The organism is Streptomyces montanus, assembly GCF_005786655.1.
GTDB classification, from domain to species: Bacteria; Actinomycetota; Actinomycetes; order Streptomycetales; family Streptomycetaceae; genus Streptomyces; species Streptomyces sporangiiformans.
The window spans coordinates 1-41,522 of sequence record NZ_VBZC01000076.1 but is presented as its reverse complement, the minus strand read 5'-3'; the positions used below and the strand labels follow the sequence as shown (position 1 = coordinate 41,522).

41 protein-coding genes, 1 tRNA gene and 3 pseudogenes are annotated in these 41,522 nt (G+C 69.1%); 23 read left to right on the top strand and 22 right to left on the bottom strand.

Annotation, left to right across the window (positions count from 1 at the left end):
* The coding region (locus FE633_RS48955; RefSeq protein ID WP_246114061.1) for a hypothetical protein at window positions 1-181 on the bottom strand (181 nt) is incomplete at its 3' end.
* Between FE633_RS48955 and FE633_RS49930 the strand changes: the two genes are divergently transcribed.
* A complete protein-coding gene (locus tag FE633_RS49930; RefSeq protein WP_425473303.1) occupies window positions 95-676 on the top strand; it encodes a TetR/AcrR family transcriptional regulator in 582 nt (193 codons plus the stop codon). The genes FE633_RS48955 and FE633_RS49930 overlap by 87 nt on opposite strands.
* On the opposite strand, the pseudogene FE633_RS41300 reads toward FE633_RS49930, so the two are convergent.
* A pseudogene (locus FE633_RS41300) lies at window positions 671-1,492 on the bottom strand (helix-turn-helix transcriptional regulator); the annotation flags it as partial. The gene FE633_RS49930 and the pseudogene FE633_RS41300 overlap by 6 nt on opposite strands.
* Before the next feature lie 176 nt (window positions 1,493-1,668).
* Between FE633_RS41300 and FE633_RS41295 the strand changes: the two are divergent.
* Window positions 1,669-2,523, top strand: a complete 855-nt coding sequence (locus tag FE633_RS41295) for an NAD-dependent epimerase/dehydratase family protein (RefSeq protein ID WP_138050310.1) — start codon at window positions 1,669-1,671, stop codon at window positions 2,521-2,523.
* Between the two features lie 57 nt (window positions 2,524-2,580).
* On the opposite strand, the gene FE633_RS41290 is transcribed toward FE633_RS41295, so the two are convergent.
* From FE633_RS41290 to FE633_RS41280, 3 genes are all read right to left on the bottom strand, one after another.
* Complete coding sequence (locus tag FE633_RS41290) at window positions 2,581-3,924, bottom strand: GH1 family beta-glucosidase (RefSeq protein WP_425473302.1); 1,344 nt, start codon at window positions 3,922-3,924, stop codon at window positions 2,581-2,583.
* A gap of 46 nt (window positions 3,925-3,970) precedes the next feature.
* On the bottom strand, window positions 3,971-4,237 hold the full coding sequence (locus FE633_RS41285; RefSeq protein WP_138050303.1) for a protealysin inhibitor emfourin: 267 nt from the start codon (window positions 4,235-4,237) through the stop codon (window positions 3,971-3,973).
* A 108-nt stretch (window positions 4,238-4,345) separates the two neighbouring features.
* Window positions 4,346-5,416 (bottom strand): M4 family metallopeptidase, encoded by a 1,071-nt coding sequence (locus FE633_RS41280; protein WP_138050302.1) that lies wholly within the window; start codon window positions 5,414-5,416, stop codon window positions 4,346-4,348.
* Between the two features lie 362 nt (window positions 5,417-5,778).
* On the opposite strand from FE633_RS41280, the gene leuA reads away from it, so the two are divergent.
* The 5 genes from leuA to FE633_RS41250 all read left to right on the top strand — a co-directional run bounded on the left by leuA (window position 5,779) and on the right by FE633_RS41250 (window position 12,808).
* A complete protein-coding gene (leuA, locus tag FE633_RS41270) occupies window positions 5,779-7,500 on the top strand; it encodes a 2-isopropylmalate synthase (protein WP_138050301.1) in 1,722 nt (573 codons plus the stop codon).
* A 172-nt stretch (window positions 7,501-7,672) separates the two neighbouring features.
* Complete coding sequence (locus FE633_RS41265) at window positions 7,673-8,383, top strand: TerB family tellurite resistance protein (protein ID WP_425473301.1); 711 nt, start codon at window positions 7,673-7,675, stop codon at window positions 8,381-8,383.
* Between the two features lie 217 nt (window positions 8,384-8,600).
* Window positions 8,601-10,721 carry an MMPL family transporter gene (locus FE633_RS41260; RefSeq protein WP_138050299.1) on the top strand — a complete coding sequence of 707 codons (2,121 nt, stop codon included), beginning with the start codon at window positions 8,601-8,603 and terminating at the stop codon, window positions 10,719-10,721.
* 132 nt (window positions 10,722-10,853) lie between these two features.
* Complete coding sequence (locus FE633_RS41255) at window positions 10,854-12,140, top strand: sensor histidine kinase (RefSeq protein ID WP_138050309.1); 1,287 nt, start codon at window positions 10,854-10,856, stop codon at window positions 12,138-12,140.
* Between the two features lie 2 nt (window positions 12,141-12,142).
* On the top strand, window positions 12,143-12,808 hold the full coding sequence (locus FE633_RS41250; RefSeq protein ID WP_171060337.1) for a response regulator: 666 nt from the start codon (window positions 12,143-12,145) through the stop codon (window positions 12,806-12,808).
* 65 nt (window positions 12,809-12,873) lie between these two features.
* Here the strand turns inward: FE633_RS41250 and FE633_RS41245 are convergent, their stop codons facing one another.
* Window positions 12,874-13,620 (bottom strand): IPT/TIG domain-containing protein, encoded by a 747-nt coding sequence (locus FE633_RS41245; protein WP_138050297.1) that lies wholly within the window; start codon window positions 13,618-13,620, stop codon window positions 12,874-12,876.
* A gap of 650 nt (window positions 13,621-14,270) precedes the next feature.
* Between FE633_RS41245 and FE633_RS49380 the strand changes: the two genes are divergently transcribed.
* Window positions 14,271-15,305: an ice-binding family protein gene (locus tag FE633_RS49380; protein WP_171060336.1), complete on the top strand. Its 1,035-nt coding sequence runs from the start codon at window positions 14,271-14,273 to the stop codon at window positions 15,303-15,305.
* Between the two features lie 324 nt (window positions 15,306-15,629).
* Window positions 15,630-16,934, top strand: a complete 1,305-nt coding sequence (locus FE633_RS41235) for an IPT/TIG domain-containing protein (RefSeq protein ID WP_138050295.1) — start codon at window positions 15,630-15,632, stop codon at window positions 16,932-16,934.
* Window positions 16,935-17,078: 144 nt separating this feature from the next.
* Here FE633_RS41235 and FE633_RS41230 read toward each other — a convergent pair whose 3' ends face one another.
* The 6 genes from FE633_RS41230 to FE633_RS41205 all read right to left on the bottom strand — a co-directional run bounded on the left by FE633_RS41230 (window position 17,079) and on the right by FE633_RS41205 (window position 25,537).
* Window positions 17,079-18,581, bottom strand: coding sequence for an NCS1 family nucleobase:cation symporter-1 (locus FE633_RS41230; RefSeq protein WP_138050294.1), 1,503 nt, complete (start codon window positions 18,579-18,581; stop codon window positions 17,079-17,081).
* A gap of 244 nt (window positions 18,582-18,825) precedes the next feature.
* Window positions 18,826-19,761: a dihydrodipicolinate synthase family protein gene (locus FE633_RS41225; RefSeq protein ID WP_138050293.1), complete on the bottom strand. Its 936-nt coding sequence runs from the start codon at window positions 19,759-19,761 to the stop codon at window positions 18,826-18,828.
* On the bottom strand, window positions 19,758-20,924 hold the full coding sequence (locus tag FE633_RS41220) for an oligopeptide/dipeptide ABC transporter ATP-binding protein (protein WP_138050292.1): 1,167 nt from the start codon (window positions 20,922-20,924) through the stop codon (window positions 19,758-19,760). Before FE633_RS41220 ends, FE633_RS41225 begins: the two co-directional genes overlap by 4 nt.
* Window positions 20,921-22,930: a dipeptide/oligopeptide/nickel ABC transporter permease/ATP-binding protein gene (locus tag FE633_RS41215; protein WP_138050308.1), complete on the bottom strand. Its 2,010-nt coding sequence runs from the start codon at window positions 22,928-22,930 to the stop codon at window positions 20,921-20,923. The genes FE633_RS41220 and FE633_RS41215 overlap by 4 nt, the downstream gene beginning before the upstream one ends.
* Window positions 22,931-22,935: 5 nt before the next feature.
* Window positions 22,936-23,898 carry an ABC transporter permease gene (locus FE633_RS41210; protein ID WP_138050291.1) on the bottom strand — a complete coding sequence of 321 codons (963 nt, stop codon included), beginning with the start codon at window positions 23,896-23,898 and terminating at the stop codon, window positions 22,936-22,938.
* 10 nt (window positions 23,899-23,908) lie between these two features.
* Window positions 23,909-25,537: an ABC transporter substrate-binding protein gene (locus FE633_RS41205; RefSeq protein WP_138050290.1), complete on the bottom strand. Its 1,629-nt coding sequence runs from the start codon at window positions 25,535-25,537 to the stop codon at window positions 23,909-23,911.
* 250 nt (window positions 25,538-25,787) lie between these two features.
* Here FE633_RS41205 and FE633_RS41200 point away from each other — a divergent pair, with 250 nt between their 5' ends.
* Entirely contained in the window at window positions 25,788-26,264 is a 477-nt protein-coding gene (locus tag FE633_RS41200; protein ID WP_425473300.1) for a protein-tyrosine phosphatase family protein, read from the top strand.
* Between the two features lie 6 nt (window positions 26,265-26,270).
* On the opposite strand, the gene FE633_RS41195 is transcribed toward FE633_RS41200, so the two are convergent.
* Complete coding sequence (locus FE633_RS41195) at window positions 26,271-26,936, bottom strand: hypothetical protein (protein WP_138050289.1); 666 nt, start codon at window positions 26,934-26,936, stop codon at window positions 26,271-26,273.
* 143 nt (window positions 26,937-27,079) lie between these two features.
* Entirely contained in the window at window positions 27,080-29,086 is a 2,007-nt protein-coding gene (locus FE633_RS41190; protein WP_138050288.1) for a hypothetical protein, read from the bottom strand.
* Window positions 29,087-29,369: 283 nt separating this feature from the next.
* On the opposite strand from FE633_RS41190, the pseudogene FE633_RS48945 reads away from it, so the two are divergent.
* The 3 genes and pseudogenes from FE633_RS48945 to FE633_RS41175 form a co-directional block, all read left to right on the top strand.
* Window positions 29,370-29,567, top strand: a pseudogene (locus tag FE633_RS48945) (GNAT family N-acetyltransferase); the annotation flags it as partial.
* Window positions 29,568-29,662: 95 nt separating this feature from the next.
* Window positions 29,663-30,043: a type II toxin-antitoxin system RelE/ParE family toxin gene (locus FE633_RS41180; protein ID WP_138050287.1), complete on the top strand. Its 381-nt coding sequence runs from the start codon at window positions 29,663-29,665 to the stop codon at window positions 30,041-30,043.
* Window positions 30,044-30,135: 92 nt separating this feature from the next.
* On the top strand, window positions 30,136-30,363 hold the full coding sequence (locus FE633_RS41175; protein WP_246114060.1) for a helix-turn-helix domain-containing protein: 228 nt from the start codon (window positions 30,136-30,138) through the stop codon (window positions 30,361-30,363).
* 76 nt (window positions 30,364-30,439) lie between these two features.
* Here FE633_RS41175 and FE633_RS41170 read toward each other — a convergent pair whose 3' ends face one another.
* Genes FE633_RS41170 through FE633_RS41160 form a run of 3 tightly spaced genes read right to left on the bottom strand, consistent with a single transcriptional unit; the run spans window position 30,440 to window position 32,928 of the window.
* Window positions 30,440-31,735, bottom strand: a complete 1,296-nt coding sequence (locus FE633_RS41170; protein ID WP_212747339.1) for an RNA polymerase sigma factor — start codon at window positions 31,733-31,735, stop codon at window positions 30,440-30,442.
* Window positions 31,736-31,777: 42 nt separating this feature from the next.
* Window positions 31,778-32,149 (bottom strand): YciI family protein, encoded by a 372-nt coding sequence (locus tag FE633_RS41165; protein ID WP_138050285.1) that lies wholly within the window; start codon window positions 32,147-32,149, stop codon window positions 31,778-31,780.
* Window positions 32,150-32,208: 59 nt separating this feature from the next.
* Window positions 32,209-32,928 carry a DUF998 domain-containing protein gene (locus FE633_RS41160; protein ID WP_138050284.1) on the bottom strand — a complete coding sequence of 240 codons (720 nt, stop codon included), beginning with the start codon at window positions 32,926-32,928 and terminating at the stop codon, window positions 32,209-32,211.
* Between the two features lie 234 nt (window positions 32,929-33,162).
* Here FE633_RS41160 and FE633_RS41155 point away from each other — a divergent pair, with 234 nt between their 5' ends.
* Window positions 33,163-34,314: a glycoside hydrolase family 113 protein gene (locus FE633_RS41155; RefSeq protein ID WP_138050283.1), complete on the top strand. Its 1,152-nt coding sequence runs from the start codon at window positions 33,163-33,165 to the stop codon at window positions 34,312-34,314.
* Here FE633_RS41155 and FE633_RS49925 read toward each other — a convergent pair.
* Entirely contained in the window at window positions 34,293-34,532 is a 240-nt protein-coding gene (locus tag FE633_RS49925) for a VOC family protein (RefSeq protein WP_425473299.1), read from the bottom strand. The two genes, FE633_RS41155 and FE633_RS49925, sit on opposite strands and share 22 nt — an antisense overlap.
* Window positions 34,533-34,563: 31 nt before the next feature.
* Between FE633_RS49925 and FE633_RS41150 the strand changes: the two are divergent.
* Window positions 34,564-34,743: pseudogene (locus FE633_RS41150) on the top strand (IS5/IS1182 family transposase); the annotation flags it as partial.
* Here FE633_RS41150 and FE633_RS41145 read toward each other — a convergent pair.
* Complete coding sequence (locus tag FE633_RS41145; protein WP_138050282.1) at window positions 34,690-35,124, bottom strand: VOC family protein; 435 nt, start codon at window positions 35,122-35,124, stop codon at window positions 34,690-34,692. The pseudogene FE633_RS41150 and the gene FE633_RS41145 sit on opposite strands and share 54 nt — an antisense overlap.
* A 243-nt stretch (window positions 35,125-35,367) precedes the next feature.
* Here FE633_RS41145 and FE633_RS41140 point away from each other — a divergent pair.
* Window positions 35,368-35,443, top strand: a tRNA-Trp gene (locus FE633_RS41140).
* 62 nt (window positions 35,444-35,505) lie between these two features.
* On the opposite strand, the gene FE633_RS41135 is transcribed toward FE633_RS41140, so the two are convergent.
* Window positions 35,506-36,078 carry a class I SAM-dependent methyltransferase gene (locus tag FE633_RS41135; RefSeq protein WP_246114059.1) on the bottom strand — a complete coding sequence of 191 codons (573 nt, stop codon included), beginning with the start codon at window positions 36,076-36,078 and terminating at the stop codon, window positions 35,506-35,508.
* Between the two features lie 55 nt (window positions 36,079-36,133).
* On the opposite strand from FE633_RS41135, the gene FE633_RS41130 reads away from it, so the two are divergent.
* Both FE633_RS41130 and FE633_RS41125 read left to right on the top strand, forming a co-directional pair.
* Window positions 36,134-36,892 (top strand): AraC family transcriptional regulator, encoded by a 759-nt coding sequence (locus FE633_RS41130; protein ID WP_138050280.1) that lies wholly within the window; start codon window positions 36,134-36,136, stop codon window positions 36,890-36,892.
* A 125-nt stretch (window positions 36,893-37,017) separates the two neighbouring features.
* Window positions 37,018-37,389, top strand: coding sequence for a hypothetical protein (locus FE633_RS41125; RefSeq protein ID WP_138050279.1), 372 nt, complete (start codon window positions 37,018-37,020; stop codon window positions 37,387-37,389).
* On the opposite strand, the gene FE633_RS41120 is transcribed toward FE633_RS41125, so the two are convergent.
* Both FE633_RS41120 and FE633_RS41115 read right to left on the bottom strand, forming a co-directional pair.
* A complete protein-coding gene (locus FE633_RS41120; RefSeq protein WP_138050278.1) occupies window positions 37,337-37,573 on the bottom strand; it encodes a DUF397 domain-containing protein in 237 nt (78 codons plus the stop codon). The genes FE633_RS41125 and FE633_RS41120 overlap by 53 nt on opposite strands.
* A complete protein-coding gene (locus FE633_RS41115) occupies window positions 37,555-38,388 on the bottom strand; it encodes a helix-turn-helix domain-containing protein (protein ID WP_138050277.1) in 834 nt (277 codons plus the stop codon). The genes FE633_RS41120 and FE633_RS41115 overlap by 19 nt, the downstream gene beginning before the upstream one ends.
* Window positions 38,389-38,502: 114 nt before the next feature.
* Between FE633_RS41115 and FE633_RS41110 the strand changes: the two genes are divergently transcribed.
* From FE633_RS41110 to FE633_RS41090, 5 genes are all read left to right on the top strand, one after another.
* The gene (locus tag FE633_RS41110) at window positions 38,503-38,730 is read left to right on the top strand and encodes a hypothetical protein (RefSeq protein ID WP_138050276.1); all 228 of its coding nucleotides are present in this window, start codon (window positions 38,503-38,505) and stop codon (window positions 38,728-38,730) included.
* On the top strand, window positions 38,727-38,954 hold the full coding sequence (locus tag FE633_RS41105) for a hypothetical protein (protein ID WP_119106345.1): 228 nt from the start codon (window positions 38,727-38,729) through the stop codon (window positions 38,952-38,954). Before FE633_RS41110 ends, FE633_RS41105 begins: the two co-directional genes overlap by 4 nt.
* Window positions 38,955-39,034: 80 nt before the next feature.
* Window positions 39,035-39,661, top strand: coding sequence for a DUF1266 domain-containing protein (locus FE633_RS41100; protein ID WP_138050275.1), 627 nt, complete (start codon window positions 39,035-39,037; stop codon window positions 39,659-39,661).
* A gap of 75 nt (window positions 39,662-39,736) precedes the next feature.
* Complete coding sequence (recO, locus tag FE633_RS41095) at window positions 39,737-40,483, top strand: DNA repair protein RecO (protein WP_138050274.1); 747 nt, start codon at window positions 39,737-39,739, stop codon at window positions 40,481-40,483.
* 50 nt (window positions 40,484-40,533) lie between these two features.
* Window positions 40,534-41,385: an isoprenyl transferase gene (locus tag FE633_RS41090; protein WP_138050273.1), complete on the top strand. Its 852-nt coding sequence runs from the start codon at window positions 40,534-40,536 to the stop codon at window positions 41,383-41,385.
* Window positions 41,386-41,522: the final 137 nt, after the last annotated feature.

The following is a 41,522-nucleotide window of genomic DNA, read 5'->3' as shown; positions in this document are numbered from 1 at the left end:
GCCCGCGGGCCCCGCACCGCCCGGCCGGAAAGCGGGCGAAGCCCGCCGGGACGCCGCCGCGCTGCGCCGCCGCCTCCTCGACGAGGCCGCGCGCGTGCTGGCCGAGGAGGGGCCCGCCGCGCTCAGCGCCCGTCGCCTGGTGAAGGCGGTCGGGGCCTCGACGATGGCCGTCTACACCCACTTCGGTTCGATGCCCGCGCTCGTACGCGAGCTGATGCGCGAGGGTTTCGACCGGTTTCAGTCACGGGTCGAGGAGGTCGGTCAGGGCAGCGACCCCGTGGTCGAGCTGGCCGGACTGTGCCGCGTGTACCAGGAGTTCGCGCGGGCCGAGCCCGACGTGTACGCCGTCATGTTCGGCGGCTCCGTGCTCGCCGGGTTCCAACTCACCGACGAGGACCGGCAGATGGGCGCACGCGTCCTGCGCTACCCGCGCGACGCGATCCGCCGCTGCATCGCCGCCGGACGCTTCCGCGCGGACGCGGACGCCGATCTCCTGGTGCGCCAGCTCTTCGTGCAGATGCACGGCCTCGCCCAACTGGCCCACGCGGGTTACATCCTGGGCGGCTACTCCCCGGACGAGGTGCTGGCCGGCGGGCTGCGGGGCTTCGCGACGGCGGCGGGAGACGACCCCGACGCCGCAGCGCGCTCCATCGCCTCGGGGCTGCGCGGCCGGTGACATGTCCTGCAGGCCCACCACACGCAGGAGTTGAAGGCGTTCGTACGCCTCCGTGCCGGGCCGTGCGGTGTGCACGATCAGCAGTTGGTCCTGCCCCGGGACCAGCATGACCTCGCAGTCCAGCTCCAGCAGCCCCACCAGCGGATGCCGGAACCGTTTCGTCGCCGACCGTCGCACCGCCACCTCGTGCGCCTCCCACAGCCGCTCGAACTCCTCGCTGCCCGCCCGCAGTTCGGCCACGAGCCGCGCCGGACCCGGGTCGTCGGGGCGGGCCGCGGTGACGGCGCGCAGGTTGGCGACATGGGAGCGGGCCAGCTCGGGGTGGTCCTCGGGCGGGAACAGCGCGCGGGCGCTCGGCTCGGTGAAGAAGCGGCGTACGACGTTGTGTCCCTGCGCCTCGCCCGCCAGCGCGACGGACATCGCGTTCTGGGCGAGCACCTCGCCGTAGTCGCTCATCACCTGTGCGGGCGCGTCGTGCAGCCGGTCGAGGATCAGCAGCAGTCCCGGGCGTACGTGGTCCGGGGCGGTGCCGGTCCGGGGCGGCTGTTCGCCGGCCAGGTGGAAGAGGTGGTCCCGTTCGTCGTCCGTGAGCCGTAGCGCACGGGCCAGCGCGCCGAGCATCTGCCGGGAGGGGTGCGGGCCGCGTGACTGCTCCAGCCGTGTGTAGTAGTCCACGGACATGCCCGCCAGCGCCGCCACCTCCTCGCGGCGCAGACCCGGCGTACGGCGCCGTGGGCCGGCGGTCAGGCCCACGGCCGCGGGTTCCAGACGGGCGCGGCTGCGGCGCAGGAAGTCGGCGAGTCCAGGTCGGTCCACGGCTCCAGCGTGCCCCGGCGCGCCCCCGTTATCCAGGCACTGCCGATCCCTGGATCGAGAGGTCTCTCCCGCCGTGCGGCTCCCCGTCCGAGGCTGAGGGCACCAGATCGGCGGCGAGATCGACGAGACCGCTGACGAGATCTCTGACGGGATCACTGACGAGAGAGGAACCGATGATGCTGACACTGGTGACGGGGACGACAGGTCAGGTCGGCCGGCGTTTTGTGCCCCGGCTGCTGGCGCAGGCCCGGCCCGGCGACGAGGTACGGGTCCTGGTCCGCGACGAGGCGCGGGCCGCCGGCCTCGCCGACCTGGGCGCGCAGGTCGTGACCGGCGACCTGCGCGACACCGGGACGCTCGGCAAGGCGCTCGCCGGGGCCGACGCGGTGGTGAACATCGCGGCGGCGTTCCGGGGTGTGCCGGACGAGGAGGCGTGGGCGGTCAACCGGGACGCGGCCCTGGAACTGGGACGCGCGGCGGCCGCCTCGGGCGTACGCCGCTTCGTCCAGGTCAGTACGAACCTCGTGTACGGCACGGGGCGGGGCCGCCCGCACACGGAGACCGACCCGGTCGTGCCCGGCGGGCCGATGTGGGGCGCGTACTCCCAGTCGAAGGCCGAGGCGGAACAGGGCCTGCTGGCCATGGAGGACCTGGACGTACGCGTCGGCCGGCTCGCCTTCGTCTACGGCGAGGGGGACCCGCACCTCGCCCAGTCGATGCGGTGGGCGGCGCACTGGGCCGCGACCCAGCGGCTCCAGATGGTGCACCACGCGGACGCCGCCCAGGGCCTGCTGCGTCTTCTGCAGGCCCCGGGCGCGGACGGCCGCGTCTACAACATCGCTGACGACGCCCCCGTGACGACGGTCGAACTGCACCAGCTCAACGGGCTGGAGGTCCCGGACACGCTGCACGGCCAGGAAGACCCCGACCCCTGGCTGGGCATCGTCTCCACCGACCGCATCCGCCGCGAACTGGGCTTCCGGCCGCTGTACCCCAGCGTGTGGACGGCCCGCGACGCGGGCGCGCTGTAGTGAGCCCACCCCGGCCCACCCCAGCCCACCCCGGCGCGCACCCCGCGCGCCGTCATGTCACCCCTGCGCCCGCAGCACGTCGCGGAGCCACCCGTACGACGCCTTCGGAGTCCGCTCCAGCGTCTCGAAGTCGACGTGGACGAGGCCGAAGCGCCGCGCGTACCCCTCCGCCCACTCGAAGTTGTCCAGCAGCGACCACACGAAGTAGCCGCGGACGTCGACGCCCGCCTCCATCGCGCGGTGCAGTGCCCGGATGTGGCCGTCCAGGTAGGCGATGCGCTCCTGGTCGTCGATGCCCTCGTAGGAGCAGCCGTTCTCCGTGATGACGACGGGCGGCAGCCGGTCGCCGTACCGCTCGGCGAAACCCGTCAGCAGCTCCGTCAGCCCCTCCGGCACCACCGGCCAGCCGAAGTCCGTCACGGGCCGGCCCTCGATCTCCCGTACGGAGAAGGGGAGTTCCGCGGGCATCGTGACCCCGCCGAACTCGATCTCCGAGCCCTGCGGGGCGCCCACCCTCGTCGGCGCGTAGTAGTTGATCCCGTACCAGTCGACGGGCTCCGAGATGACCTTGAGGTCCGCCTCGATGTCTCCGGGCTCTCCGGGCATCAACGCGTCGATCCCCTCCGGGTACCGGCCGAACAGCAGCGGGTCGGCGAAGAGCTGGTTGAGGAGGAGGTCGTAGAAGCCCGCCGCCTCCAGGTCGGCGGGCTCGTCGGACGCCGGCCACGTCGGGCCGTGCGAGTTGGCGATCCCGATGTCCGTGACTCCGGCGGCACGCAGCGCCCGTACGGCGAGACCGTGTGCCAGCAGCTGGTGGTGGGCCGCCGGCAGCGCGTCGAACATCAGCTGTTCGCCCGGCGCGTGCGTGCCGAGCGCGTGGCCCAGCAGGGTGTGCTCGGCGGGCTCGTTGAGGGTGATCCACTGGTGGACGCGGTCGCCGAGGCGTTCGACGACGGCGGCGACGTACTCGGCGAAGCGCTCGGCCGTGTCCCGGTTCAGCCAGCCGCCCGCCTCTTCCAGCGACAGCGGCAGATCCCAGTGGAAGAGGGTCGGGACGGGCCGTACGCCTGCCGCGCACAGCTCGTCCACGAGCCGGTCGTAGAAGTCGAGGCCGCCTCGGGACCGCACCCGGGGCCAGGAGACGGAGAAGCGGTACGCACCCACACCGAGCTCGCGAAGAAGCGCGACGTCCTCGGCGTACCGGTGGTAGTGGTCGCAGGCCACCGCCGCCGTGGAGCCGTCCTTCACCCGCCCGGGTGTGTCCGTGAAGGCGTCCCACACGGAGGGCTCGCGCTCGCCCGCCGCGCCCTCGATCTGGTGGGCCGAGGTCGAGACGCCCCACTGGAAGCCGGCCGGGAACTGAGGTATCGGATGCGGATTCGTCGCCATGCGCGCGATCATCCGTACCGCTGGTAACGGAAGTCAACGGCCGGGTGGGAACTGCCCGTTACGCTCCTTCCTTCAGCACCCGGGAGATCAGCTTGCGCTGTTCCTCCGTCAGCCGGGGATCCGAGCAGTACACCGTCTTCCCGTCCACGGTGATCTGATAGCTGAACCCGTCCGGGACGCCGATCGGCGGCGTCCGGCGGCCGTCGGCGACGGCCCGCTCGGCCAGGTCGTGCCACTCCTGGGCATCGGCCCGGCCCGACGTCTCCACCGCGGCATGACGGTCGATACCCGCGAATCCGCCTGTGCGCTTCACTTGGATACGCATGGTTCCTGTCTAGTACGAAAGAGTCCGCCGGGCCACTTCTGGGCCATCGCCCCAGCTTCAGACCGGGGTCGCCCCCACCGGCCTCGGGCCAGGGTCACCGCACCGGCCTCAGGCCGTGGTCACCCCCACCTGCTCCCAGGCTTTGGTGACGGCCTGCAGTTCATCGCCCTCGCCGTACGAGGCGCGCGCCGTGGCCACCGTCAGCGTCGCGAAGTCGGAGAAGCTCGCTCGCGAGTCCAGCTCTCCGCCGGTGAGCACCTCGTACCAGATCTTCCCGGCGCGCTCCCAGGCGTGGCCGCCGAGGTCCGTGGCGACGAGGTAGAAGGCGTGGTTCGGGATGCCGGAGTTGATGTGCACGCCGCCGTTGTCGCGGCCGGTGCGGACGTAGTCGTCCATCGTCGCGGGCTGCGGGTCCTTGCCGAGCACGTCGTCGTCGTACGCGGTGCCCGGCGCCTTCATGGAGCGCAGCGCCTTGCCGGTGACACGCGGCGCGAGCAGGCCCGCGCCGATCAGCCAGTCGGCGTCGGCGGCGGTCTGGCCGAGCGTGTACTGCTTGATGAGCGAGCCGAAGACATCCGAGAAGTGCTCGTTGAGCGCGCCCGGCTGTCCGAAGTAGGTGAGGTTCGCCGTGTACTGCGTGACGCCGTGGGCGAGTTCGTGGCCGATGACGTCGACGGGGATGGTGAAGTCGAGGAAGATCTCGCCGTCACCGTCGCCGAAGACCATCTGCTCGCCGTTCCAGAAGGCGTTGTTGTACTCCTCGCCGAAGTGCACGGTGGCGTTCAGCGGCAGCCCCTCGCCGTTGATCGAGTTGCGCTCGTACGCCTTCAGGAACAGCTCGAAGGTCGCGCCGAGGCCGGCGTACGCGCGGTTGACCGTGGCGTCCTTGCCGGGCTTGTCGCCCTCGCCGCGCACCTTCTTGCCGGGCAGTTCCTGCTTGTGCCTGGCGTCGTGGATGGTGCGCTGGGGCTTGTCGGCCGCGGCGCCGGCGGGCGGGGCCAGGGCGGGCGCGCCCACGACCGTGGTCATCCGGCGGTGGGTGCGCTCGAGTGCGTCGCGCTCCAGAGTGCGGCGGGCGGGGCGGGCGAGCGCGGGGTCCTCGGCCTGGGCCAGGGTGTCGAGGACATGGGGCGGCACGATGGTGCAGAAGACAGGCTCGAAGCCTGGATTGGCGGTCATGCCCGGCAGATTTGCACTCAGTCATGGGGTTGTCACTAGCTGCAACCATGATTGGTGAAATGTGGCGATAAGGAGCCCGGGAATCCTGCGGGATGTGGTATAGGGCACTTTTCGTCCCTTTTGCTCTGGCGGTCCCGCATACTGATACAGCCCCTCGCGCGGCGCGAGGCTCGGCTAGGCTTCGCAGCATCATGCGTTTCGGGCTGCTTCTCCTTAGCTGCCGCGGCGAGGGCCTGTAGTCGAGGCCGACCCCCTCCCCGCGGAGTTCGGTGTTGCGCTACGACCCGTCGGCCGTCCCTCTCCAGAAGATCCGGAAGGATCCGCGAGAGGATCCAGCGGACACCCCGAGGAGCTCACGCATCATGGCGAACCGCCAGCAGCCCACTTCCATGCCGATCCACAGGTACCGCCCGTACGAGCAGGTCGACATCCCCGACCGTACGTGGCCGGACAACCGGATCACCGCCGCCCCCCGCTGGCTCTCCACCGACCTGCGGGACGGCAACCAGGCCCTGATCGACCCCATGTCGCCCGCGCGCAAGCGCGAGATGTTCGATCTGCTGGTGAAGATGGGCTACAAGGAGATCGAGGTCGGCTTCCCCGCCTCCGGGCAGACCGACTTCGACTTCGTACGCTCGATCATCGAGGAAGAGGGCGCGATCCCCGATGACGTCACGATCTCCGTACTGACCCAGGCCCGCGAGGACCTGATCGAGCGGACCGTCGAGTCCCTGGTCGGCGCCAAGCGCGCCACCGTGCACCTCTACAACGCCACGGCCCCCGTCTTCCGCCGGGTCGTCTTCCGCGGCTCCAAGGACCAGATCAAGCAGATCGCGGTCGACGGTACGCGGCTGGTGATGGAGTACGCCGAGAAGCTGCTGGACGAGCGGACCAGCTTCGGCTACCAGTACAGCCCCGAGATCTTCACCGACACCGAGCTGGACTTCGCCCTGGAGGTCTGCGAGGCCGTCATGGACGTCTGGCAGCCCGGCCCGGACCGCGAGATCATCCTCAACCTGCCCGCCACCGTGGAGCGTTCGACCCCCTCCACCCACGCGGACCGCTTCGAGTGGATGAGCCGCAACCTGTCCCGCCGCGAGTACGTCTGCCTGTCCGTCCACCCGCACAACGACCGCGGTACGGCGGTCGCGGCCGCCGAGCTGGCGCTGATGGCCGGCGCCGACCGCATCGAGGGCTGCCTGTTCGGCCAGGGCGAGCGCACCGGCAACGTCGACCTGGTCACCCTGGGCATGAACCTGTTCTCGCAGGGCGTCGACCCGCAGATCGACTTCTCGGACATCGACGAGGTCCGCCGCACCGCCGAGTACTGCAACCAGATGGGGGTCCACGCCCGCCACCCGTACGTCGGCGACCTCGTCTACACCTCCTTCTCCGGCTCCCACCAGGACGCCATCAAGAAGGGCTTCGACGCCATGGAGGCGTCCGCCGCGGAACAGGGCAGGACGGTCGGCGACATCGAGTGGGCGGTCCCGTACCTGCCCATCGACCCCAAGGACGTCGGCCGCTCCTACGAGGCGGTCATTCGCGTCAACTCGCAGTCCGGCAAGGGCGGCATCGCGTACGTCCTGAAGAACGACCACAAGCTGGACCTGCCGCGCCGGATGCAGATCGAGTTCTCGAAGATCATCCAGGCGAAAACGGACGCCGAGGGCGGCGAGGTCACCCCGAAGGACATCTGGGCGATCTTCCAGGACGAGTACCTGCCCAACCCGCAGAACCCCTGGGGCCGTATCCAGGTACGCAACAACCAGAGCACCACGGACCGCGACGGTATCGACACGCTCACCGTCGAGGCCGCGGTGGACGGCACCGAGACCGTTCTGGTCGGCACCGGCAACGGCCCGATCTCCGCGTTCTTCCACGCCCTGCAGGGCGTCGGCATCGACGCCCGCCTGCTGGACTACCAGGAGCACACGATGAGCGAGGGCGCCTCCGCGCAGGCCGCCTCGTACATCGAGGTCGCGATCGGTGACAAGGTGCTGTGGGGCATCGGCATCGACGCGAATACGACACGTGCGTCGCTGCAGGCAGTCGTGTCGGCGGTCAACCGCGCGACGCGATAACCCCGCCCACCTGCCGTTTCTCCGGTCCCGTCCGCCCCACAGGCGGGCGGGGCCGCGGCCGTTAACCGGCCATGTCCGCGAGCGGGCGCACCCAGGTGCTGACTCCGGGTCGACGATGTGGCTAACATCACGCCATCGCGGCGATGTTGCCGCGGGGTTAAGGAGGTGCGACGTGCTGCCAGGATGGGGACGGAACAGCCGATTTGTCCGCGCCCGCGCGCTCGGCGTTTCACGCATCCTGGGAACCCGCACCGCGTGGACCACCGTCGGTGACGGCGAGTTCTTCTGCCCCGGCTGCGGAGGCGACCGCAACTACCAGCGCCTCGCCGGCCGCCGCCGCTTCACGTTCCTCGGTATGCCGGTCCTGCCGCGGGGCGACACCGGGCCCGTCGTCGAGTGCGCCGCCTGCTGCCACCACTTCGGCGCGGACGTCCTCGACCACCCCACCACCACCCGCTTCTCCGCGATGCTGCGCGACGCGGTCCACACCGTCGCCCTCGCCGTCCTGGCCGCGGGCGGCACCAGCTCGCGCACGTCCCTGGAGACGGCCGCCCACGCCGTGCGCTCGGCCGGCTTCGACGACTGCACCGAGGAACAGCTCGCCGCGCTCGTGGAGGCCCTCGCCGCCGACACCGGCCGCGTCCACGGCGGCCACTGCGGGCCGGGACTGGCCATAGAGCTCCACGAGGCGCTGGACCCGCTGGCCCCGCACCTCGCTCCCACCGGCCGCGAGGGGATTCTCCTCCAGGGCGCCCGCATCGCCCTCGCCGACGGCCCCTACACCCCCGCCGAACGCGACGCCCTCGCGACGGTCGGCGCGGCCCTGACGATCCCCGCGGACGACGTGACGAGGCTGCTGGCGACGGCGCGCACGCCGTCCTGACCGCAGGCGCACGCCGTCCTGACCGCAGCGCGCACGCCGTCGTGACCCTGCCACCAGGCCGGGCGCCCGTACGGCTCCCCGTACTCCCCGGGGAGTAATCCGCCCCCCTTGTCACCCCCGGCAGTACGCGCGACCTCGCACTCCCGCCCGACGAAACCCGCTCCCTCCGCCGGAAGTCTGGAACCGGACCAGACACCCACCGGAGGGAGACCCGTCAATGGGGGCCGGAGAGACAACCACGACGCGAACGGGGCGGCGGCGCGCTGTGCCCTGGCTGGTGCTGGGGCTCTGGGTGGCCGTGCTGGCGTTCGTGGCGCCGTTCGCGGCGAAGCTCGCCGATGTGCAGCACGACCGGATCACCGACTATCTGCCGGCGAACGCCGACTCCACTCAAGTGGCCGAGATCCAGGAGCAGTTGCCGGGCGGCGAGAGCACCGAGCTGGTGCTCGTCTACCACCGGGACGGCGGGCTGACCGCCGCCGACCGGGCCACTGCCGCCGACCAGGTGGAGAAGATCGCCGGACAGCACGAGCTGACCGGCAGCCCTCGCGGGATCCCGTCCGAGGACGGTACGACGCTGATGTACCCGGTCGCCAGCAACGAACCCGGGACGGACGAGGACCTGAGGGACCAACTGGTCAACGACGTACGCGAAGTGGCCCGGGGCGAGGGCGGCCTGAGCGTCGAGGTGGGCGGCTCCGGCGCGCTCTCCACCGACGCCGCCGAGGTCTACGACTCGCTCGGCGGCCCGCTGCTCTACACCACCGTCGCCGTCGTCGCCGTCCTGCTGATCCTCATCTACCGCAGCCCCGTGCTCTGGCTCGTGCCGCTCGCCGTCGCCGGCATCGCCGACTACCTGTCGATGGGCGTCGCCTACGGGCTCAACCAGGCCTTCGGAACCACGATTTCGGGGCAGAGCTCGGGCATCATGACGATCCTCGTGTTCGGCGCGGGCACCGACTACGCGCTTCTGCTCGTATCGCGCTACCGGGAGGAGCTGCGGCGCATCGAGCGGCCGTACGACGCCATGATCGCCGCCCTGCGCGGCTGCGGGCCCGCCGTGCTCGCCTCCTCCGGCACGGTCGCCGCCGGACTGCTGTGCCTGCTCGCCGCCGACCTCAACAGCAGCCGGGGCATGGGCCCGCTCGGCACGGTCGGGGTGCTGTGCGCGCTCGTGGCGATGCTGACCCTCCTTCCCGCGATCCTCGTCCTGCTGGGCCGACGGGTGTTCTGGCCGCTCGTGCCCGCGTTCGGGAGCGAGGCCAAGCGGCGGCGGAGCCTCTTCGCGGCGATGGGCAGTTCGGCCGGACGCAGGCCACTGGCGGTCCTCGCCACGGGCGGCGTGCTGCTCGGCGCGCTCGCCCTGGGCGCGTTCAACCTGCCCGGGTCGCTCAAGCAGGAGGACTCCTTCGTCGACAAGCCCGAAGCCGTCGCGGCCATGGAGACCCTCGCCAGGGCCTACCCCGAAAGCGGCACCCAGCCCATCGACGTGATCACCCCGGAGGGCCGTGCCGACGAGACGCTCGCGAAGATCCGGGACACACGGGGCGTCGGCAGCGCGGAGAAGGGACGGACCGCAGACGGCTGGACCGAGATCTCCGTCATCGCCAAGGCCGCACCCCAGTCGGCGGCGGAGACCGCCACCATCGAGTCCCTGCGGGAGGGGCTGAAGGGCTCGTACGTCGGCGGGGTGAGCGCCCAGCAGATCGACCTGGAGGACACCAACTCCCGCGACACCAAGGTCGTCGTACCGCTCGTCCTCGCCTCCGTGCTGCTCATCCTGATCGCCCTGCTGCGCAGCCTCGTCGCGCCCCTGCTCCTGGTGGCCGCCGTGGTCGCGGTGTGGGCCGCGGCGCTGGGCATCGGCGGACTGGTCTTCGGCCCGGTCTTCGGCTTCGAGGGAACCGATCCCGGGCTCGGACTGCTCTCCTTCGTGTTCCTGGTGGCCCTCGGCGTCGACTACGGCATCTTCCTCATGCACCGGATGCGCGAGGAGTCCCTGTCCGGGAAGGAACCCGTGGCCGCCGCGCTCACCGCACTGCGCACGACGGGAGGCGTCATCGCCTCGGCCGGCCTCGTCCTCGCCGCGACCTTCGCGGTGCTGACGAACATGGGCCTGGTGGCGCTGGTCGAGCTGGGCTTCGTGATCTCCGTGGGAGTGCTGCTCGACACCTTCCTCGTACGGACGTACCTGGTGACCAGCGCCAGTGTCGCGCTGCGAGAGAAGGTGTGGTGGCCCGGCCGCCTCTCCCGCGAACCGGGTTCGGGCTCGGGTCCGGGTTCGGGGCCCGGTCCGCAAGAGTCCCCAGAGGACTCGAAAACAGTCACCGTCGCCTAGTCAATGGGGACTTGAGTGCCCCTTCCCTGCCGGAGGGGGCACCTCCTACCGGAAGATGGAGCCGTGCAGGAACCGGCAGCAACGACCACAGCACCCAGGGACGCCGTACGCCCCCGGCGGGGCGAGCGCATCATGGCCGCGATCAACCGCGACCCGCTGACCGCGCCGCACCGCACACGCAACGACGCGATCATCGCCGGCACGGTCGCCGTTGTCGCCGTCGCCCTCGCGCTGTTCGTCGACGACGGCCGCAGGCCCGACGCGCTCGGCTGGACGCTGCTGCTCGCCGCCCATGTGCCGCTGGTGTGGCGGCGCAGCCACCCCGTGCGCGTGCTGCTCGTGGTGGTGGCCTGCGTCGCCCCGTACCACGGCCTCGACAACAACCACGCCGCGCCCGTCCCCGCGACCATGCTGGTGCTCTACACGATCGCGGCGACCGGCACGGCACGCCGTACGCTGCTCACCGGTGCCTCCGTCCTCGGCGTGACGCTGATTTTCAACGCCCTCACCAACCCCGACGGAGTGCGGGAGGTCCTGCGGATCTCCGGCTGGGTCGTCGCGGTCCTCTTCTGCGGCATCGACGTCCGCTACTACCGCCAGTACGTCGCCTCGATCGTCGAGCGAGCGGTACGCGCCGAACGCACCCGTGAGGAGGAGGCCCGGCGCCGGGTCGCCGAGGAGCGGCTGCGCATCGCGCGCGACCTGCACGATCTGCTCGCCCACAGCATCACGCTCATCGGCGTGCAGACCTCCGTCGCCGCCCACGTCCTGGCCGCCGACCCGGACCGCCTCGACCGCGAGGCCGTCGCCAAGGCGCTCGACGACATCGCCGACACCTGCCGCGGAGCCCGCGGTGAACTCCGCACCACCCTGGAGGTGTTGCGCGCCTCCGAGCACGGTGACGGGCGCGGGCCCCTGCCCGGCCTCGACGGTGTGGCCCACCTCGTGGAGGCCGCCCGGCTGACGGGGGCGCGGGTCGAACTGTCCGTACGGGTGGACCACGCGCCGTCCGCCGTGGGCGCCGCCGCGTACCGCATCGTGCAGGAGTCCCTGACCAACTCCGTACGGCACGGAGGGCCGGGGCTGACGATTCGTGTGGACCTGCACGAGAGGGACGGCTCGCTGCATGTGTCGGTCACCGATGACGGCACCGGGACCGCCTCGGCCTCAGGCGGCACCCCCGGCGGGTTCGGGCTCGTCGGGATGCGTGAGCGGGCCCGGAGCGTGGGCGGCACGCTGGACGCCGGGCCGGGGCCCGCCGGGGGTTTCGAGGTGAGAGCGGTACTGCCCGTGCTACCTGTGGCGTCCGTGCCGGGACCGTCCATGCTGCCGGTACCGGCCGAACCCGTCGGTACAGCCGAACCCGTCACTACAGCCGAACCCGTTGAACCGTCCGCGCACCGAGAAGAGGCCCGATAACCATGATTCGCGTCCTGCTGGCCGACGACCAGACCCTCGTGCGGGCCTCCTTCGCGATGCTCGTCAAGTCGGCCGGGGACATGGAGGTCGTGGCCGAGGCGGGCACCGGGCGGGAGGCCGTGGAGCTGGCCCGGTCCGCGCGGGCGGACCTCGTCGTGATGGACATCCGCATGCCCGACCTCGACGGCGTCGAGGCGACCCGGCTCATCGCCGCGGACGAGGATCTCGCGGGGGTCAAGGTGCTCGTCCTGACGACGTACGACACCGACGAGCACATCGTCGAGGCACTGCGGGCCGGGGCTTCCGGCTTCCTCGTGAAGGACATCAGACCGGCCGAACTCCTCGACGCCATCCGCACGGTGGCCGCCGGCGAGTCGCTTCTTTCGCCCGGCCCGACCTCTCGCCTGATCGCCCGCTTCCTGCGCGCCCCGCACGCCATGGCTCCCGCGACGGGCGGACCGGACGGGCTCTCCGAACGGGAACGGCAGGTCCTGACGCTTGTCGCCCGCGGCCTCAACAACGTTGAGATCGCCGACGCGTTGGGACTGAGCCCGCTCACGGCGAAGACCCATGTCAGCCGGATCATGGGGAAGTTGGGGGCACGGGACCGGGCGCAGCTGGTGATGGTGGCGTACGAGTCGGGGCTGGTGACACCGGGGGAGGGCTGAGGTCCGGCCCCGAAGGCGGCCATGCCACCGGCGCCCGGGTCAGGACCGGGCGCCGGTGACACCGGTCAGATGGCGGGGTTACTGATGTAGGTGAAGCCGTCCACCGCCGTGACGGAACCACCCGGGTTGGTCACCACCACGTCGACCGTTCCGGCCGCACCGGCCGGCGCGACCGCCGACAGGGTGGTCGCGTTGATGGCGTCGAACGGCGCGTTGACGCCGCCGAAGGTCACCGACTCGGTCGAGCCGAGGTTGGCGCCGATGATGGTCACCGCAGTGGCGCTGGTGGTCGACCCCTCGTCCGGGGTGATGCTGTCGATGGCGGGGGTGTCGACGTAGGTGTAGGACAGGCCGTTGTTGGTGCCGCCCGCGGTGGTCACGCTGACCGAGACCGGCCCGGCCCCCGCGCCGGCGGGCACGGTGACGGTGAGCTGGCTGTCGGACACCACGGTCGGGGTGGCGGTCGTCCCGCCGAACGACACGCTGGTGGCGGTGGACAGTCCTGTGCCGTTGAGCGTGAGGGTGTTGCCGCCGGCCAGCGCCCCGGAGGTCGGGCTGATCGAGGACTTGAACGGGGCGCCGACGTAGAAGAACGACACGGGGTTGCTGGTCCCGCCCGCCGTGGTCACGGTGACCCCGACGGTGCCGGTGCCCGACGGCGATACGGCGGTGACCTGGGTCGGGGACACGTTGGTGACGCTCGTGGCCGGCTTGCTGCCGAAATTCACCGCGCTGGTGCCGCTCAGGTTGGTGCCCGTGATGGTCACCAGCGTGCCGCCGCCGGTGGAGCCCTGGTTCGGAGAGATAGGCATGAGGATGCTCCTCGCTGGACGAGAACGGATGGACGCAGAGAACCGGCCGTACGGCCCTGTCAGCGGTCCGCACCTTGTGCGCCACGAGCGTGTGATCCCTCCCCCGCGGAGGGCAGCCAGGCGTCGCCATGACAACTGCCGCGTCCCTGCGGAGGCAGGGAAGGAAAAAACCGGCAGGCGCCGCCCTCTACCACGCTCCCCCGGTACGGGATGGGCGGCCCACCGGTTCGCTATCTGAAGTGACCCATACAGCCCCACGCGTGACAAGGGAGCAACAGGCGGACCACCCGAACGGCCGAGCGCACACGCATCACAAACCTGGCTTCGGCGAGAACATCACGCGCTCCCACTGCACATGAAGAATTCGGTCAGCCGGTGCACGCATTTCAGGATCACTCGGACGGATACCCAGAAGTGGATCTCAACAGTGATCTCATATACACGGGCGTTGTCCTCCCGGACGACTGTCGACCGTCATGCATGCCTCTGTGCGTTGCTGCTTTTCCGTTCGCCCTGACGTCGTAGTGACTCCGGGAATGAATCTGGAAGGCCAATGAATGCCAGAAATTAGCCGTCCTGCTGCTGCTTTGCGTGAATGGCGGCAGCTGAGAGCCTTCACCGCGCTGGTCGCCGGTGCTGTCCTGACATGTTTGGCAGGGCTTGTACTGACCTCCGGACAGGCACTGGCCGTTGCGACCCCGGTGGATCTGGCAAGCGCCAAGGGCTACGCAGTCCTGGCCGGCACAAGCGTCGCCAACACCGGTAACAGCATTGTCCAGGGCGATCTCGGAGTCAGCGGGGGAAGCGATGTGACCGGCTTCCCGCCGGGAATCGTGTACGGCGCGACCCATACGGATGACGACATCGCGGCGCAGGCACAGAAGGACCTGGAGAGCGCATACGACGACGCGGCGGTCCAGGCCCCGGACACAGCCATGGCGGGGGACATCGGTGGGAACACTCTGACTCCAGGCGTCTACCGTGCCGCCGGCCCTCTGAGCTACACCGGGACGCTGACGCTGGATGCCGAGGGAGACCCGAACGCGGTCTGGGTGTTCCAGCTCCCTTCGACCCTGACGACAGGCACGAACAGCTATCTCGAACTCCGCAATGGCGCTCAGGCGTCCAACGTCTTCTGGCAAGTCGGCGGAACCGCCACCCTGGGGGCCGACTCGTTTTTCCAGGGCACGATCATGGCGTCGGACTCGATCTCCCTGGAATCGGGAAGCTGGATCCACGGCGGTGCGTTGTCGCGCGACGGCAACGTGACCTTGGAAAACTCCGTGATCACCCTCGACGGCCTCGTCGGCCCGCCCGGGCCGGCCGGAGCCACGGGATCGGCGGGACCTGCGGGACCTTCCGGACCGGCTGGACCCGCCGGAGAGGAAGGAGCCCAGGGATCCACCGGACCGCGAGGTCCGCAGGGAGCGGCCGGTCCGCCTGGCCCTCGTGGTCCGAGAGGTGTCCCGGGCGGTCGTGTGCATCCCCGCCCTCCGCACGGGCATTCGTCGGACGATGGCCGTGACCATCACAGGTCGGAGGGCGCCGACCACATGGCGGAGACCGGTCCGGAGGAGTATGTCGTTCCCGGTGCGATCTCCGCGGCCGCGATCCTGCTGGGCGGTTGGATTGTTTACGCGGTCCGGAAGAGGCGGACGTCCGCGGACAGCGACTTCGACTTCTGACACCACAGGCGGCGCATTGGTAATGCACTCACCCATCTGAGTGATGCTCGGTCACTGACGTTGTTCAATGATGGCTCTCCGTGGGTTACTCAATTATCCGAACCGGTGGGCTGCCCGTCCTCTCCGGGGGGAGTGGCAGTCAGCGTTGAATGCTGATCTGTCGCGATGGGCGCCCCCGAGAGGTGTTTGGGTAGAACCAGTCGGTCCCGGTGGTTACTTCATGGGCCACCCGATGCACGCGGCAATGTACTGCGTGGGCCCGCCTTCTGACCCATCCTCGGCGTGCAGTCCCGAGGACGATCCCCTTCTCGAAGGAGGTCTGGCATGGCCAAAACAGACAAGGCGCCGTCAGCAGGAGCACGTCCTTCAGCGGTACTGGCCGCCCCCGTCATCAATCTGAGCAGCCCCGTCTCCGGCGTAGCCGGCACGACCGTCACGCTGACGGGCAGCGGCTTCACCGGCGTCACCGCGGTCAAATTCGGGGCCAATTCTGCGAGTTCGTACAGCGTGGTATCCACCACCAAAATCACCGCCGTGGCCCCCGCCGGCTCAGGAACGGTCCAGATCACGGTGACCACAACCGGCGGCACCAGCAATGGCATTGGCTTCACCTATACGACCGCCACCCCCGTGATCAGCGGTGTGGAACCCGTCAAAGGGCCGACGTCCGGGGGCAATACGGTCACGCTCACCGGGACTTCCTTCAACGGCGCCACGCAAGTCCGTTTCGGGAATACCACGGCCGCATTCGCCGTGGTCTCCGCGACGCAGATCACTGCCACAGCACCGGCCAGGGCCGCGGGCACGGCCAACATCACCGTGGTAACGCCGGGCGGGACGAGCAACGGCGTTCCCTACACCTACGTCGTCGCTCCCACACTTGCCGCCGTGACCCCCAACCAGGGCCCCCTGGCAGGCGGCAATGCCGTCCTACTGACCGGGACCGGTCTGGACAGCGCCACACAGGTCCGCTTCGGGAGCACCAGCGCCGCCTACACCGTGGGCTCGGCAACCCAGATCACCGCGACGGTTCCCGCCGCGGCCGCCGGCGACGTCGCCGTCACGGTCGTCACCCCGGGCGGCACCACATCCGGCAACGTCTACTACCACTACCTGCCCGTTCCCGCCGTCTCCGTGCCGACCCCCTCGGCCGGACCCGCCGCAGGGGGCAACGCGGTCACACTGACCGGCTCCCACCTCCTCGCGGCCACCGCCGTCAGCTTCGGCGCGACACCGGCCACGACGTTCACGGTCGTCTCCGACGACGAGATCGACGCGGTCGCACCCGCTCAGGCAGCCGGAACCGTCACCGTCTCCGTCACCACACCGGGCGGCACCAGCAGCAGCGCCGCCTACACCTACCTCGACCCGCCGACACTCAGCGGCGCGGCACCAGACCAGGGACCGACCGCGGGCGGCAACACCGTCACCCTCACCGGGGAAAACCTCACCGCGACCACGGAAGTCCGCTTCGGTACCGACCTCGCCGGTTTCACCGTCGTCTCCGACACCCTCCTCACCGCCACCGCGCCTCCCGGCCCCGCCGGAACCGTCAGCGTCACCGCCACCACCCCGGCCGGAACCAGCACCAGCACCCCGTACACCCGGCTCTCCCCGCCCGGCATCTGAGCAGGCGGCCAGTGTCACCACGCGCAACGGCAGCCGGTCCGACCTCGGTCACCGAGGTCGGACCCGGGCGACCGAGGTCGGACCCCGGTCGCCCTCGGCGCGCCTATAGCCCAGGCCAGTGCCCACGGTCGGCGCCGTAGCCCGTCAGCGCAGCGATGCGCGCACCCAGGCACTTCCACGCATGAACAGGTAGTGCAGTGCCCCGCCAAGGGCTGCCCCGATGATCCATGCAAACCCGGTCAGGTCGCTCATCGTGGGATCCCATACCGTGGAGACGGAGAAGATCGCGGCGAGGCCGAACGCTGCGAGCGCCCTGAGGTTCCAGCCCCTGTTGTAGTAGTAGGTGCCGTCCGGCTCGGCCGTGAACAGGTCCTGCACGTTGAGCCGCTGCTTTCGGATCAGGTAGTAGTCGATCACCACGATCCCGTAGAGCGGCGCCAGCAGCGCGCCCAGTGTGTCCACGAACTTCGCGAGTCCCAGGTGGCTGATCACGGGTATCCACAGCGCGCCGACGACGAACGCGACCAGCGCCGTGATGACGCCGCCGCCACGGGCGCTGATGATGTCGGGGCTCGTGTTGGTCAGGTCGTAGGCGGGCGGGATGAAGTTCGCAACCAGGTTGATCCCGACCGTGGCGGTGAAGAAGGTCAGCGCCGCGATGATCGTCAGCCAGGTGTTGTCGACCCGGTCCACGATGTCGGAGGGGTTGGTCAGCGGCTTCCCGAACAGCACTCCCGTGCCGGCGGTTATGACCAGGGCCAGGTACGAGAAGAGCGCGAGGCTGACCGGCAGTCCGAAGAAGTTCCCCCATGCCATCTGCCGCTCGGTCTTGACGAACCGGGAGAAGTCACCGTAATTGATGATCACCGCGGCGAAGTAGGCCACCATTGTGCCGACCACGCTCACGAACGCCGAGACCGACGTGCTGTCGTCGCCGCCGGACCCTGCGAAGATGTTGCCGAGTTCGGTCAGCAGTCCGCTTCCCGCCTCTTTCCAGATGATCACCGCCAGCGCGATCATGACAATGTAGACCAACGGGCCGGCCCAGTTGAGGTAGCGGGTGATCCAGTCGATGCCCCGCAGGAACAGCCCCAGCTGGAACACCGCCACGATGACGTAGGAAATCCAGCCGACGGAGCTCATGCCGAGGAAGTTTCCGCTGCCCGTGTATCCGGTGGTCGCGGTGATCAGCAGTGCGATCGCCGTGGAGGCGAAGTAGGTCTGCACGCCGTACCAGAAGATGGCGACGGTGGCCCGCACCAGCGCGGGGAACTGCGCACCGCGTACGCCCATGCCGGCCCGGGCCATGACCGGGTAGGGAATGCCGTACTTGACGCTCGGCTTTCCCATCAGGTTCACCAGCAGCATCACGATGAACCCGGCGAGGATGATGCCGGCGAACACCCACCAGCCGTTCAGGCCGGAGGTCGTGAACAACGTGGCGGCCAGGGTGTAGCCGAAGAGGCTATGAATGTCGCTCGACCAGACGTTGAAGATCGAAAACATGCCCCACTTCCGCTTCTTGTGCGGCAGTGGGGCAAGGTCGTCGTTGTACAGCGTTGGGTCAGGGTCGGTGACGGTGAGCGGATCATGATCTGCTGCGGATATCGCGTGATCGGTGGAGTGGCTGCCATCGCGGAGCGACATTTTTACCTCGTGGGGACGTCGTCGTTGCTCACGGGCTCTCAGGGGGGATAGAGAGGGGCGGGGGCTGCTGAGCCCGCCGTGTGTGTGGGGGAGAGAGAACCCGGCTTCCGTGTGCGGATTCGATCATTCCGTATGACGCAGGGTCAAGGTCCTGCGGGCCTTGTGTGCGAAGCTGTAATGCTGGGTTTGCTTGCGGGAGAAGGCAGTTCTGCTCGGCCGGTCCCGCGACGGACTGATCTACCCCTCAGAGCAGCCCGGCCCCGGCGAGGTACTTGCCCACCCGTTCCACCTCGTCCGGTGACAGAGGTACCTGGGGTTCCGCCGTTACCGGGCAGTCAATCACCCCCCGGAGACGCAGCGCCGCCTTGAACGCCCCGAGCGCCGACGAACTCCCGCCCATCCGCCCCGGATCCCCCACCCGCACCATTCCGAACAACGCGCACAAACGCTCCTGCTCCGCCCGAGCCCCCTCCCAGTCCCCCTCCCGGCACAACCGGTACAGCCGCACATACCCCGCGGGATCCACGTTCCCCAGCCCGGGCACGGCCCCGTCCGCACCCATCGCCAACGCGGTGTCGACCACCAGCTCGGACCCCGTCAGCACACTGAACCCGGAGACGGCGGGACGCGTACGCGCACCCATCACGACGGCCCGGAACCCGCCCGCGTCCCCGCTGGAGTCCTTCAGCCCGGCCAGCACCCCGTCCGCGGCGAGCTCCAGCACCAGCTCCGCCCCGAGCTTGGAGTGGACGGACTGGGGAAGGTCGTACGCGAAGACCGGTACTGGGGACCGCGAGGCGATCAGCCGGAAGTGACGGTCGATCTCCGCCGGATGCGTACCGGTGTAGAAGGGCGCGGTGACGACCACCGCGTCGGCGCCTCCCTCCGTGACGTACCGGACGTGGTCGAGTACCCGAGGCGTCGTCATGTCGATGGCCCCGGCGAGGACGGGGAGCTGACCGGCGACGTGACCGACGACAGTGTCGACCACGAGTCTGCGGTGACGATCCGTCAAATACGCCGCCTCGGACGAGGATCCGAGCACGAACAGCCCGTGCACCCCGGCCTCCACCAGATGATCGACGAGCCTGATGAGCGAGGGTACGTCCACCTCGCGGTCCGGTGTCAGCGGAGTGCAGACGGGCGGGACGACACCGGCCAACGGGGCGGGAAGGGTCATTGAGGCTCCTCTGATCGCTTCAGCACCGGAACAGTGGCGACAGCCTGCGCGACGAGGTCACGTGTCGACTGTCCGTCCTCCACAGGATGGTGGCACCGGAAGCGATGCCCGGGCCTCGACACGGCCGCGTCCGCATCCGAGCTCGCGCCCGAGCTCGTTCCCGTTCCCGCGTCCGCGCCCGGGTCTGCGCTCGCGCCCGCCTCGGCGCTCGCGTCCACGAACCCCGGCATGACTTCGGCGCACAGGTCGTCGGCCTTCCAGCACCGCGTACGGAACGGGCATCCGCTCGGCGGCCGCGTGGCCGACGGCACCGGTCCCACCAGCGGAATCGGGTCGATCGGATCGAGAAGCCCGGGTGTCGCGGAGAAGAGCGCGCGGGTGTACGGGTGCCGGGCCCGGTCGGTGACCTCGTCGGCCGGGGACTCCTCGACGATACGGCCGAGGTACATGGTGATGACGCGGTCGCTCATCCTGCGCACCGTCTGGATGTCGTGCGAGACGAAGACGAGGGACAGACCCAGCCGCTCCTTCAGGTCCAGCAGCAGGTTCAGGATCTGGGCGCGGACCGACACGTCCAGCGCGCTCGTCGGCTCGTCCGCGACCACCAACTCCGGGTCGAGCGCCAAAGCCCGTGCGATGGCCACGCGTTGCCGCTGGCCGCCGGACAGCTGCCCGGGAAGCGCTTCGGCCAGTACGCGCGGCAGTCCGACGAGGGACATCAGCTCCCGGACCCGATCCTCCCGCTGCCGGACCGCCCCCCGCTTGTGCACGTCGAGCGGGTCCCGCAGGATCTGCCGTACCGTCAGCCGCCGGTTCAGGGCTGTCGACGGGTCCTGGAAGATCATGCCGGTGCTGCCGCCGACCGCCGTACGCCGCTCGGCCGGCTTCATCGTCCACAGGTCGCGGCCGCGGAAGGACACGGTCCCGGAGGTCGGCCGCTGCACACCCACCAGTACTTTGGCGAGCGTCGACTTCCCGCAGCCGGACTCGCCGACGACGCCCACCGTCTCGCCGGGCGCGAGGGTGAGGTCGGCGCCGGTGAGGGCGTACACACGATCGCGCGCGAACAGACCGCCGGTGCGCGCCTTGTGGACGACGTGGGTGTCCGACAGGGCGACAAGAGGGGCAGGGGTGGCAGGGCGGGGAGGGAGGGGAGGGGTCACTGCACGGCCTCGCTTCCCGTCGGCTCGGTCGTGGGCAGCGCGATCGCCGGATGGTGGCAGGCGACCTCGTGGCGGCGGTGCGGGCCCGCCAGCCGGGGCGCTGTCGTGCGGCACACCCCGGTCGCCATCGGGCACCGGTCGGCGAACCGGCAGCCCGCCGGGAAATCGGCCGGCGAGGGGACGACGCCCTTGATCTGCGTCATCCGCTCGGACGCCGACTCCAGGGAGAGGACGCTGCCGAGCAGCCCGCGCGTGTAGTGGTGGGAGGGCGACTCCACCAGGTCCGCCGTCACCCCCGTCTCCACGATCTGGCCGCCGTACATCACGACGACCCGGTCGGTGACATCCGCGACGAGCGCGAGGTCGTGCGAGACGAGGATCAGCGCGAAGTCGAGCTCCTCGCGCAGCCGCAGCAGCAGTTCGATGATCTGTGCCTGGACGGTGACGTCGAGGGCGGTCGTCGGTTCGTCGGCGACGATCAGCTTGGGGCTCCGGGAGAGCGCCATGGCGATGAGGACGCGCTGGCGCTGGCCGCCGGACAGCTCGTGCGGATAGCTGCGCAGGGTGCGGTCAGGGTCGAGGCCGACCAGTTCCAGGAGTTCGGCTCCGGTGCGGGTGCCGCCCCGCCGTAGCACCTGCCCCAGCTGGGCGCGGATCGTCATCGCCGGGTTGAGGGACGACAGGGCGTCCTGGTAGATCATCGCCATCTCGTGGCCGAGGAGCCTGCGGCGTACGCGCATCGGTTCGCCGACCAACTGCCGCTGGCTGAAACGCACATGGCCGCGCACCCGGGCTCCTTTCGGCTCCAGGCCCATCACCGCGAGCGCGGTCAGCGACTTGCCGCAGCCCGACTCGCCGACCAGGCCCAGGACCTCACCGGGCTGCACCTCGAAACTGATCCCGTCGACGATGTCCACGCCCCCGTGCCGGGCGTCGAAACCGATGGCCAGGTTCTCGACGCTGAGGACGGGGCGGCCCTCGGGGAGGGGACGGGCCCGTGTCCGCAGCCGCTGGGCCGCCTCCGTCAGCCCCGGCAGTTCCAGCACCTTCCCGCTGCCCGGCTCGGGGGCTTCGAGACGGTCCTCCTCCAGCGCCGTGCGCGTCGCCTCGACGTCCCGCGCGGCCGGTGCGGCCCACGCGTCCGACACGCCCTCCGAGAGGACGTTCAGCGACAGCACGGTGATCAGCATCAGCAGCCCCGGGAAGACGGTCGCCCACCAGCCCCCGGTCAGCACCATGTTCTTGCCGTCCGCGATGACACTGCCCCAGGACGGGTCCGGCGGCCGGACGCCCGCCCCGATGAACGACAGCGAGGCCTCGAAGACGATGGCCTCGGCGACCTGCACCGTGCAGAACACCAGTACCGGAGCGGCGCAGTTGACGGCGACGTGCCTCAGCACGATGTGCGGCGTGCGCGCACCGATGACCCGTTCCGCGGTCACATAGTCCTCGCCGTACTGGTCCATCACATTGGCCCGTACTACCCGCGCGATCGGCGGCGTGTAGAGGAACGCGATGGCACAGATCAGGACCGGGATACCGCCGCCGAACACCGCGACGAGCACCGCCGCGAGCGCGATGCCCGGGAACGCCATGACGACGTCCAGGCAGCGCATCAGCGTCTCGTCGACCGCCTTGCGGGAGGTCGCCGCGACGGCGCCGAGGAGCGCTCCGCAGACGAGCGCGAGCCCGGTCGCGCCCAGACCGATCGCCAGCGACCAGCGGGCCCCGTACATCAGCCGACTGAGGATGTCGCGGCCCAGGCTGTCCTGGCCCATCCAGTGCTCGCCCGAGGGTGCGCCCTCGCCGTTGCCGTTGTCGACCAGAGGTGCCTGGTCGAGCGGGTCGTACGGGGCGATCAGCGGCGCGAGCAGGGCCGTCAGGACGACGATCCCGATGACGACGACGGCGATCCGCGAGATCACCGGAAGCCGGGTGAACCCGCGCAGCCGGATGCCGGGACGGGAGAGGGCGCCGGCCTTCCGCGCACGCGACACCGGCCTCATGTGCCTCATGCCTCGGCACCCCTCAGGCGCGGGTTGACCAGCAGATGGAGGATGTCGAGGACAAGGTTCACGATCACGAACCCGAAGGCGGTCGTCAGCACGACGCCCTGCACGACGGCCGGATCGCCGTTCTTCACGGCGTCGATCATCAGCTTCCCCATCCCCGGCAGCGAGAAGATCGTCTCGATGACGACCGCGCCGCCGAGCAGATAGCCGACGCGTAGCCCCAGCACGGTCAGCGGGTTGATCAGCGCGTTGCGCAGGACGTTCCGGCCGACCACGACCACCGGCGGCAGACCGCTGCCGATGGCCGTCCGTACGTAGTCCCGGTCCAACTCCTCGACCACGGCCGTCCGTACGATCCGCGTGAGCTGCGCGGCGACCGGCAGCGACAGTGCGAACGCGGGCAGCGTCATGGTCTTCAGCCAGCCGCTGAGCGAGTCACCCGGGTTGATGTAACCGCTGGTCGGGAACCAGCCGAGATCCACCGCCAGGTACTGGATCATCAGCAGCGCCAGCCAGAAGCCGGGCGCCGCGACACCGGTCAGCGAGACGACCCTGATCAGCTGGTCGGGCAGCCGGTCCCGGTAGATCGCGGCCGTGACCCCTCCGACCAGGGCCAGCACCACCGCGATGCCGAGCCCCATGAAGGTCAGCTGCAGGGTGAGCGGCAGCGCCGTGGTCACCTGCTCGACGACCGGCGCCCTGGTCAGCGCGCTCACACCCATGTCGCCCCGGACCAGATCCCCGACGAAGTCGGCGTAGCGCACCGGGAGCGGGTCGAGCAGCCCGTTGCGCTCCCGGAAGTCGTGCAGCTGCTGCTCGGTGGGGTTCGCGCCCTGGAAGTACGCGGAGGCCGGATCGCTGTCCGAGAACCGCATCACGAGGAACACGAACAGGATGATCCCGAGCATCAGCGGTACGAGCAGGGCGAGGCGGCGGGCCAGAATCCTGGCGATCGCGACCAACGAGGTCTCCCTACGCCCACTTGGCCTGGAGCAGATTGATTCCGGGATACGGCTGCGGCCGGATTCCGGTGATCTCCCGTGCGTCCCAGGCGGTCATGAGCTCGTTGTGGACGACCGGATAGATCACCGCGTTCTCCGCGACGATGTCGATGTATTCCTGCGTCATCCGTTTCTTCGTCTCGGCGTCGGACTCGCGTGTGGCCTTGTCCATGCGCTTGAAGAGATCCTTCGCAACGGAGCTGCCGATCCAACGGGCATACCGCATCCAGGTGTTGTCGGGTCCGTAGTTGTAATGCATGATCAGATCGGCGTCGCGGCCGAACTGGTTCGGATTCGAGGCCGCCGCGACGACCTGGAAATCCTGCTTCTGGTCGAGCTTCGTGAAGAGCGCGGCGGTTTCCTGGGGTTCTAGCGTCGTCTTCACGCCGATGGCGTCCCACGAGGCCTTGATGGTCGGCAGACAGTCCATGATCCAGCTCACGTTGACCGCCATCAGCTTGATCGTCAGCCCGCTGACCCCGGCCTCCTTCAGCAGGTCGTGGGCCCGGTCCGGATCGTGGTCGTAGACCGTCTTCGCCTTCCGGTACGTCGGATTTCCCTCGTTGAGAAACGACGTCGCCGGCGTCCCATGACCACGCAGCGCGGCCTGGATCATCTTCTCCTTGTCGATCGCGTAATGCAGCGCCTGCCGTACCCGCACGTCGTCGAAGGGTTTGTGGGCGGTGTTGAAGAGCAGGAAGAGGTGGTTCATTCCGGCCCCGCCCTCGACCTTCAGTCCGCCCTTTTTCAGTTGGGAGATATTGGCGTACGGGATGTTGTCGGCCAGCTGCGCGCCCGCACTCGCACCCGATATCTTCGCGACGCGTGGCGCGGCGTCCACGATCGACAACCAGTTCATCTTCCGGAAGGCGGCCTTGCGCGGGCCGTTGTAGTCGGCGAAGGCCTCGAACGAGGTGTTGGACTTCGGATGGTGCGCGGTCTGCCGATACGGCCCCGAGCCGACCGCCTTCCCCTTCGTCGCGTCATCCAGCGCGCCCGCCTTCGCGAAGACGTGCTTCGGCATGATCTTGGCGAGAGTCAGCCGCTGGGCCCCGTCCGGGAACGGGAACTTGAGCACAAGCTCCACCGACCGCTCGTCGACCTTCCTCACCTCCTTCAGCCAGGACGCGAAGAAGTTCTTGGCGAGCGTCGCCGTCTTGGGATCCAGGACGCGCTCGTAGGTGAAGACGACATCGTCGGCGGTGACGGGCTGCCCGTCGTGCCACTTCGCGCCCTCCCGCAGCGTGAACTTCCAGGTGGTCGCCTGGAGATCCGGCGGAACCTCGGTCGCGAGGGCCGCGTACGGCTCACGGCTGATCGGATCGGTGTCCAGTAACCCCTCGTAGATGTGGTGATTGGCGGCCATCGAGAAGGCCGAGGCCGTGATCAGCGGGTCCCAGCTCTGGTCGTTGCCGTAGCCGATCACCGCCGTGAGCGTCCGGTCGGCGCCCTTGCCGCCGTCTCCCGTCTCGTTGGTGGACTCCGGGCCCGACGAACAGGCGGAGAGCGTCGAGCTGATCGCGGCGGAGGCGCCCAGCGCGCCGGAGTACTTCAGGAACGACCGGCGGTGCGGGGCCGGTGCGGTGGTCGCGTCGCGCACGGTTCCTCCATCGATCCAACGATCCAACGATGCAAACGATCCAATGAGGAGTGGGAGATACGACGTCCTACGTCATAGGTGGCAGCGTGACCATAAGAGGGGGTGTGGGGGTGGTCAAGGGATCGCGCACGAATGCCGTTTCTGCCAGAGGTGCAACCAATGTCGTTTTGAGCCAAGGGAGTTGATGTACGGCAGACTGGCGGGCGTCGCCCTGAGATGCGTGGGGCGGGCGGGGAATCGAGGAGGCTTGGTGAGCGAGAACGGGGCGGGCGGTTCCGGGGGGAACGGCGACGGCACCTGGGACGAGGACACGGCCGGCGTACTGCGGCTGCCGTCCGGGCGGCTGGTGAGGGGGAGGGGCTTGCGGCGACCGCTCGCCGCTTCGGCCCCCACTCCGACGTACGCCGTCCACCTGCTCGGCACACAACCACCGGAAGTCCCGTGGGAGACCCGCTGGATCCGCTGGCCGGACTTCTGGCTGCCCCGCGACCGCGCGTACGCCCGCGAGGTGCTGACCGAGGCGTGGAACCGGGCCTCGACCGCCGGTGAACGCGTCGAGATCGCCTGCGGGGGCGGCCGCGGACGTACGGGAACGGCCCTGGCCTGCCTCGCGGTCCTGGACGGCGTACCGCCCGACGAGGCGGTGGACTTCGTACGCCGGAACTACGACCGCCACGCGGTGGAGACGCCGTGGCAGCGGAGATATGTGCGAGGGTTCGCGGAGTAAGCGCGGCTACTCGTCGAACCACACGACAAGGCGCACGTGTTGCTCACCGTGCACCCCGGCGAGGGTGCGCATGACACTCCACACCGGCTCCCATGAGCTGTCGCCGTCCTTGTGGTTGCCGTCTCCGCCCGCGGGTGGTGGTACGGCGTCCCGGCGGCGCGCCCGCTCGGCCCGAAAGACGGTGTTGCCGACGTGCCACTCGGTTCCCTCGTCCCAGAGCTCACTGATCCGGCCGGGGTCGGTCGTCAGCGTGTCGACACCACTGGCCCGGGCGAAACCACGGCTCCACACCGACCGGTGGACGAGCTCGAGCCGCTGATCGGGCAACCGCCGGTACCGGGCGATGTCGGTCGCACGCGGGAGCGCGGGCTCGTCCCAGTCGATGGCGAGCACTTCGTCCCAGCCGAGCCAGGTGACCCCGAACGCCGCGCCGCCCCAGCTCTCCAGCTCGGCCACGGTGCGGGCGGCGGCATCCGCCGGAAGCCCGCGATCCGCGGCGATCGGCTCCCAACGCCCCCAACTCCGCACCCCGAAGAGGCAGTCGAAGGCCGGGTAGTCCCTGGTCGTCCCCAGCACCGACAGGGAGATGGCGGACTGCCAGGCACTCTCGCCGGGCGCGAGCCCGGGCCCCCAGGCGCGGCACTCGACGTAGCCGTGGATGTCGGTCCCCATCAGGGATCCAGCGAGGGGACGCTCGGCTTCAGCCGAGGGGAATCACTTCTCTCAACTGCTTTGACCTCGACAACACTCTGCACGGATCTGCACTATGCCTCGTTGGTGGGCCTGACCTCAATGCTGCCGGCGGCCGGGCAGTTTCATGGCCGGTGCCGCGCGTGAGGGGGCTTCGCCTGGACCGTGAAAGGGCCGGTCTGAGCGGTGGCGGTCCGGATGCCGGAGGACGTCACCACCTGGAGGTGGCACCGCTCGCCGGCCGGCAGCGTGGACAGATCCACGTCGTAGCTCTGTCCGGAGAGGTCCACAGCGATGCCACGCCAGGTGGTGCCGCCGTCGTTGCTGTAGCGGATCGCGTGGCGCAGTTCCGTTCGGGGCGGTGCTGCCGCGGTCCACTCCAGGCGGGCCGTCCCGGGATCGCCGGCACTGAGGACGAGTCCGCTGATCGTGACCCGGGGAGCAGTCCGTTCCAGTACATGAGTGTGCACCTCGTCCTGGCCGCGCCTGAACACCAGCGAATGCGCTGTCTCGTCCCAGGGCAGCACCTCGTGGAAGTCTGTGTCCTCATCATCGAGCCACGAGTGAGGGCCGAGTCGGCACCGTACGGACGACAGCGTCCGGCCCTTCGCGTTGCGCAGTTCACAGGTCACGTCGGACGGTTCACCGCCCGTGGGCTGCATTTCGCCTGCGGGCAAGTGGAAGCCGTGAAAGAGCTGCACGGTGCCGTCGCGGTGCAGCCGGAAGCTGAGCACAAGTTGCTCCCGCATGGAGGCGCGCCCTTCGGACAGGGTCGGCTGCACGGCAGCCCGGGTGCCGATGAACGTGGTGCGTAGCCCCATGTAGGTGTAGGGCGATACCCATGCCGGCTCGCACCAGCTCATGAAGTCGGACGTGAGGGCAGGGTCGTGGACCTGGAAGCTTCCGATGTCCAGGCCGAATTCTCCGATGCTTCCCAACGGCAGACCGGGATAATCGGGGTAGTCGGGGTCCCTGGAGGTGATGTTGGCCGGGCAGGGGGCATGGTCGCGGTCGAAGGAGTGGCCAAGTTCCTGAGCCATGGTGATGCCGTCCCCGTTGAAGCCGACGGCTGCGCCGACAAGGCCGCAACCTATGACGCCCGCACTCGGCACGCCATGGGGGAGCAGGCCCATGTAGACGTCCGTCGTGCCGCTGAGCATGCGGAGAGTCCACAGTCGGCCTATGAGCTCGTTCCAGCCCTGCGTGCAGCCGCCACCGGTGGCCAGGGTGAGGTTGCCGGCGAAGTTGTGCACGGTGAAGCCGGTGTAGTTGAAGCCGGAAATCGGATACATGCGGACGACTTTGCTGAGGGTGTCGGCGACGTCCGCGTCTGTGGGGGCGGGGATGTCGAGGCCGAGCCCGGTGTAGTGCAGCAGCACGGCGTGAACCCGCGGCCGGGGGACCGCGGTGAAGGTGAGCGTGAACGTGGTCTCGTCCTCGAATCCCACGACGCCTTGATGCGCCGGATCGAAGACGCGAACTCGGCAGGTCTTCGTCCCTGAGCAAAGGGTCGGCGATATCCAGAAGTTGAGGGAGTCCCCGGATGCGCCGCGGCTGATGTCCGGTCCGGGCAGAGCCCTCGCCGTATTGCTCGGATCGAGCACAGTGCCGTCCAGAACCAACTCACCGGAGACCCGGGTGAGGGGAGGCGTCCCGGAGGCGCTGTTCACGTACACCCGGAGCACCAGGGGTTTGCCCTCCACAAGAGGGACGGAGTTGTCCTGGGCGGTGCTGGTGCCTTGGCCGTTGATGTTGAAGAACTGCGTCGCCTGCGTTCGCTCGACGCCGACAATCCCTATGCGGCGGGCCACTGCTGTCACTTGGGTGGTGGCCTCTACAGCCCATTGAGGATGCCAGGCCGTTGCCGTGATGGTGTGTGTGCCCGGGGAGGTGAGCTGAATACCGGTCTCCCACCTCTTCCAGGTGGGGTGGTTCCTGGTGGCCGTCCGCTCGGCACCGTCGTCGACGCGGACACGGACCGAACTGGGTGGTTGCTCGGCCACGAAGGTGCCGTTCGGCTTGATCAACTGGCCAGGGATCGTGTGTCCAGCCACCGGCAGCGACTCGCCTGTGACCACCAGGGTGCCTGACTTCGGACTATTGATCGTGATCTCGCCAGGTTCTGACGGCATGTCGCCACCTCACGCCTCACCGCGACAGGGAAGGAAGAGTGCACCCTACTGACGTGGGCTTGGCTGCCTGGCCGTTGTCGGCCGTGACGTCAGAGTCCGGAGCGGATCGGGACGACCGCATGGGGTGCATCAGATGCCAGGCGGCCTCGGGGGAGAGGCTTGAGGTTGCCCGAAAACGTACGAGGGGTGAGCTGTTACGCCGTAGTAGCTCACCCCTCGTAGGCTGGAAAAGCAGTCAGCTGACGATGACGGGCTGGTTCGGGTAGAGCTTCGCGGCCTCCCTTCGATACGCACAGTCGGCGCACGGTTCGAGGGCGTGCTGCGGAACTGGTCCCCGTCGTGGGCACCGGGCGAGGACGGTCAGCTCCGCGACTCCGCCATCTTCTCGATCACCGCCACGGAATGGCCGGCCTGTCGTTCCGGCCTGCAAGAGAGAGTGGCGGGGATTCTGGACCGTCGGTCGGGTGCTGGGCGACGGTAGGCGTCCTGACCCGGATGGGTGAGGTTGCGGTGTTCGGGCTTGCATCACCATCTTCGAGATGTTTAGTGAATGCTAAACTCCCGGAAGGAACGAAGGTGGAAGAGCAGTGGGTTGTTTACCTCACCGACGAGGTGGATCAATGGCTGAACGAGCTGGAAAAGATCGATCCGGATTCGTACATCCTCGTCAACCAGGCGATCTGGATCCTTGCCTGTCATGGTCCTGCGGAAGGGCGCCCCTTGGTTGACCGCATCAAAGGATCGGCTCTGCACAATCTCAAGGAGCTGCGTCCCGGTTCGGCGGGCCGGAGCGAGGTGCGGCTCCTGTTCATGTTCGACCCATGGCGCTCCGCGATCCTGCTGGTAGCCGGAGACAAGGCCGGGAACTGGAACGGCTGGTACGACGAGGCGATCCCGCTGGCCGAGCTCCGGTACGCGGAGTACGTGGCTGATCGGAAGAAGGAGTCGGGGAAGTGAGCGGAGAAGTCAGGTGGTCGGCCAGTGGACACCGTGAGCGGGCCGAGGAACTGGCGGGAGGGCGGGACGCATTCTTGGAGGGTGCTCAGCGCATGCTCGCCGAGGCCCGTGCATGGCGGCTGGTCGACATGCGCCAGGAACGTGGCTACACCCAGGCGCAGGTGGCTGAACGCATGGGCGTGAGCAAGGGCCGTGTCTCTCAGATCGAGAGCGGGCAGGTCTCCGGAACGGACGTCGTGGCCCGGTACATCGAGGCGCTGGGCGGGAGTCTGGTCATGGTTGCGGTCTTTGACGACGGCGAACTGCGCAAGGTCGGGTGACCGGGGCCATGCGTGCCGGACCCGCAACCGATTGCGGGTGAGTGCCCGGCTCCCGCGCGGACATGTCGGCCGGGCTCTATTCCGGCTGTCGGCCGGGGGTGTTCGCGCGGGTGAGGAAGAGGGTGCGCTCGGCCTTGTTGTGCGTGAGTTCTGCGGCTCGGGTGAACTCCGCTCGCGCCTCGTCATGTCGGCCCATCCGGGCCAGCAAGTCTCCACGTACCGCGGGGAGTTGTGGATAGCTCTTGAGTGCCCGCTCCCCGGTCAGCTCGTCGACGAGGGCCAGGCCTCGTTCCGGGCCGTCCGCCATGCCCACCGCGACGGCCCGGTTGAGCAGGATCACGGGAGACGGCTGGATGTAGGCAAGTACCTCGTACAGAGCGGCGATGCGCGGCCAGTCGGTCTCTTCCGCGGAGTGGCCCCGGGCATGGCAGGCGGCGATCGCGGCCTGCAGTGTGTACGGGCCGCCGCCCAGCGACTCGGCATGGTCGAGGGCATCGAGGCCGCGGCGGATGAGGAGCCGGTCCCACAGCCGGCGGTCCTGATCGAGCAGGAGTACGGGCTGCCTGGAGGCGTCGGTGCGGGCCGGCAGGCGGGAGGCGTGCAGCTCCATGAGGGCCACCAAGCCGTGCACCTCTGCCTCGTTCGGGAGCAGAGTCACCAGGATGCGGCCGAGCCGCAGCGCCTCCTGGCACAGTTCGGGGCGCACCCAGTCCTCGCCGTCCGACGCGGAATAGCCCTCGTTGAAGATCAGGTAGATGACCCCCAGGACCGAGGACAGCCGGTCGGCCGTCTCATCCGGAGTGGGCATCTCGAACTGGACGCCGGCGTCGGCCAGCGCGCGTTTGGCCCGCACGATGCGCTGGGCGGCGGTGGGTTCCGGGATGAGGAAGGCCCTCGCGATCTCCCCGGTGGTCAGTCCGCCCAGCAGCCGGAGGGTCAGCGCCGTCTTCGCCTCGGTGGACAGGACCGGGTGGGCCGCCGTGAACATCAGGCGGAGCAGATCGTCGCCGATGTGGTCGTCGAGAGCCGCGTCCAGCTCCGCCTCCGCGTGCTCCTGCCGGACCTCCGCATCGCGGCCGAGCAGGCCGAGCTTGGTGGCGTACCGCTCCTGGCGCCGCAGCAGGTCGATCGCGCGATGCTTGGCGGTCGCCATCAGCCACGGGCCCGGGTCATCGGGAATGCCGGTTCTCGGCCATTGCTCGAGCGCGATGACGAAGGCGTCCTGCGCGAGCTCTTCGGCCAGACCGACGTCGCGTACGAGCCGGGCGAGGCCCGCGATCAGCCGGGCCGACTCGATCCGCCAGACCGCTTCCACGGCCCGGTGGGTCGCGCGGAAGGAGTCTTCGGGGTGGGTTGGATCGGCCGCTGCCACGCCGCCGATCCAACCACCCGCGCGCTAGGCGGGCGAGGTCTGCTAGGCGGGCGAGGCGAAGTCCTCGGGTCCCATCACCTTCAGGACCTCAGCGTCCCCTTCCCAGCCCGGCCACAGGTCCCGGTGCAACTGCATGAACCGCGAAGTCCACTCGACGACCTCCTCCTTGGTACGCACCTCGTAGAGCGCGTAGCTGATGATCTCCTTCGCCTCGGCGAACGGGCCGTCGGTCACGGTCAGCTTCCCCTCCGACAGACTGACGCGGGAGCCCATCGCGCTCGGCGCCAGGCCGGCGGTGTCCAGCAGGCTGCCGGCATTGGTCGCGTCCTCGCCGAGCTTCATGATCGCTTCCATCAGCTCGGGCGGGGGCGGGGTGGTCGGGCGGGCGGCCTTGAGCAGAGCCAGGTATCGCATCATTCGGACCTTTCCGGTGTGGTGGGGAGCGGTGAGGTGAGGTGAGGTGCGGTGGGGAGCTACGCGGTCACCTCGCGTGGGGCGCGGCCGTTGAAGTGCATCGAGGTCATCGACAGCCACGCCCAGGCCAGCAGAATGGCCGCCGTGAACGTCAGGTTCGCCCAGACGCGTCCGCCACTGGCGGCGAGCGCCATGAACGTCGTCAGGAACACCACCCCGGTGGTGCGCGAGAACATCGCCCATCCTCGCAGGCCGGCGCCCGCGAAACGGTGCGCCAGTACGAAGCACGCCGCGACGAGGCAGACGAAGCCGACGCCTCCCGACACGAAATGCAGCATGCCGTGCCAGCTGGTCGAGGTGCCCGCGTCGGGGGTACCGGGAGGAAAGCCCAGCGCGGGGTCGGCGCGGAAGACTCCGGCTGCCACCATGCTCAGCCCGTAGACCGACAGCAGCCGGGGCGCCCAGGTGCTCCCTCTGCCCGCGTCCGTGCCCGTGCCCGTGGCACCTTGGGCCGGCGCGCCGCGCAGCCCGGCCGCACCGGCGACGACCAGCAGACCCGTCAGCATCAGATTGGTCATCTGGATCCAGCCCAGGCTGCCGTTGGCGAGCAGGCTCCACGCGTGCCGTGTCGGATCGAAGCCGTCCCGCGTCCACGCCTGGGTCAGTGACACCACGACGTAGAACGGCCCGGCGACGATGCCGCAGGCCAGCAGGCTCCTGCGGGTTCGCGTGGCCGCTTTCGCCGTGTTCTCCGTACTCACCGTATTCGTCTGGGACATCGTCCCTGTTCCCTTCGAACTGGAGGGCCGGCGTATCGGCCCTTCTACTGGGAGCTCGAACGGGAAGACCGGGATTCGACACGGCCCACCAAGATTTTTTCGGACCGGACCGGACCGGACCGGACCGGACCGGGCCGGACCGCGCGGAGCCCAGCCCGGAGTTCATACCTTGGTAGCGCTGTCGTCGACCATCGGCGGACAGCCAAGAGCCCCTCGGCTCAACAGACTTGCGGTATGGAGAAGACCAAGGGGAAAACGGGGATCAGCCGGGCGCGCTTCATGGCCGGGGCGGCGGCCGTCGGGGGCGCGGTGGCGGCCGGGGGCTTCCCGGCCCCGGCGTCGGCGTCGGCAGCCGTGGAGGAGCCGCGGCGTGGGCTGAAGCATCGGGGGGTCGTCTACACCGTGGGCGAGGGGGAGACACCCGGGACCGCATGGAGTGCGCGGAGGATGCGGGAGGACGTCCGGGCGATCGGGGAGGAGCTGCACGCCGACTCCGTCGAGGTCACCGGCGACGGGGTCGAGAGGCTCAACGCCACGGCGTCGGAGGTGGCGGAACGGGGGCTGCATGTGTGGTTGCAGCCGACACTGGGGGATGTGCCGCAGCAGGAGATTCTCGAACATCTGGCGGAGAGCGGGCGGCACGGGGAGCGGCTGCGGCGGCAGGGCGCGCAGGTCACGCTCGCCGTCGGGTGTGAGTTCTGGCTGTTCGTGCCGGGGATCCTGCCGGGGGACGACGTCCGCGAGCGGATCGAGAACCTGCAGAAGGGGAACTACGACCCGGTGCAGATGAAGAAGCGGCTGGCCCGGTTCACCGCGAAGGCGGCGGCGGTCGGGCGCTCCGTCTTCCACGGCAGGCTCAGCTACGCCGCCGCGCAGGACGAGCGGCTCGAGAAGGTCGACTGGGGGCTGTTCGACATCGTCGGGATCGACTACTACTCGTACCTGCCCCGACGGGCCGACTACGTACGGGAGTTGAGCAAGTACCTGCGCTGGGGAAAGCCCCTGGCCATCACCGAGTTCGGCACCTGCACCTTCAAGGGCGCCCCTGAGGCGGGCGGCATGGGCTGGGACATCGTCGATTACAGCAAGAATCCACCCCAGATCAAGGGCAACCAGGTCCGCAGCGAGCGGACACAGGCCGCGTACCTCACCGATCTCCTCGACGTATTCGAGTCGATGAACCTGCACGCGGCCATGACGTTCGAGTTCGTCAGCGCGGACGCTCCGCACCGCCCCGACAATCCGCTGTACGACCTCGACATGGCGGCCTACGCCATCGTCAAGGCCATCAAGGACCGGCCCGACGACCCGAACTCCGACTGGCACTGGGAGCCGAAGGAGGCCTTCCAAGCGGTGGCCCGGCACTATGGCCGGGCCACCTGCTGAGGCGCCCGTCGCAGCCGGCACTCAGCCGCCCAGGATGGCCCCGAACTGCGGATAGCCGGCCGTCGAGACGCCCACCCGCGGCCCCCAGTCGCAGGGCTGTCCGGCCCGCGGTCGGGATCACTCCCAGCAAAGGCATAGCCGTCGAGCGCGGTCAGCCAGAACCTCGCCCCACGGTCGGGATCCGCGCAGTCGAACACGATGTGCAGCTCGAACGCCATGAGTCCGAGCTTACGTGTGTGATCACGGCGCGGCGCGAAGGCCGCCGTCGGCCGGACCACGGTCATCGCGGACGGCTGCTACCGGGGCACCGGCCTGGTCATCCCGCACCGCCGCGAACGCGGCCAGACCGATCTGCCTGCATGGAAGGAGGACTGCTCAGTCGAGACAGAACTCGTTGCCCTCGATGTCCTGCATCAGGATGCACGACTCGTTGTCGTCATCGGCAAGCAGCGTTCGTACGTGTACCGCACCGAGCGCGACCAGTCGTGCGCATTCGGCCTCCAGTGTGGCGAGGCGCTCTTCACCCACGAGTCCGGTGCCGGCCCGCACGTCGAGATGTACCCGATTCTTGACGATCTTCCCTTCGGGAACGCGCTGGAAGAGCAGGCGCGGGCCCACACCCGAGGGATCACTGCATGCGAAGTAGATGACCTGATCCTCCGGCGGCAGCGAGCGATGGTAGTCCTCCCAAGTGGCAAACCGCTCCGGGATCGGCGGTACGACGTACCCCAACACCTCGCACCAGAAACCGGCGAGGCGCGCAGGTTCTGCGCAGTCGAAGGTGACTTGGAACTGCTTGATCGCTGACATCGGCGCACCATAGCAGGGGGACTCTGTTGCTCATCTCCCGGCGTGCATACGCATGTTGACGGGAGGACAGCCCCTGCTGGCCGCTGCCGTGTCGTGAGGTCGCAGGGAGAAAAGCATGACGATTACGACGGCCACCGGACTACTGCGCTGATCCAGCGCTACTTCCGCGACGCCGCTTGCTCTGAGAAGACGGAAAACCCTTGGAGATGGACCTGTTGGTCATGCCAAGCTGCCACCCATCGAAGGGGTGTAGCTCAGAGGCCAGAGCGCCGGTCTCCAAAACCGGATGCCGCAGGTTCGACTCCTGCCGCCCCTGCCACTGATCACGGCGGCTCCGTCAGGGCCTCCGCCGCATCCCCCTGCGTGGACGGACTGAGAGACTCAGGCGCGGTGGGCGCGGAAGCGGACGGCCCCGGACTTCGGGTGCCGGTCCAGTGACACGTCCGTGAAGCCCGCCTTCGCCAGGCGTTCCGGCAGTCCGGCTGGATCCACCGTGTTCATCGTGTCGCGGAAGTGGAGCACACGGAAACCGAAGCTCGGCTGGCTGTCGCAGCCCGCGAACACGCCGCCGGGGCGCAGCACGCGGTACGCCTCCGCGAAGATCCGGTCCTGATGGGCGGCGGTCGGTACGTGGTGGAGCATCACGAAGCAGACGACGGAGGAGAAACTCTCGCCCGGCACCGGGACCGCCGCGCCGTCCGCGTGGAGGATGCGGGCCCGGTCTCCCCACTTACGCTCCAGCAGGGCCGCGGTGGCCTTGTCGATCTCCACGGCGGTGACACGGGGGACCTGTTCGACCAGTACGCGCAGATTGGCGCCGTAACCCGGACCGATCTCCAGTACGTCGTCGCCGAGGCGTACGTCTTCCAGGGCCCAGGGGAGGATGAGGTCCCTCGTCATCCGGGCCCATTTCTCGGAACTGCACAGCTTGCGGTGTGCACGGTTCATCGGCATGAGGCGACGGTAGGGGCGACTCCACCGTGTCTGACACGGGCTACGCTGCCATCCCATGTCGCCAGACGGACAGCCGGCCGCCGCCGCCGCGATCTTCGTCGGGCACTTCACGATGCCGCGCGGGACCACCTTCACCACGCACTGGCATACGTTCCACCAACTGGCCTGGTCCGCCAAGGGGTTGCTCCGGCTCCGCAGCGAACAGGGGGCCTGGCTGCTGCCGCCCTCGCTCGCCCTGTGGATCCCCGCCGGGCTGCCCCACACGACGGAGGCGGCGGGCGACACCGTCATGCGCAGCCCGTACGTCGATCCCGCGAGCTGCCCGCACATCGACTGGACCGAGCCGACGGTCGTGTCCGTCGGTCCCCTCCTACAGGCGCTCATCGACCATCTCGTCCGCACCGACCTGGCCCCGGAGGCCCGGTCGCGCGCGGAGGCCGTGCTCCTCGACGTGCTGCACCCCGTCCCGGTCACCAGCGTCTCGGTGACCGAGCCCCGCGACCCGCGCGCCCGTACGGTGGCCAGGGCCCTCGCCGCCGACCCCGCGGACGGGCGTCCCCTGTCGGCTTGGGGAGCCGAAGTCGGCGCGAGCGGCCGCACGTTGGCCCGGCTCTTCGTCACCGAGACGGGCCTGGCCTTCGGCCAGTGGCGCGAGCAACTGCGCATGCAGGCCGCGATGCCGTTCCTCGCCGAGGGTCTGCCGCTCGAGTCCGTAGCCCGCCGCGTCGGCTACGCCTCCGCCAGCTCCTTCGTCGCCGCGTTCCGCCGGATCGTGGGCCTGACGCCGAGGCAGTACTTCCCGGTCCGCGACTGACAGGTCGACAGCGTCTCGTAGGAACGGGATGGTCGACGGAATCAGTCGTTTCGGCGCAGAATGGGGCGATGGGCGCGGGGGTACCAGCCTGTGCCGCTGGACCCACAGGGCAGGGGGAGGCGGGCGTGGGGGACGCCGAGATACGGAATGCGGAGCTCCATCGGAAGCTCCTGGACCGGGCCGGGAAGTGGAAGGAGCGCGGTATTGGGCTGCTGATCCTCGCCGCGCTCATGTGGGGCTACGTGGCCTGGCAGTTGCTCATGCCCAGCGGCGCCTTCTCGGGCGGTGGAGGCTGCTACGGCCTCCTCTTCGAGAAGCACACGTACGGCGATGGCAGCGTCGCTCGCTGCGCCGTCGAGCGTCCCTGGCCCCGCCTGCTCGGTGTGCTCGGCCTCTCCGTGCCCGTATCCATCGTGGGAGCGGTCCTCTACACGAAGGGGTCGGTCAGCATGCTCCTGAGCCATCACGCCATGGCCCTGACGGGTGGGCGACGCTAGCACCGACGAAGGCGGCCCAGGCGCCCGCGGCGAACATGAGAACGGGGCCGTCCGGGACCTTGCTGTCCCGTACGGGGACGATGCCGGGGACTCCGTCGGCTACCTCGATGCAGTCTTCCCCGCCGCTGCCACCGCTGAAGCTGCTCTTGCGCCAGCGGGCGTTGCTCAGGTCGTACTCGCGCATCGTCTGTAGTCCTCCGCCACCGACTCGATCAGGGCCAGGGACGCCTCAGGCGACAGCGCGGCGGCCCTGAGGAGATCGTAAGACGCCTGCGCCCGCTTCACCACCACCGGATCGTCCAGCAGATTCCCCGAAAACACCGCCTCTGTATAGACAGTTGGTGGGGCGTCTTCGAAGTCCATCAGCTTCATCATCTTGCCCATCTCCCGATGTGCCCCGGCCGAGAAGGGGAGTACCTGCACCAGCGTCTTGCGCTCGCGCATCATCTGGGCGATGTGGTCCAGTTGCGTGGCCATCGAGGCAGGGCCGCCGACCGGCACGCGCAGTGCCGTTTCGTGCAGGATTGCCCAATACACGGGCCGTGTGGCGTCCTTGAGGAGCAGGGTGCGGTCCATGCGCAGCCTGACCATCTCCTCGATGTACTCGTCGGCAGCGAGCGGGTTGCTCGCCAGGTAGATCGCGCGTGCGTACTCGGGGGTCTGGAGGAGCCCCGGAACGACCGCGGGCGCGTACTCGCAGATCTCCGTCGCCAGCCGCTCAAGCTCGGCAGCGTGCGTGAAGTACTCCGCGTATCGCTCCTCCTTGATGAGCTTTCGCCAAAGCCTTTCGAAAAAACCGTCGGTTTGTAGGAGCCCATCGATCCTCTGCGCCACATCCAACTGTGGTTTCCGAATGGCCTGTTCGAATTGCCCAATGTAGCCGCCCGACACAAAAACGCGAGAACCCAACTCCGCCTGAGTGAAACCGGCCTCCTCGCGCCGCCGTTTCAGCTCGGTTCCGAAGAACTCCCAAGCCGCCTGCCGCGAACCATTGGCCATGGCCAACCCCCTTGTACTGCACGAACGTTGCTGAGCGTAGAGGTCTTCCGAGTCTAAGCGGCGGTCGCCAACCTGGAGATGAAAAGAGTGAAACCCAAAAGAAAGGGGACCACCGTGAGGGCAGCCCAGGAAGCGCGCGGCGCACAACACTCGACGGCTTGCGTCGAGGAGGCGGAGGAGACGGTGAAAGAGTTGCGCGGAGCACTCGAAAACGCAGGAATCATGTTGCCGACACTCCGGATCGACCCGGCAACTTTGGCGCGCGAGGCGCCCTGCCCGCTCGTGGAATTGGGCCGGTGCTCCGTCGAGACGGCGGCCCGGCTCGCGGCGGTGATCGGATGAAGTCGTCGAGGAAGCCGCCGATCGGGACGTACGCGGTCGACACGACAACAGGGACGGTGGGTGTGGTGATGGGGCACGAGGGACCGTACGTACAACTCAGACCGTACGGCGGCGGCCGCGAGTGGGACTGCGAACCGGGCGCGCTCCGTACGGCCACCCCGGCGGAACGACTCAGCGCGGCGACGGCGTACGCGAACGCACGCAGCCGCGGCGAGGTCCCTTGACCGAGTCCCTCGACTTGGGATGAGGAGTAGCCGCGTAGGCGTGATGGCCAGGTGAACGGTGTGACGTAGGGTGCTGGCGCATGGCGATATGGAACTCGATGCGTCACCTTCGCAAGCCGAAGACGGCGCGCAAGTACCCCGTTCCGCTCACCATGCACCAGCTCTGGATGGTGTCGCTGAGCGCGCCGGTGAACCGGGACCGGGATGCCTCGCGGACGACCCTGTACCCGTTCACCCGCATCGACGACGAGAAGGCCCGGCGGTGGCTGGCCGACCAGTGGGAGATCACCTCGCGTGACGCGCTGGCAGGCCGGCTCGACGGCCTCGCGCGGACCGGTTACCGCGTACGGGCGCGGCAGCGGCTCGGCTTCGAGCCGCTGGCGTGGGACGCCGGACTCTACGTGGACATCTCCCGCCGGGGCTTCGCGTGCGGCCTGCTGAGCGAGGCCGAGGCGTGGACCGCGCTCAAGAACATCGTGCCGGCGGTGGTGCGGACGTACGGCTCATGGAAGGAGTACGCCGAGCACTACATGCTGGGGCGGATGGTCTGGCGCGACAACCTCCGGCGCACCCGGGAGACGGGCCTGCCCGCCCCGCAGGAAGCGGCCGACGCGCATCTGCAGTCCCTCCTGGACCCGACGAACAAGTCGAGCCCCTGGAACATGGCTCCCTGGGAAGCGATCAGCGAACCCGATCAGGCACGCTGACTCCCCGTACGGTGGTTGCCTCCCCGCGTGAGACGCGAGGCACGCCCGTCGACTCCGTACGCGAGAATGGACCCCATGAGTCTCTTCCGGGACGACGGCATCGTCCTGCGGACACAGAAGCTCGGTGAAGCCGACCGCATCATCACCCTGCTCACACGCGGCCACGGCCGCGTACGTGCCGTGGCCCGCGGAGTGCGACGTACGAAGTCGAAGTTCGGGGCGCGGCTCGAACCGTTCTCGCATGTGGACGTGCAGTTCTTCGCGCGCGGGAGCGAGCTGGTGGGGCGTGGGCTGCCGCTGTGCACGCAGAGCGAGACGATCGCTCCGTACGGTGGCGGGATCGTCGCGGACTACGCCCGCTACACCGCCGGGACGGTCATGCTGGAGACGGCCGAGCGGTTCACCGATCACGAGGGTGAGCCGGCCGTCCAGCAGTATCTGCTGCTCGTCGGTGGGCTGCGGACGCTGGCGCGCGGTGAGCACGAGCCGCATCTTGTCCTCGACGCCTTCCTGCTGCGTTCGCTCGCCGTCAACGGCTACGCGCCAAGCTTCAGTGACTGCGCGAAGTGTGGAATGGCCGGACCGAATAGGTTCTTCTCGGTCGCCGCGGGAGGTTCGGTGTGCGTGGACTGTCGGGTGCCCGGCAGCGTCGTACCCTCGGCGCAGGCCCTCGAACTGCTCGGCGCGCTGCTGACGGGGGACTGGGCCACGGCCGATGCCTGCGAGTCACGGTACGTCAGGGAGGGCAGTGGGCTGGTGTCGGCCTACCTGCACTGGCACCTGGAGCGTGGGCTGCGCTCACTGCGTTACGTAGAGAAATAGATCTTCGAGCACAGCCGAGATCTTCGAGAGTTGAGGGAGACGAGAAACACATGGTGGTACGCGGGATCCTGGGGCGCCAGCGCCGCGAGTACAAGAGGCCGGAGCCGCATCCGTCCGGTGCCCGCGCGCCCAAGCTTCCCGGTGAGCTGATCCCCAACCATGTGGCGTGCGTCATGGACGGGAACGGTCGCTGGGCCAAGGAGCGCGGTCTGCCGCGTACCGAGGGGCACCGGGTGGGTGAGGGCGTCGTGATGGACGTCCTCAAGGGTTGCCTGGAGCTGGGCGTCAAGAACCTCTCCCTGTACGCCTTCTCGACGGAGAACTGGAAGCGGTCGCCGGAGGAGGTCCGCTTCCTGATGAACTTCAACAAGGACGTCATCCGTCGGCGGCGGGACGAGATGGATGCGCTGGGTATTCGGATCCGCTGGGTCGGGCGTATGCCCAAGCTGTGGAAGTCGGTCGTGCAGGAGCTTCAGGTCGCGCAGGAGCAGACGAAGCGGAATGACGCGATGACGCTGTACTTCTGCGTCAACTATGGGGGGCGGGCGGAACTCGCCGACGCGGCGAAGGCGCTGGCCGCTGATGTCGCGGCCGGGAAGCTTGACCCGGACCGGGTGACCGAGAAGACGGTGCAGAAGTATCTGTACTACCCGGACATGCCGGACGTCGATCTCTTCCTGCGGCCGAGTGGTGAGCAGCGTACGTCCAACTACCTGATCTGGCAGTCGAGTTATGCGGAGATGGTGTTTCAGGACGTTCTGTGGCCGGACTTCGATCGGCGTGATCTGTGGCGTGCGTGCGTGGAGTACGCCCAGCGGGACCGGCGCTTCGGTGGTGCCGTGCCGAACGAGGAGCTGCTGGCCATGGAGAACGACATGAAGGGCCGCCCCGAAGGGGTTTGATCGCCCCCGCCGCCCCTACCCGTCCCATCCCGAACCTGGGGGCTCCGCCCCCAGCCCCCCGATCGGCCTGGGGCGCCTGGGGAGGGAGGGAAGGTTCGGGTGGATGGGCGAGCATCGGCCTGAACGGCCTCGGGCGC

Excerpts from the sequence above, each read along its gene's own strand:
- FE633_RS41295 (WP_138050310.1), top strand. The coding sequence starts at position 1,669 with ATGCTGACACTGGTGACGGGGACGACAGGTCAGGTCGGCCGGCGTTTT.
- FE633_RS41290 (WP_425473302.1), bottom strand. The coding sequence starts at position 3,924 with ATGATCGCGCGCATGGCGACGAATCCGCATCCGATACCTCAGTTCCCG.
- FE633_RS41285 (WP_138050303.1), bottom strand. The coding sequence starts at position 4,237 with ATGCGTATCCAAGTGAAGCGCACAGGCGGATTCGCGGGTATCGACCGT.
- FE633_RS41280 (WP_138050302.1), bottom strand. The coding sequence starts at position 5,416 with ATGACCGCCAATCCAGGCTTCGAGCCTGTCTTCTGCACCATCGTGCCG.
- leuA (WP_138050301.1), top strand. The coding sequence starts at position 5,779 with ATGGCGAACCGCCAGCAGCCCACTTCCATGCCGATCCACAGGTACCGC.
- FE633_RS41260 (WP_138050299.1), top strand. The coding sequence starts at position 8,601 with ATGGGGGCCGGAGAGACAACCACGACGCGAACGGGGCGGCGGCGCGCT.
- FE633_RS41255 (WP_138050309.1), top strand. The coding sequence starts at position 10,854 with ATGGCCGCGATCAACCGCGACCCGCTGACCGCGCCGCACCGCACACGC.
- FE633_RS41250 (WP_171060337.1), top strand. The coding sequence starts at position 12,143 with ATGATTCGCGTCCTGCTGGCCGACGACCAGACCCTCGTGCGGGCCTCC.
- FE633_RS41245 (WP_138050297.1), bottom strand. The coding sequence starts at position 13,620 with ATGCCTATCTCTCCGAACCAGGGCTCCACCGGCGGCGGCACGCTGGTG.
- FE633_RS41235 (WP_138050295.1), top strand. The coding sequence starts at position 15,630 with ATGGCCAAAACAGACAAGGCGCCGTCAGCAGGAGCACGTCCTTCAGCG.
- FE633_RS41230 (WP_138050294.1), bottom strand. The coding sequence starts at position 18,581 with ATGTCGCTCCGCGATGGCAGCCACTCCACCGATCACGCGATATCCGCA.
- FE633_RS41225 (WP_138050293.1), bottom strand. The coding sequence starts at position 19,761 with ATGACCCTTCCCGCCCCGTTGGCCGGTGTCGTCCCGCCCGTCTGCACT.
- FE633_RS41215 (WP_138050308.1), bottom strand. The coding sequence starts at position 22,930 with ATGAGGCCGGTGTCGCGTGCGCGGAAGGCCGGCGCCCTCTCCCGTCCC.
- FE633_RS41195 (WP_138050289.1), bottom strand. The coding sequence starts at position 26,936 with ATGGGGACCGACATCCACGGCTACGTCGAGTGCCGCGCCTGGGGGCCC.
- FE633_RS41190 (WP_138050288.1), bottom strand. The coding sequence starts at position 29,086 with ATGCCGTCAGAACCTGGCGAGATCACGATCAATAGTCCGAAGTCAGGC.
- FE633_RS41175 (WP_246114060.1), top strand. The coding sequence starts at position 30,136 with ATGCTCGCCGAGGCCCGTGCATGGCGGCTGGTCGACATGCGCCAGGAA.
- FE633_RS41165 (WP_138050285.1), bottom strand. The coding sequence starts at position 32,149 with ATGCGATACCTGGCTCTGCTCAAGGCCGCCCGCCCGACCACCCCGCCC.
- FE633_RS41160 (WP_138050284.1), bottom strand. The coding sequence starts at position 32,928 with ATGTCCCAGACGAATACGGTGAGTACGGAGAACACGGCGAAAGCGGCC.
- FE633_RS41155 (WP_138050283.1), top strand. The coding sequence starts at position 33,163 with ATGGAGAAGACCAAGGGGAAAACGGGGATCAGCCGGGCGCGCTTCATG.
- FE633_RS49925 (WP_425473299.1), bottom strand. The coding sequence starts at position 34,532 with ATGGCGTTCGAGCTGCACATCGTGTTCGACTGCGCGGATCCCGACCGT.
- FE633_RS41145 (WP_138050282.1), bottom strand. The coding sequence starts at position 35,124 with ATGTCAGCGATCAAGCAGTTCCAAGTCACCTTCGACTGCGCAGAACCT.
- FE633_RS41135 (WP_246114059.1), bottom strand. The coding sequence starts at position 36,078 with ATGCCGATGAACCGTGCACACCGCAAGCTGTGCAGTTCCGAGAAATGG.
- FE633_RS41130 (WP_138050280.1), top strand. The coding sequence starts at position 36,134 with ATGTCGCCAGACGGACAGCCGGCCGCCGCCGCCGCGATCTTCGTCGGG.
- FE633_RS41120 (WP_138050278.1), bottom strand. The coding sequence starts at position 37,573 with ATGCGCGAGTACGACCTGAGCAACGCCCGCTGGCGCAAGAGCAGCTTC.
- FE633_RS41115 (WP_138050277.1), bottom strand. The coding sequence starts at position 38,388 with ATGGCCAATGGTTCGCGGCAGGCGGCTTGGGAGTTCTTCGGAACCGAG.
- FE633_RS41105 (WP_119106345.1), top strand. The coding sequence starts at position 38,727 with ATGAAGTCGTCGAGGAAGCCGCCGATCGGGACGTACGCGGTCGACACG.
- FE633_RS41100 (WP_138050275.1), top strand. The coding sequence starts at position 39,035 with ATGGCGATATGGAACTCGATGCGTCACCTTCGCAAGCCGAAGACGGCG.
- recO (WP_138050274.1), top strand. The coding sequence starts at position 39,737 with ATGAGTCTCTTCCGGGACGACGGCATCGTCCTGCGGACACAGAAGCTC.
- FE633_RS41090 (WP_138050273.1), top strand. The coding sequence starts at position 40,534 with ATGGTGGTACGCGGGATCCTGGGGCGCCAGCGCCGCGAGTACAAGAGG.